We start from the raw sequence: 57,671 nt of genomic DNA on the forward strand, positions 1-57,671 counted from the left end.
GGCTTCGAGATATAGTCATCCGCCCCGCTTTGTTTGAGAAAGCTTTCGCGATCGCCTTCCATGGCGTGGGCCGTCACTAAAATAATCGGCAAATGGGCCGTCTTCGCATCCGCCTTGAGCATTTGGGTAATTTTCAACCCATCAACGGCTTTCCCTTGGTAAACACTATGGGAAAGGGACACGTCCATTAAGATAATGTCTACCTCTCCCCCTTGGGCCGCTCGCATCACTTCTTCCACATCTTCAGTGCCACGAACTTCCAAACCACCACGTTTCGTGAGAATTTTGGAAAAGACCCGTAAGTTGATCGGGTCGTCTTCTACAATCAGAACGGTTGTCATAGGTGTCAATCGGGAGGGAGTGACGGGATCACAAAATAAGTATTGAGACGAACATCCCCCTTCATCTTCCCATTCAGCGGGAAATCCGTCACCCTCCACTGTACGCGATTATAAGGAATCCAGACCCATGGCTAAACAGCTTGACCTGCTCGCAACGGGCAAAATCATCCCCACTGCACTCCACAGTGAGATGGAACGGTCTTATCTGGAATATGCGATGAGCGTCATTGTCGGGCGAGCTTTGCCCGATGTGCGCGACGGATTAAAACCCGTCCATCGCCGTATTCTCTACGCCATGCACGAACTGGGCTTAACCCCCGATCGCCCCTATCGTAAATGCGCCCGTGTTGTCGGGGATGTCTTGGGGAAATACCATCCCCATGGGGATCAATCGGTCTACGATGCCCTGGTGCGGATGGTGCAGGATTTTTCCTCTCGTTATCCCCTCTTGGCGGGCCATGGCAACTTTGGCTCGGTGGATAATGACCCCCCAGCGGCGATGCGCTACACGGAAACGCGGCTGGCGGCGATCGCCCAAGATGGCCTCCTTACCGATATCAGTGAGGCCACGGTTAATTATGCCAATAACTTTGATAATTCCCAACAGGAGCCGGTGGTGTTGCCGGCCCAGTTGCCGATTTTGTTGCTCAATGGTTGTACGGGGATTGCCGTGGGCATGGCCACCAATGTGCCGCCCCATAATTTGGGGGAAATTGTCGATGGCTTAATTGCTCTGATTGATCACCCGGATTTGCCCGATCGCAAATTGTGGCAACTGATTCCCGGGCCGGATTTTCCCACGGGGGGGGAAATCATCGGTACGGCGGGGATTGAGGAAGCCTACGCCACGGGTCGGGGTAGCATTCCGTTGCGGGGTGTTGCCCATCTGGAAGCGTTGGAGAAGGGGAGTAAGCGCCGCCGCCATCAACAGGTTTTAGTGATTACCGAGTTGCCCTATCAGGTCAATAAGGCGGCTTGGATTGAAAAAGTTGCCGAGTTGGTGAATCAGGAAAAACTGAAGGGGATTGCTGATATTCGGGATGAGAGCGCTCGCGATGGGATGCGGGTTGTGATTGAAATTAAGCGGGATGGCAACCCCCAGGAAATTTTGCGGCAACTCTATCGCCAAACCCCCTTACAGGGCAACTTTGGCGCAATTTTCCTGACGTTGGTGAATAACAAGCCCTGTCAACTCAGTTTGCGGGAAATTTTGACGGCGTTTTTGGAATTTCGCGAAACAACTCTCGTTAGGCGTTATCAGGATGAATTGGCCCATGCAACGGGTCGCCGGGAAACGGTGGCGGCGCTGTTGGCGGCTTTGACGAATCTCGATCAGGTGGTGGAGATTCTCCGCCATGCCCCCGATGGCACGACAGCAAGGGGAACATTAATCACGGAATTAGGAATTAATGAAGCTCAAGCTAATGCGATCCTGGCGATGCCGATGCGCCGGTTAACGGGTTTGGAGCGGCAAAAGTTGGAGCAGGAGGGGACGGAGTTAGGGGCGCAGATTGAGCGGTTGGCGCAGTTATTGGGCGATCGCCATGAATTATTAAAAGCCCTCAAAAAGGAACTCCGTAGTCTCAAGCGTAAGTTTAGCGATCCCCGCCGCACGAAAATTCTCACCGGGTCAGCGCCGGAACCGGCCTCCCCTGGAACGCCTAAAACAACGGCTAAACCCAAGACCGAAAAAGCGATCGCCCCCCCCTTGATCACCGACAGCCTCCCCTCGGATGCGGTGTTGATCGTGACGCAAAAAGGGGCGATCGCCTGGGAATCTCCCCCCAAACCGCCAAAATTGCCCCGCAAATTAGAAGATTTGTTGATCTTGCGCGAACCGATCCAAGGGCGGGAACAGGTGATGGTGATGACGGAATCTGGCAAGGTTTATCCCCTGGCCATGGATGCCATCCCCTCTAGCGGCAATCCTACCCCCGTGATTCAATTGCTTTCCCCAACGGTGCAACAGAAGCGCGAACCCCTCAGCCATTTCTTTTTGCCGCCTTTGGCTGGGGATCATACTGATCTCTTGGTGGTGACGGAACAGGGCCGAGTGAAACGGGTAGGGGCGGCGGATCTTGCGGAGATTACCAACCGGGGGGCGGTGTTGGCGAAATTGAAACCGGGCGATCGCCCGCAACAGGTGCAATGGGTGCAACCGGGGCAAGAAGTGGCGATCGCCACTTCCGGCGGGCGCATTCTCCGCTGTCCCATTGATGACGAGCAGATCCCGATCATGGGGCGGACGGCTCAGGGCAGCCAAGGGACGCGGGTGCGCAAGGGGGAAACCATTGTCGGCAGTGTGGCCATTCATCCCGCCCAAGTGAAAGAATTTTTCCTGCTTACGGAGCAGGGCTATGGCAAACGCTTACCCCTGAAGGAATTGCGTTTAGGGCAGCGGGGGGATATTGGTACGCAGGCGCTGCGGTTTAAGGGGAGTGATGGGTACGCTAAAGCGGATCGCCTCCTCGCCATTGCGCCCCTACTTCCCGGTTTAACCAAGATAGCGGTACTCACCAGTACCGATCGCTTACTCTGGATCACGGTGGCGGATCTCCCTCAACAGGGCAAAGAGGGATTAGGCGATCGCATCCCCGGTTTAAACCGCGATGAAACCCTCGCTGAGTTCATCCCCACCATCCTCTACTAATCTGAAATCCGGCTGCAAAATTAATCTAGGGGCGAAACAGTTTTCGCCCCTACTCAGTCCGCTCCCTCTCGCTTTTCGAGATTTGAGCCGATATTCCGCGAACCAAGAATCCCCGTCGCTGTCTTCGCGGGGAGTGTCACCAAGGCTTAGGCTACTTTCCGCTTCGTTGCCACCATCACACCACCTAAGGCGATCAAACCCAGAACCGTAGCGGGTTCGGGAACCGCAACGGGGTCACTTTCAGCGGGTAATTGAGCCGTTAACAGGTAATTGCCGGTGTGGGAAACGCCATCAAGGGGATCAACAACACCGGATTGGGTAGCCTTGAAACCAAAACTGTAGTAGCTTTGACCGCGATAGGATACCTTCACCAATTCGCTGGCCTGCACCGGCCCGCCGATCATCGAAGCAACAACAGCTAATTCAGTGCTGTTAAGGAACGAGAACAATTGAGGCGTAGCATCGTAGTGACCGGCGAGGACGATATCTAAACCGCCGCTGCCATTGCTAGCCACAGATTGCACATTGGGATCACTGAACCGCGCAAAGCCATTGCCCGCTAAGAAGCGATCAAACAAACTAGCAGTAGTGGGGGCTTGGGCTGCGGCAGCATTGGCTGCCATTGTTGCTAAGGTAGCATTCTTGGTTTGGGCAAAGGTTTGGCTATAGGCAACACCGCTCACCGCTGCTTTAATGCCTGCATCGGTGATGCCATAGGCGGCTAAGGCCGCATTAAACCAAGTATTGGCTAGGTCATTATTGCCGTAAGCTGTTGTGGTGTTACCAGCTCCAAACCAATCCGCAGCGGTGAGGCTACTGATAATCACCTCAAAGCCATCGACGTTACCCGTTAGGGTGACGGCTTGATTAAAGTCTGCGGTATTGGGGCTGGCGGTTGTGCCGCCTAACTCCACATTGCCCAGACCATCAAGGGCGGCCTGCCAATTTTGGGCGTTATTGCCGGTGATGGCGGTTTGGTTGCCGTTAACCCCATAGGTGAGGTGTGCGCCGCTGACGCTGGCTCCGGTGAGGCTGCCGGCCCAAGCGGGGAGGCTGCCAAAGGCCCCTAAACCGATGGCGAGGGAGGAGCTTAACAGTAAATGCTGGATGGTGCGGTTCATAACAACGATTTCCCTAAGTTTCTTTCAATCCTGGCAGGCTGGCTTGAGGCCCTACCTCCTATGAAACTTGATTTTGTAGCGGATTAGGTGAAGTTTTCGTAAAGATTTGGCGGTTCAATCCCGAAGAGTTTGTGAATGCAGGAAATACCACAAATTTCGTGCCATGGTATGGGTAACAGGGGGGAGGGGCGAAAAATTTTTCGCCCCTACATTGATGTGGCCTCTATGTGGCTTCGATCGCACAGTAGGTTTTATAGCCGCCGCTGAGGTTATAGGCGGGGAAATCATGGAACCGTAAAACCCGGGTGGCATAGTAGGCCCGTTGGCCCACTTCGCAATAGACATAGAGGGGTTGATCCGAGGGGAGTGTGGCAAGGCGATCGCGCAAGGTATTCAACGGCACATTCACCGCCCCCGGCACATGGCCCTGTTCAAACTCATCGGGATCGCGCACATCAAGGAGGAAGTGCGATCGCCACAAATCATCAGACCATTGGGCTAGGGGAGCATCCCCCCGCAGATGGTTGGCGGCAATCATCCCGGCAAAATTGACCGGATCTTTCGCGGCCCCAAATTGGGGAGCATAGCAAAGTTCCGCCTCCTCTAAATCAAACACCGTTGCCCCCTGTTGCAGGGCCATGGCGATCACATCGACGCGCTTTTCTGTCCCCTCTTCCCCCACCGCCTGGACACCAAGGATTTTGCCGGTATCGGGGCTAAACAACAACTTAATATCAATGGGCTTGGCTCCGGGAAAATAGCCCACATGGTGGCCCGGATGGAGATAAACCTTGTTGTAGGCAATCCCTAACCGTTGCAAGGTTTTCTCACTGGCTCCGGTGGTGGCAATGGTGAGGTCAAAGACGCGACAAACCGCCGTCCCCTGAACGCCGCGAAACGTACTGGGGCGACCGGCGATCGCATCGGCAGCAATGCGCCCCTGACGATTGGCTGGCCCTGCTAAGGGAATTTGGATCGGTGTTTGGGTGACAAAATCCTGCACCTCCACCGCATCCCCCACCGCCCAAATTTGAGGATCATGGGTTTGCATCTGTGCATTGACCTGAATACCACCCCGCTCGCCAATGGCAAGGCCCGCATCCCGCGCTAACTGATTTTCGGGCCGTACCCCAATGGCGAGAATCACCAGATCCGCCCTGTGAATTTGCCCCGCTGCGGTCGTGACTTGCAGACCATCCCCATCACCCGCCGGATCAAACCGTTGCACCCCATCACTGAGGCATAATGCTACCCCGTGCGATCGCAACAGATCATGCACCCCCGTTACCATTTCCCGATCCAAAGGCGGCATCACTTGGGGCATCTGCTCCAATAGCGTCACGGCAATGCCCCGATGGATCAGGTTTTCCGTCATTTCTAAACCAATAAAGCCACCCCCCACCACCACCGCCGTTTTCACCTGATGATCCGTAATCCATTGGCGGATTTTGCGACTATCGGGAATTGTGCGCAGGGCAAAAATGCCGGGTAGATCAATGCCGGGGAGGGGGGGACGGATGGGGGATGCTCCTGGGGATAACACCAAGGCATCATAGGCTTCTTGGCGGATTTCCCCGGTTTTGAGATTCTCTACCTCGATGGTGTGGGCGGTGCGATCGATGGCGCGGACATTGTGCTCTAGGCAAACTTGAATATTAAACCGCTCTTGGAACAGCGTCGCATTAGCGACCAATAACTTACTTTCATCGACAATCACATCCCCCACATAGTAGGGCAGGCCACAGTTGGCAAAGGAAACATAGGGGCCGCGATCGAACATGATGATCTCAGCAGTTTCATTGAGACGGCGCGATCGCGCCGCGCAGGACGCGCCCCCCGCAACGCCGCCCACAATTAAAATACGTTTTCGGCTCATGGCAAAATCAATCCTTTGGCGTTGGGCAAACCCTGAGAATCAGGTTACGGTTAGGGAGAAACTAGCACTGTTTGATCAGAAATGTCTACGCTCATTGTTAACCAAGACACGATTTTCAAGACCAAGCCCATTCAATCGAGCAGCTTGAGTGATGGGGAAAAAGCAGCGGTTCCCCGTGGGGAATATGGCATCGCCAGCGCAGAGAAAGAGGGCAATCACTATAAAGTGACATTGGATCGGGCGATCGCCGGCCAAACAGACTGGTACGTTTTTGAGGGCCATGTCCTGATTTCCAACTCAGGTACAATTGTCCTTAAGCAGGATACCGTCTTTAAAATCAAGCCCGTGGATTCCTCCCAACTTAGCGATGGGGAAAAATTGGCCGTTTCCCAACGAGAACTGGCGGTGAAAAGCTTTACGGAAGTGGGATCTCACCTCCAAGTAGAACTGGATAACCCCATCGGCGGCCGTACAGAATGGTATCTCTTTCAAGGCCACATCGACACCTTACACATTGCCAGCTACGCCCCACCCCAGGAAGAAGTCACCCCCCCTCCTGCTCCAACCCCTCAACCCACCCCAGCCCCGAAGCCAACCCCAACCCCCAAACCCGCCCCCGCTCCGCAATTCACAGGCCGCCTCATTCGTATTGCGGGCAAAGGCCAACTCACCACCGATACACCGATCATTGCCGGGGGTAGTTTTACCTGGGGAGAAGCCACCAAAGAGGGCCAACGGCTCCCGGAAAATGCCACGATTACCAACAACATCATCCGCATGGCCCAGCGGATGCAAGAAGTTCGCACCAAGTTAGGCGATCGCTCCATCACCATCACCAGTTGGTATCGTCCCCCCGCTGTCAACCGGGCCATTGGTGGCGCAACCCGCTCCACCCATATTCAAGGCCATGGGGTGGATTTTGTTGTGGCGGGCCTTTCGCCCCGTGAGGTGCAGCGCCAGCTTGACCCCTGGTGGCCCGGCGGCTTGGGCTATGGGTCTACGTTTACCCATTTAGATAATCGCGGTTTTCGCGCCCGTTGGAACTACGGCAATTAAGGGGGATTTTTCACGGGTGTAAGGGCGGCGGGAGTATTGATCAGGGTTTCTTGATCTTGATACACCTCTAATTCAAACCAAAACGTACTCCCGACCCCCACTTCACTAATCAAATGGACGCGGCTATGGTGCTTTTCAACGATATTGCGCACAATCGAAAGCCCTAGGCCCGTCCCCTCTAAAGTGTGGACACGATTTTCCACCCGAAAGAAGCGATCAAAAATGGCTTCTTGATCCTCCGCATCGATGCCCGTGCCGGTGTCGGCTACTTCGATGCGGACTTTTTGGGTTTGATTCATCACCGGCTTGGCCTGCTCCATCGGGTAGGCAATGATCGCCACTTTCCCCCCAGCCGGTGTGAACTTGAGGGCATTGCCCACCAAATTGGCTAAAACTTGCAAAATCAGGTCATAGTGACCCAAAACCGGGGGCAGGTTGGGGTCAATATTTTGCAGGAGTTCAATGCCTTTATCCTTGGCGTTGAGTTGGTAGGTGCGCAGGGTTTGTTCAATGGGGCGGGAGATTTCTACGGCTTCCAGTTTGTAGGTGTTGCTGGATTCTAACCGGGAAAGATCGAGAACGTCGTTAACGAGGCGGGTGAGGCGATCGGTTTCGTTGTTGGCGGTTTTGAGAAATTCTTCCCGTTCGCCAGCGGTGAGTTCGTTGCCGTATTCGTAGAGGGTTTCAATAAAAGATTTGATGTTAAACAGAGGGGTGCGGAGTTCGTGGGAGACGTTGCTAATAAATTGGCTTTTGGCTTCGTTGAGTTCCACTTCCCGCGTGATATCTTGCACTGTCATGGCGATGCCTTTGATCGTTTCCCGGTGTTGATCGAGGACTTGGGTGAGGAGGACGCGGATCGTGCGCTCGGTGGGGCCGGAGAGGGTGACGCGGAATTCATCGCCATCGCGGTGTTTTTCTGAGGAGATTTCGGTATGACCTTCTAAAAAGGGCAGGGTAGGTAAGGTTTGGCTGACGTGATAGAGGGGCCGGGTGAGCTTGACTGTCACCGCTGGCGGCAAATGGTGGAGGACATTTTCCCCGATCACCTCCCGGCCTTCCCAGTTGAAAATGCGGCGGGCGGTGGGGTTGACGAGGATAATTTCTAAATCGGTATTCAGTAAAACTGCGCCGTCGGCAATGGTGGAAACGAGGGTTTCGAGCTTGGCTTTTTCCGCCGTCATTTCTTCAATATTCTGGGCCTCATAACGCTCGAGCCGTTCGGCCATTTCATTAAAACTACAGATTAATTCCCCCAGTTCTCCCCCCAAGGGCAGATCCACCCGTTGTTTAAAGTTGCCGGCGGCGATATTTTTCACCCCCACGAGCAATTCTTTAATGGGCTTGGTAATCGTCAAGGCATTAAAGACCACCCCCAACAGCACCATCGCCCAGATGGAAATGAAGACGGCGATCGTCACATCGCGGGTGAGGTTCGAGGAGGCCACCACCGTAGGATTGGGATTAATCCCCACCGCCAACACCCCTAAATATTGCTCTTCCCGGTTGAGGGGAATAAACACGTCGGTCACTTGGCCGTTGGGGGTGCTGTGTTGCCGCACCATCGGCACTTCAGCTTGGGGGGAATATTGCTCCGGCAATTGAATGCGCCGTTCAATGGTCAGGGAATTTTGAATTTCTGCTTCACTGTAGGGGATGCCAAAGAAAATTTGGCCCGCTTCGTCGGCGTAAAGGAGATAGCGCACGGAGGAGGTGCTGCTGTAGAAGCGGCTGGAAAATCGCGCCGCTTCACCGAGATTCCCTTCCGCGATTAAGGGGGCCACATTGGCGGCGAGGAGTAGCCCTAAGTCTCGGCCAAAGCGGGTGTCATTGAGGCGGGCATCCTGTTGGATTGTGTTGACTGCCCAGAAGGTGACACCACTCATAATCAGAGAGACGACCAAGGTGGCCCCAGCCATGAGCCGGGTTTGCAAGGTAAATTCTGACCACCACCGATGGATAATGGCGCGGATTTGGCTGAGGAACGCTAACAAGGCTCACCTAGGGGCAATCTATAGATGGTTTTGATTATAGGCCAAGGGGTCGGGGGGGATGGGTGGGAGGGGGCTATTCTTGCTCTAAATCTGCACTGGAGATTGCGGTTGCTTCAACTTCCTCGCTTGCTGGGGTAGGGGCTGAGGCGGGTTTGGGTTTGGGGAGGACTTGGTGGGCAATGTCGCGGCGGTAATACATCCCTTCAAATTGAATTTGGGCGATCGCCCCATAGGCTTTATCCACCGCCGCCTTAAAATCTTCCCCAAGGGCGGTAACGCCCAACACCCGCCCGCCACTGGTGAGCAGTTGTTGCTGGCGGCTTTGGGTTCCGGCGTGGAACACCGTCACCCCCATGGTTTCAGCGGCATCTACGCCGGTAATTTCATCCCCCCGGCGATATTTCCCCGGATAGCCTTCAGCTGCCGCCACCACACAAACCGCACAGCCGGGATGCCATTCAATGGGGGGCAAGGCTTCGAGCTTCTGCTCCACACAGGCGGCGAGAATTTTTTCCAACGGCGTAGCCAGGAGGGGGAGAATTACCTGAGTTTCAGGATCCCCAAACCGGCAGTTAAATTCCAAAACCTTGGGATCTCCCGATGGCGTAATCATCAACCCCGCGTATAAAACGCCGCGATAATCGATCTGTTTGGCCTGGAGGGCGTTGAGGGTGGGGGCAAGGATTTCCCGCTCAATGCGGCCCATTAACTCAGGCGTGACCAAGGGCGCAGGGGCATAAACCCCCATGCCGCCGGTATTTTCCCCCGTATCCCCTTCACCAATGCGCTTATGATCCTGGGCGGTGATCAGCGTGCGGAAGGTTTGGCCATCGGTGACGGCAAAGACGGAAACTTCAGCCCCAGTCAGGTATTCCTCGACGACAAGCGTTGTGAAGCCTTGGGCGGTGAGGTCATCGACGGCTTGGATGGCTTCGCCTTGGGTTTGGGCAACGACGACCCCTTTCCCGGCGGCTAATCCATCAGCTTTGACCACGAGGGGCGCGGCTTGGCTGGCGATGTATTCCTTGGCGGCTGTGGGTTTGGTGAAGCTTTCCCCTTTGGCGGTGGGAACCCCGGCTTTTACCATCAGGGCCTTGGCCCAGATTTTGCTGGCTTCAATGCGGGCCCCGGCTTTGGTGGGGCCAAAGACGGGGATTTTTTGCTCTTGGAGATAGTCAGCAATGCCATTGGCGAGGGGGTCTTCTGGCCCCACCACCACGAAGTTAATTCCTTGTACGCCAGCGAAGCGAGCGATCCCGGCGAAGTCGCTGACGTTCATGGCGATGTTGCGGCATTTCGGAAGGTTAGCGGTGCCACCGTTGCCGGGAATGCAAAGAATTTGTTTAACCTGTTCAGACTCGGATAGTTTGAGGGCGATCGCGTGTTCCCGACCACCACTCCCCACAATCATAATTTTCATAACCGATTCGTGCGCCCTTGTGTTGGATCTGGAGGGGTTGGCGTGGTTTTTAATCTTAATCCATATTTAGCCCTGCCCAGTGTGCCACTTTCTGAGGGATTCTTGCAAGATGCCCTGGGCAATCGCCTTGGGAGGCTGATCGCTCTCCCGGCCGCAATCAACCCTACAATGGAAAAAATCCCTAGCGACGGGCCAAACTCCCGAATCATGGCGTTGGCCGCCTTTTTATTCTCTTTAAAACCTGTTATGTCCCCTCAGCCTCGCGAGCCTTTTGTCCTCACCACACCCCTTTATTATGTCAATGCTGCCCCCCACATTGGCAGTGCCTATACGACGATGATCGCCGATGCGATCGCCCGTTTTTACCGCATCCAAGGCCGAGAGGTTATCTTCATCACCGGCACCGATGAACATGGTCAAAAAATTCAACGGGCCGCCGAGGAACAAGGCATCGATCCCCAAACCCACTGCGATCGCGTCTCTGCTCAGTTTGATTCCCTCTGGCAAGCCCTCAATATTCAATACGATCGCTTCAGCCGCACCACCGATCCCCGCCACCATGCCATCGTCCAAGAATTCTTTGCACGGGTCTGGGAAAAAGGGGATATCTACCTCTCTAAACAACAGGGTTGGTATTGTGTCGCTTGTGAAGAATTCAAAGAAGAACGGGATCTGCTCCCCGGTCAACATTGCCCGATTCACACCAACAAGGCAGTGGAGTGGCGCGATGAAGATAATTACTTTTTTCGCCTCTCTCACTATCAAGAACGCCTCGAAGCCCTCTATCGGGAGCATCCCGATTTTATTCAACCGGCCGCCCGCCGCAATGAAGTCCTCAACTTTGTGGCCCAAGGGTTACAGGATTTTTCCATTTCCCGGATTAATTTAGCTTGGGGTTTCCCTCTCCCCACCGATCCAGAACACACCCTTTATGTGTGGTTTGATGCCCTCTTGGGGTATGTCACGGCCCTCTTACCCCCCGAGGCCGAACCCACCTTAGCAAATGCCTTAAGTCAGGGATGGCCGATTAACTTACACCTGATTGGTAAAGATATTCTTCGTTTCCATGGGGTTTATTGGCCGGCGATGTTAATGGCCGCCAATATTGCCCCTCCTCTGCGGGTATTTGGTCATGGTTTCTTGACAAAAGATGGCCGCAAAATGGGGAAAAGTTTAGGCAATACAATCAACCCGATGGACTTGGTAGAGCGCTATGGAGCCGATAGCGTTCGCTATTACTTCCTTAAAGAAATTGAAGTCGGTTTAGATGGGGATTTTAATGAAACGCGCTTTGTTCATATTCTCAATGCCGACTTAGCCAATGACTTCGGCAATCTCCTCAATCGCACCTTGGGAATGCTCAAAAAGTATTGCCAGAGTCAGGTTCCTGACCTTGACCCCCAGGCTTTAATGGCGGCAAACCCCCTCGCTCAATTGGGGCGTACCTTAGGCGATCGCCTCGTTACCGCCTACGAACAGTATCAATTTGATCAAGTTTGTGAAGAAATTCTAAATTTAATTCGTGCGGGTAATCGCTTTATTGATGAACAAGCACCCTGGAGTCTCTACAAACAGGGGAAACAATCCCAAGTCGAGCAAGTCTTGTATTCTGTTCTAGAATCGGTTAGGCTATCTGCTTATCTTATTGCCCCGATTGTCCCTAACCTCAGTGGTAAGATCTATCATCAACTGGGACTGAATGTTGATTTTAATGATCCGAGTCATTTTCAGAGCCATGCTCCGTTTAGCGAGCATAGTCAGTGGGGGATCCTTCGGAGCGGACAAACGTTACCCCCCCCAAGTCCCGTGTTTGCTAAACTCGAGCTTCCACCCAATCCCAACCCAGAGTAGTGTTGGAGAGGCCATGGGTAAACCTGTTTTGCGGTAAGGCTCTCGGTGTTGTTACCCTGGAGAGGGCGATCGCCCCCTCCCCTGCCAACCCCCATAAGCCAAGCCAACCCAACCCCCTTTTCGCATTTGATTCCTTATTTTTTAAACCTTTTTTAACAAACCGAGGATAAATTCCATGATTGAAGATTATTTTGGTGAAGATCCGGTCTTCTCCCCAGAACAAGTATTAGAAAACCGGGGCCGAGTTGCCATTTTCATCGATGGTTCTAACCTGTTTTATGCCGCCCTGCAACTGGGTTTAGAAATCGACTACAGCAAACTTCTGTACCGCCTCACCGGCGGATCTCGCCTGTTGCGGGCCTTTTTCTATACCGGCGTAGACCGCACCAACGAAAAACAACAGGGCTTTTTACTGTGGATGCGTCGCAATGGCTATCGCGTCATTGCCAAGGATCTAGTGCAATTGCCCGACGGCTCCAAAAAAGCCAACTTAGACGTGGAAATTGCCGTCGATATGATGTGCCTCGTGGAATCCTATGATACGGCTGTCCTTGTGAGTGGCGATGGCGATTTAGCCTATGCCGTCGATGCAGTGAGCTATCGGGGGGCGCGGGTAGAGGTGGTCAGTCTCCGCTCCATGACCAGCGACAGCCTGATCAACGTTGCCGATCGCTATATTGACCTCGATCAAATTAAAGAAGACATCCAAAAACAACCGAAAAACAGCGCCGCTCACTCCAACAATCATCACCCCCACCCTGCTAACCATTATCCCCGCACCTTTCCGGGTATCAAGATTGTTAATGAAGAGAAAACCCTACCGGAGAAACACTAGCCTCGGCATTCATCTCCTGTTGATCTTGGCGTTGGGGGGTTGTCCTTTGCCCGTGGATCTCCCGGAGGAGACGACGACAGCAACCCCCACGAGTTATGAGCAGCGGTTAATCCTCAACAATGCCACCCTTGAAAATGCTGACGAAGCAGGCAATGTGGTGTGGAAAATCCAAGTCAAGCGGGCGGTTTATCAGGATGAAACCAAAAATGCCGTCATTGAAACCGTCACCGGCAACTTTTTGCAGGATGGGGAGGTGGTGCTGAAGCTCAGTGCCGATGGGGGCGAGATTACCAATGAAGGGCAGCAGATTGTGCTGCGGGATAATATTGTCGCCACCGATCCCCGCAATGGGGTGGTGTTGCGCTGCAATCTGCTCTATTGGTTTCCGGAGGAGGGCAGGGTGCAAGTTGAAGAGGCGGTGGATGGCAGTAATGCGGAGTTGCGGGTTGAAGCGAAAACCGCCCAATATTGGACGGCGGATCAGCGGATTGAGGCCAAAGAGGAGGTGGTGATCACGGGGATTAAGACACCGATGCAGGCTCGTAGTGAGGAAGTGGTATGGGAGATTCCCGCCCAAAAGGTGCGAAGTAAAACGAAGATTGCCATTGACCGCTACGATCCGCCACCGGCAACTCCCGTTGCGGAGGGAGTAACGCCAGAAAATTCAGAAAATTCAGAACCTTCAACTTCAGAACCTTCAGAACCTTCAACTTCAGAACCTTCAGCTTCAGAAACACCAGAAACGCCAGCCACCAAACCCGTACCCCCTGTGGTGAGCGATCGCATTATTGCCGATCAAGCCGAATTCAACTTAGAGCAGCAGATTGTTCGTCTCACCGGGAACGTCGAATCCCGCTCCATGGAGCCGCCGATGCAAATTGCCTCCAATGCGATCGTTTGGAATCTCGTCACCCGGATCGTCCGCGCTGAAAAACCCGTAACGGTAATTGATCGCGAAGCACAAATCACGATGACCGCTAATCAAGGCATCGCAGACCTAGAAGCTGAGGTGGTGCGGGTTTCCGGCGGGGCGCGGGGGATTAATGCCCGTCGCCCGGCGGATCTTTATGCCAACCAAATTGTTTGGCAAATTCGCCCCCAACAAGTGGAAGCGATGGGGGATGTGATCTATCAGCAAACCGATCCCCCCCTCCATCTCACCGGCTCCCGCGCTGTGGGAACGCTCCACAATCAGCGGATTGTCGTTTCAGGGGGGGGGAGCAGTGCCAGCCGAGTGACGACGATTATTGTGCCTTAGGCGGGTTGGTTAGCAGAGGGGCGGCGATCAATCACTTCATCGATCAGGCCGTAGGCTTTGGATTCTTCGGCGGACATGAAGAAATCGCGGTCGGTATCCTGCTCAATGCGATCTAAAGGTTGGCCGGTGTGGTTGGCGAGGTGCTGATTGAGTAATGCCTTGAGATAGAGGATTTCTTTGGCTTGGATTTCGATATCTGTGGCTTGCCCCTGCGCTCCCCCTAAGGGTTGGTGAATCATGATCCGGGAGTGGGGCAGGCTGCGGCGTTTGCCCTTGGCTCCAGCGCTGAGGAGGAAGGCTCCCATACTGGCGGCTAGGCCCACGCAGATCGTTGAGACATCGGGGCGAATCTGGTTCATGGTGTCAAAAATGCCCATGCCTGCGGATACGGAACCGCCAGGGGAATTGATGTAGAGGTAAATGTCTTTTTCGGCATCGTCGGCTTCAAGGAAGAGGAGTTGGGCGACGATCAGATTGGCCAGTTCATCGGTGACGGGTTGCCCGAGGAAGACGATCCGTTCCCGCAGGAGACGGGAATAGATGTCAAAGGCGCGATCGCCACGGCCGGAGGATTCAATAACGGTAGGGATCATCTTGTCGTTGTAATACTTTCGTTTGATTGTAGCGAGTCTGTGGGCCCCAGCGGGGGAGGGATAGCCCTAACGCTTGGTTTTGCGGCGTTCCTTAACTTTCACTGTGGTATTGACGTTGGGGTTGGCGTAGCGGCGAATGACGCTATTAAAGGTTTTCGCCACACAGGTTCCCGTGGCGGCACTGACGATGGAAACGTGAAACTCAATGGCATGGTCGGGTTTGGTGATGCGATCGCAGGCTTCGCGAATATTATTTTCAATGCGCTTGAAGAGATTGCGGGCATATTCATCCACATTAGCCAAGCTCACCCCCGGCAAACAGCCCATGGACACCATTTTCTCCAGCAGATCGATTTTATTGATAATCAGCGTCACATTGAGGAGATTTTCACTATAAACCGTGGCAAAAATCACTTCCAGCATCGCTGGCACAACATATTCCATGTGTTGTTCGACCCGTTTCCGGATCTTGTTTTCCGTATCCGTGGATAGCCATTCAATGAGTTCTTCTGTATTTAAGGGTTGATTGTTGCGCTCAATCCGGGGGGCAATATCGACAATAAAAAAGACCCCTGTCACCAACCGCTTGCCCGGATCACCGATCACTTTCACTGAAGCATTGAGGGTATTTTGGGAGGGGGATTGACCCTGATAATCGGAAATGATCACATTGCACTTGCGTTTTGTTTCCAAATCCACATAATGTTCCGACGCATAAAAGGAAAAATACTTCGTGGACTGCTCAGGGCGGACATCCCCCCCCAACCAGCTTTTAATCAATGTCGTTTTGCCACTCCCTCCGCGACCGTAGAGGTAAAAGCGGCAAGCGGGTTTTTTGAGAATCGAGTCACTCCGAAACCCATCCACCAGGTCGCTATAGAAATCCGTTGTTGATCCCACGGAAATGATCACCGTGACAGCCACCAACACAATACTGATCAAAATCGGGCCGGTGACATTGCCAATCCCATTGCTGACCAGTAGAACCGCCGCCATGGCACACAATACCAATACGACAAAAATTAATATTCTGCGTCCTGTCATGTTTTCATTCCCTGATCAAAATCTCAGTCTTGAGATAGAAGCACGCTGTCGGTGGGTCAGACCCCTTGGTCTTCCCACAGGAGAACCCGGCTTGATTGTATTCTAGAATATATGCAGAATGACCTTTTTTCCCTTCTCAACCGTGGGGTTTCCTGAGATTCTCATCGGTTTTCTGGACTGGGGGGCGATCGCCCCGATGGGGGAAGGGAGCACTGCCCACACCATAAGTAGCCCTTAAGTCCCTATTCCCCGGCCCCACCAACAACCTGAGGCTGTCAGGCTCCCAACACCATTGTCCTCAGTTCAGGACTCCGGTAAATAAATCACAAACGCTGTGCCGTGGGGTGCTTGGAATTGGTAGGTTAAGCTGCCCCCGTGCAGATCCTGGATAATTTGGCGGCTAATGGATAACCCCAGGCCGGTGCCTCGGTTAACGGGTTTGGTGGTGAAAAAGGGGTTAAAAATTTCGTTGGCAATCTCTGGGGGGATGCCGGGGCCATTATCGCAGATCGCCACTTTGATCCCTTGGGGAGTTGCTTCGGTGCGAATCACAATGATCAGATCAGCCTGGGGATTTGTCAGGGCCCAATCATCTAAGGCATCGATCGCATTACTCAATAAGTTCATCCACACCTGATTGAGGGGGCCGGCATAGACAGGACAGGGGGGCAAGGAGCCGTAATCTTTGGTGATAGCGATCGCCCCCCGTTTTGGCCCCGCCTTAATCCGGCTTTGCAGCAGCATCAACGTACTATCAAGGCCATCGTGGATATTGATGGCCTGGCGTTGACTTTCATCGGTGCGGGCAAAGTTGCGTAAACCGAGGACAATTTGCCGAATCCGGTCAGCCCCCACCTGCATCGAGGCGAGCAATTTCGGTAAATCCTCCGTTACAAACCCCAAATCCAAGTCCGCCAGTTGCTCCGCCTCTGCCCCCTGGAGGGTAACGCCGGTATTTTGATAAAGGGCGATCGCTGCCAGCAAATTTTGAAAATAGCCCTCCACATGGGTTAAATTGCCGTAAATAAAATTCACCGGGTTATTGATCTCATGGGCAATGCCCGTCACCAACTCCCCCAAGCTCGACATTTTTTCACTTTGCACCAATTGCACCTGTGCCGATTGCAACGTTTCTAAGGCAGTTTCTAGAGCTTGGGTTCGCTCCTTGACCCGCTGCTCTAGCACCTCATTTTGAGCCTCCACCTGGCGATTTAAATGATAAAGCCTAAGATGGAGTTGGATCCGCATTAATACCTCTTCTTGATGAAAAGGTTTGGTGATGTAATCCACCGCTCCCAACTCAAACCCTTTGCTTTTATTGCTCACATCCGCTAAGGCAGTCATAAAAATGATGGGAATTGCCGCCGTCTCAGGATTAGCTTTCAATTGCCGACAGACCTCAAAGCCATCCATTTCCGGCATCATCACATCAAGGAGAATCAAATCCGGCTGGGTATATTGCGCCCGTTCAATGGCAACAGCACCCGACCTCGCCGTCAGCACTTCAAAGCCAACCCCATAGAGGAAATCACTTAACAGCCCAAGATTAGCGGGGTTGTCATCAACAGCAAGAATCGTGTTCTGTTCGGGTTCTAGAAAGGTCATGAACAATGGAGGCAATAACGGGGGCGTTAAACAATCAGAATCAACTGAACGAATGAACTCATAACATCAAACTGAACAACAGCCTTGATCTGGATTACTCGACGCAGTGAGGGTTACAATTGCGGACTTCAGTTTGCTTCCTCAACCGCAGATCGTGGGAGATGGGAGCGTTGGAAGGGATAGGATGGGGATAAACGTTAAAAAACCCTAACTTTAAGCTACAGCGAAAAGGGCAAAATGCCCGCATCTTCTTGATAAATCTCAACCATTTAATCACCGCTATGCTCCTTGAGGAAATTTAAGATTTCTTGATCACGGAACCCTTTTGCCCATTGCCGTAGCATCTGGCTAAAGGGTTGCCATTGGGGATCTTCGCTTTCGAGGCGATCCAGTTGCTGGATCATGGCCCGCATATTGCCCTTCAGGGCTAAATCCTGTAACTGTCGCAACTCTTCCGGCTCTGGGATCGCCAGATCATCAGATGGGTTTAGGGATGATGCAGCATCAGCTTCTGGGGTTTGATAGATCCAGGTCAAATTGAGGTGTTTTTCGAGGAGATTGAACAGGGGCCCGGCTTGAATCGGTTTCGGTAAAAAGGCATTGCCCCCAGCGGCAAAGGCTTGGTATTGATCCTGTTCAAAGACGCTGGCGGAGGAGGCAATGATTGGGATCGTGGCAATGGGTGCTGTGGCCCGGATCCGTCGCATGACCTCAAAGCCATCGACCTTGGGCATGAGTAAATCGAGAATGATTAAATCCGGAGGATGGGCGATCGCCATCGCCAAACCCATCTCCCCATCTTCAGCAGTTTCCACCGTAAAACCCACCGGCTGCAACAGTTCTAAAAGCACATTGCGGTTAGCGGCTTGATCATCAATGACGAGAATTTGAGGATGGGCATCGCGAATGCCGATAATATTGCCCCGGTAATGAGCGCGGGAACTGCTAGCCCAATCCGCCACCACAGGTAGATTGAGATCAAAATAAAAAACACTCCCCACCCCCGGCTCACTTTGGACTTGAATTTTACTGCCCATCATCTCGACAAATTTCTGACTAATGGCCAGGCCTAACCCAGTGCCTTCCTCACTGTGGCGATAATCACTGGCCTGTTCAAAGGGTAGAAAAATTTCGGCAATTTGGGAGGGATTCATGCCAATCCCGGTATCGCGAATTTCAAAGCGCAATTGATCCGCCGTGGCAAACCCAACGCTGAACGTCACCTTGCCCTGTTCGGTAAATTTAATCGCATTACCCAACAAGTTAATCAACACTTGTCGGAGCCGTTTTTCATCTCCCTCTACCCCCGTGGGCAGTTCCGGCGCAAAATGGCAAATTAACTCAATATGTTTAATTTCGGCGCGAATTCGACACATTTCAACAATGCTATGGAGCAAGGCCGGGAGGTGAAAAGCTGCGCTGTGCAGTTCCATTTTATCGGCTTCAATTTTGGAAATATCCAAAACATCATTAATCAGGCTAAGAAGATAGGAACCACATTGAAAAATCGTGTTCACCCGTTCGCGATCTTCAGTGGTGATCGTGGGCGATCGCTGCAACACCTGAGCATAGCCCATAATGCCATTTAAAGGGGTGCGCAGTTCATGGCTCATGTTAGCTAAAAAGCGGCTTTTCGCCTTGTTGGCTCGTTCCGCCTGCTGGCTGGCAATGGCCAAGGCTGCCGTCCGTTCCTCTACCCGCTGCTCCAACTCCTGATTAGCCTGTTTAACAATTTTTTCCGAAGCAATTAGCGCGTGGTTACTCGCTTCTAACTCCGCTTGAGCGGTGAGTAGTTCCCGCTGACCCTTGTGAATTTTTTTTTCAATGCGCCCCAGAAATACATAGAAAAACCCAACCAATAGTAATGCTAAGAGATTGGAAACAAACAAGGCCTGTTGAAGAGATTCTTGCGATGGAAGAACTAAATGAGTAATGTCTTGCAGGGCAACGGTATAGCCAAGATTTTCACCTCGAATATTCTGAAAAGACATCAAAATGGCTTGATAATGGCGGCCCTGATCTTGATAGCGAATCGATTTTTGAGTTTCTGAGCCTGCGGCAATATCCAGCATTTCCAGGACTGGAGCGGGCAATCCTTCACTAGATTGATTAGTTATGACTAAATGGGGTAACTTTTCCCAATGTGGCTTCCGTCCACGCGCTTCTGTTTGGGCTTCCCAGAGTTGACGGTCGAGATATTTTTTATCCACCGCTAAAATCATACGCACATTGAGCAGTCGGCCCACATCCGCTAGAATATCTTCTAGCTCCACACCAAGCTCTAAATACCCTAATAATTCATCACGTTGAACCGGAGTCCAAGGCACGACCATCCGCAATGTGGTTTGGCCGGTCATGCCTTGTTCAATGCCTGTAATTCTTTGCCCCGTTGCTTCTGCTTGCAGGATGGTATCGCGGTTATTGCGATCGCCCCTTAGGGGAGCATGGAGGCGAAGAAACGTGATCCGATCTGGCTGGTAAAAGTAAAAATGGCTAATGTCTTGATCCCGTTTGAGTTCTTGAAAATAGGGCATCCCGTGGTTGAGCAAAGCATTCCGGTCTTGATTCACCATCCCTTGAATAAACTGGGGATCGCGGGCGATCGCCTCCAAGGCCACATCCATAATTTCGGCTTTAAATTCAATATCTTCAGCAAGAAGAGCGCTAACCCGTTGTTCGGTATTCTCTTGGGTATTGACAATGTTTTCCTGCTGTTGCCGAGTCACTACCACTGCGAGTAACCCTTCCAGGACAAGAATCGTCAGAATCAAAGGCGGTAAAATCCTGATCCGGATCCGACTGTTTTCCATTAACAATGCTGGGGAAAAGGAGAAAATTGTCGCAATGGAGGATTTGATCATGAATCATGGATGAATGAAATAATGCCATCACGGGGGAAGGTTGGGATGCGGGTCTCCTCAGGTTGGATTGCTGGTTTTTCCTTGACTCAAGCCTTTGTACAACAGACCTTCCAAAAATTGTCCTACTTGAACAAGCCAGTTCCAAAGGTTTGAGAACCACCCGATAGGGCTAGATCTCAATGGGCTAGAAGACTAAACACCAACACTTTTTTTAGCTTGTTTGAGGTTAACAGGGCATTGGCCCGGTTAGGGAAAATGCCCTTGACGCACATCCTCACCAAAGGATTGGACAGCGGCGATAATTTGTTCCCCCATATTGAGATAAACCTGCGCAAAGGGAGGGGTTTTTGCCGATAGCCCCAGTAAATCAGCAGTAACCAACACTTGGCCATCACAGTCGGGGCCAGCGCCGATGCCGATGGTGGGGATCGGGAGTTTTTCCGTAATTTTACGCGCTAAGGGTGCGGGGATATGCTCCAAGACGATGCCAAATGCACCCGCTTCAGCAATGGCGATCGCCTCTTGCAAAATCCGCTCCGCTTCATCCGCCGTTTGCCCCTGTTGGCGATAGCCCAACTGATGCACCGATTGCGGCGTGAGGCCCACATGACCGAGGACGGGAATGCCCAAGGTGGTGAGGCGGTGGATCGTTTCCACCATGGCGGGGCTACCCCCTTCGAGTTTCACCGCCTGCACGGGGGTTTCTTTGAGAACGCGACCGGCGGCGGCGATCGCCTCCGGAATACTAATCTGATAACTCAAAAAGGGCAGATCACACACCACTAAAGCCTGCTCCACGCCTCGGCACACCGCCGCAGCATGGTGGATCATCACATCCAAATCCACCGGCAGGGTATTGCGATGACCCAAAGCCACCATAGCCAGAGAGTCTCCCACCAGAATCAAATCCACCCCCGCTTGATCCAGCAGGCGGGCGATCGCATAGTCCCAAGCGGTGAGGCTGACAATGGGGCGATGTTGCTGTTTCCAGCGACTCAACTGCGAGGGGGTGATGGGCATAGTCGGTTAAAGTAGGGGAAGATGGAATGCCACAAACCCCTGTGATATGGTGAACAGGGTATTTCAATCTTTTCAAAAGTATAGCCCGATGCCACAGCCCCAAGACCGCCAAGCCTCCATCCTCACCGGCCTGATCGGGGCCCTGGTGTACGGATTGCTCAATGTTCTGCTCCTGCTGCTCTGGGGTAAACTGTCTCTACCCTCGCTACCCGGTCATGATCTAACGTTGCTGACGGGGGGAATCGCCCTCGGAACGGGTTTTCTCTTTGGAGTCGCCTATCGCTACACCGTGCGGGGCGATCTCAATCCCCACCTGTGGCAGGGGGTAGTGTGGGCCTTTAGCGGCGTGCGCACCGGGGCCGTTTGGCAGGCCCATCCCCATTGGGGTTGGCCCGAAATCCTCACCTTGGGACTCGAAAGTGTGGTTTGTTTTGGGGGGGCAGCGATTGTTTTAATTATGTTCATGGTCGGGCGCGATCAAGCCGCGATGATCTCCATGGCTCCCCTCCCTGAGTTCAACACAGGGTTAAATGGAGGGTTAAATGGGCCGTTACACGCAGGTGTGGAAGAGGGAGAGGAGCCGATCAAAAATGGGGTCTCCGGCGCGGGTAGCCAGGATCGCTTCCGCCAACTGAAAGAAGGGTAAATCGGTGCGTTGATCACTTTCAATGATTTTGCTGGCGGGGTAGAAGGCCACATCATCGGTGCGCAGTTCGTTGGTGGTTCCCGTTTGCCAGCGATCGCCTTGACAATACCAGGAGAGCGATCGCCCCCGCAGCGTCATCTGAAACCATTCAATGTGGCCGTCACTCAATTCCACAAATAAATCAAAATAGGGTTCCCCCCCCTGATACCAGATGCGTTCTACCCCGCTGCCCCCCTCCCGGTTTAAGAGGGTTTGGTCAATTTGCCGCAGGGATTGACCCAGTGCAGTGATTTCGGCCTGCTCCATCAAAAAAATACTCGTGCTAACACTGAATTTTATTCTAAACGGATTATCTGGCCAGATCTGGCCCCTAAGGATAGAATCCTCACCCCTTTAGTTCGCCCCCTTGCTTAATGGCTCCAAGATTGAGGATGTTGCGGGGGAGGCATGATCCGCTCTCCATCAATCAATTCCACATGGCCCTTAAACGCAAACCATTGCAAAGCGTTGGGATGGCTGGGGAAGGGAGAACGGCTAAACACCAATTGAATATGGGCATTTTCCGCCGGGTTGTAGGTGGCGATCGCAAATTCTTGCCCCTGATAAACAGGAACCTTTGCATCCGTAGGCAAGACCGAGGATTCTTGGACAGAGAGCTTAAACACCGTATTGGCAAGGACACGCAATTGAGCAGGCATAGCAGCGGCAGCAGAGGAAAACTTCTCTGTTGTACAGGATTTTGGCCCCTTTGATCCCTCAGATTATCGCGCTAATTGGCCATAGGCTTGGCGTATTTGGGCGGCGATCGCCCCCCAACTGTATTGCGATCGCACCAAATTCAAGGCATTATTTCCCCGCCGTTGGCGTTCAGTCGGATCTTGTAAAGCGATCAATAAGGTTTCCGTCAGTGCCTCCACCTCCGGCGGCATCACCCAACCCGCCTCGGCTTGGGCCACCGCCGGCCACAAATCCACCCCATCGGAAATCACCACCGGCAGCCCCGCCGCCATCGCTTCCGCTACCGCAATGCCAAAATTTTCATAATAGGAGGGCAAGACAAACAAATCCGCATCCCGCAGCAGCGCCCACTTATCCGCCCCCGCCACAAACCCGGCGATCGTCGTGCAATCCGCCAACACCGATCCGGAAATCTGCGCCGCTAACTCCCCCTCATAGCCTGGATCTTGGCTATTGGAACCCGCCAGGACAAAATGGATGGGTAGGCCAGCGGCGATCGCCCCCTCTAACGCCTTCAGTAACAACTCAATCCCCTTTTTGCGATCCAAACGGGACATATAGAGCACAAGCAAGGCATCAGCCCCAATCCCCCACCGCTCACGGGCCCGACCCCGCTCCGGCAAATCCGGCAGATCCACCCCCAAAGGAATCACCAGATCCCGCGTTTTCACCCCATAGCGATAGGCCGTTGCTGCCTCCGTCGTACTGGTGAAATGCACCGCCGCCGCCCCTGCCAAATTGGGGCGCTCCAACCACCGGCCATAGAGGGCCTTCATCCGTCGTTTTTTGCGCAAATCCTGCGGATCTAACGTTCCCAAGGGTCGCAAAATATAGGGTAAACCTCGCCAGCGGGCAATGGTGGCCGCCGCCGTACTGACCGGCGAAAACAACGCATGGATATGGGCCAGATCATATTCATGGCTATGGCGAGCCAACCACCCCAACAGCGGCGCAGAAAATTTATAGCGGCGCAAAGGCGAACAGGGAAAATACCGCACCCCATAACCTGCTTCTGAAACCAAACAGTTGAAAGGAACCGCTAAGGGAGCCTGCCCCACATCCCCATTGGCATCGGTGGTGAGAATTTCCACCTTCACCCCCTGGGCAGCCAAAGCCGCCGATAACCCCCGCACCATCTGACTCGGGCCACCATAGACGGGGGAAATAGCGGGAATAATGTGAAGAATTTTCATTCCCCAGATTGATCAGTTTCAGTTTCCTCCCCTTCGGGATCTTCGGGGGGGGTAAAGTTGGGATCAATAATCTCATCGGGGAAGAGGCGATTCCAATCCTCCACAAAGCTACCGCCCCGCACTGAATTAATCCGTAGCCACTCTTTATCTTCGAGCATTTCGTAGGAGAGGGGATCGGATGTGGTCAGGCCCAGTTGGCCACGGGAGCGTAAGACCTCCGGCGGGGTGGCATCAATGAGGGCTTGAATCGCTTCAATGCGACGGGGAACGGAAGGGTGGGTAGCGCTGTCGCGCATCGTTCCCGGCAGCCGGGAGAGCATTTCTAAACCCCGGACGCAACCGGAGGGATCAAACCCAGCAGTAACGGAGTATTGATAGCCAATCATATCGGCTTCTTGTTCATGTTCACGGGCGAGGCTGGCCATCCGTTCTTGGAATTCGCGACTGTTAGCATTGCGGGTTTCTTCTTGCCAATCGGCGACGCGGGAGGTGCGGATGGCAATATGGCGCTCGGTGTGGTGGGCCATTTCATGGCCCACCACGCAGGCGAGGGCGGAAATATCCCCGGCCATTTGATCCAAAAGGCCAAAATGGACGATCACTAAATTTACTTCGGTGGCGTAGGCGTTGATCAACGTGTCATCGGCAACCACGACCCGCCAGGGATGATTGGTCAGGCCATTAGCCCGGGCAATCCGTTCAACAATCCGATAAAGCATATAAAGATTGGGGGACAAATCTTCGCGGGCTTTGTCGTAAATGGAGCTTTCTTCTAGGGTGGGGGGGGTGGTGAAGGTGGAGCGGTTCTGGGCGAGGGCTTCAGAACTCAAGCGAGGGGCAATTCCCCCTGTCAGTGTGACGGTACAGATTGCAGTCAACAGGGCGGTGGCGGTGGCTTTGACGGGGTTTAACATTGCGTGACGGGGTTAAAGGGGGTAAATTACCGAGGGAGAACCTAAGGGCTTATCTTAAAATCTCCAACAGCAGCAAGGGGATTTTCTTCTAGGTTAACAAGGAAATTTGTCAGGTTTGCCCCAACATTCCAATCCCTTAACCGTCCAATTCTGATTCAGAACCCAAGGTTTCCACCACCAAGTTTATTTGTTGTTGCCCCGCTGCGAGAAAGGTTTCACAATCCCGCAACTGCGTTGTGGCCACCTCAAACTGACTAAATACCTGTTCTAGGGGAAGATTGCCGGTTTCTAACTGTTGAATAATCGCCTCCACTTGGGCGATCGCCGTTTCATAGTTCCACTCTGCCATCGTTGATTAGTGGGAAAATTATAGTTTCTCTCTTAATATGGCAAACCCAGGAGGATAAAACCACCCCAATAGTAAGGATGCTCATAGGGACAAAAAGCTTCCCCTTGGCGTTGAGCCTTTTCTTGGGTTAAATCACGGGCGAGCTTGAGTTGTTCTAAGCAACGGGGGGAGGCATTCTGAAGATGGGTGAGGAGTTGGTTGTAATGGTCTAGCAGTTGCCCATAGGTGAGGGTTTTGAGCCAATGTTGGGCGGTGTGGAGGGCGATCGCTGGCGGGGCAGATTGCTTCAACGCCTCATAAAAACGCCCCATCAACAGCATCGTTGACCCATCGGTTCCCGGCCATAGGCTCACCAGTACATCTGTTGTACCCCGCTCTAAGAAAAATGTCGGCAGTGCCAAGCCTTCCAACTCCAGGGCAAAATCCGGCGGAAAATGGCAGCTATGGCCCGATAAACACACCAACGTCGGCATCGGACTCTCCAAGCCCTGCAAATCTTGCAGCGATAGCACCGTCTGATCCCCAAGGCGCAGGCCGCTCTGCCTCCCTAATGTGCCATCCCAAAAGCTATCCCCGGCAAAATGGAAGATTTGAATGGGTTGTTCGAGGGCCGCTAAAACCTGCGGGAGCGTGGCGGTTTCCGATTCAAGATGACGACTGACAAAATATTGCTGCACCACCGCCAATTCTAAATCCACCGCTCCCCAATCCGTCCCCATGCCCGCCACCGTCAACAGGGGCATATCTTGCCCCCCTGGGGAGCGGCGGGCAGACTCCACGCCCTTAATGCCCAATTGGACGGAGGGTAAATAGGTGATCTGATAGGGGGGATGGTCAAACTGGGGATGATTGAGGACGAGATGGAGGGGCAGGAGGTGTAATTCCTGATGGGGGAGCAGAATTAACTGTGTTACCTCCGGTGGTAAGGCCATCAGGATCCGGGGAATATCTAACCCCGTTGCCAACTCTGCCAGTTGGGGCCAGAGATCATTGAACCATTGTTGATTTTCCGCCGGGTTGCCGCTGCGCTGACGATGGGTTTCCCATTGCTTTGACCACCGCTCCCACCACTGTTGAAACTCAATCCGCTGGTCATAGTTGCCGGAAATGATGATGACAGGTTGATCCTTGAGGAGGATAAATGTGCTAATGCTGGCGGGGCTAACCTGCCAGTGAATCATTGCGGTTTGGGGATTGAGCAGCCGGTTCATTTCCACCACATTGGGGGAAGCAATGCCTTGGCCCGTCCAATGGGGGTTGAGTTGACTTGCAATTAACAGATTTTTCCGTTCTTCGGAGAGTTCAAGGGCCTGGATCCGCTGTTTCGGGTCGAGGGCTTGGGAGAGTTGCTCGACTTTAAGCTGATAGAGGCCGCGAAATTGATGGAGGAGATGGCGTTTTTGGGTAAGGTTGGGACTGTTGAGTTGGAGTTGATTGAGGATGAGTAGGGCAATGTTGAGGTTATTTTTGGTGTTTAAAATGCTGCCGGTGCGTTGATAGCTGACGATTAGATCCGTCATCACCTGGAGATAGGTGGTTTCTAGACCCGGTTGGTCTTGGAGCCAGTCTAGGCTGCGCTTGAAGGCGGCGATCGCCCGCTCCAGCAAGGGCCGGGCCTGCTTGGGTTGGCTTTGGGCCACCTCAGCAAAGGCTAAACCGCTGTAATGGGCGAGGGTTCCCAGGGCTAAGGCCCGCTCCCGTTGGGTTTGTTGGAGTTGGTTTAGGCCCGTTTCCCAATTTTGCAGGGCCGCCGTCGCGCCGAGGTTGGGGGCGGCATACATTGTCCAACCGCGATTGGCCCAGGCGGGCCAAAAATCCGGCTCTAGTTCTAGGGCGGTTTGGAAAGCGGTGAGGGCGGCTTCGTATTGTCCCAAGGCGGTGAGGGCCACACCCTGGCCATTGTGGGCGAGGACATAGCCGGGCTTGAGGGCGAGGGCTTCTTTATAATTGGCGATCGCCTTGCCCCCATCCCCCAGTTCTAGATAACTATTGCCGCGATTGTAGTAGGCGGCGTAAAAGTTGGGATGGAGGAGAATGGCCTGGGTAAAGTCTTCAATGGCGCTCCGATGTCGCCCTAGGCTCTGCCAGGCTAAGGCGCGATTGTGATAGGCATCATGGCAATTGGGATCCTGGTTGAGGGCGGTGGTGAAGTCAGCGATCGCCCCTTCGGAATCCCCTAGCGCATGGTGTACCATCCCCCGGCCATGGTAGCCTTCGGCTAAATCCGGCTGGAGGGCAATGGTTTGGTTAAAATCCGCCAGCGCTTGGGGGTATGCGCCCTGATGGAGATGGGCAAAACCACGACTGAGATAGCTGTAATACTGAAGATCAGGATCTTGGTCAATCACCGCTGTAAAGTCGGCGATCGCTGCCTCCAATTCCTCCAGTTCCAGATAGACATGACCGCGATTGAAATACCCCACCATAAAATCCGGCTGGGTCACGGTGACTTGATCAAAACACCCCAAGGCCTCTGGCCATTGTCGAAGGGCATAATGCACCACACCGCAAGCATTTTGAGCTTCGCTAAAGTCGGGCTGATACTCCAAGGCAGTACGCCAGAGGGATAATGCCCCCTCCAATTCCCCCAATTTGTAGAGGTTGACCCCGTAATCAAACAGTTCTTGGGGATTTTCCGATTCTAGGGTTTGGGCCAAGGGGGTGGGGGAGGGTTGGCTTTGGGAGGAGCGATCGCCCATGGCCAAGAGCCGCCGCCCTAAACTGGCGGACAATTCCCCCAATTCCCCACAGCCTAAATTGCCTAGGCGCACCATCTGCTCTGCGAAATTGCGGTTCAAGTTCTGGGGAGACTGGCGCAGCAAATTTTTACCGTAGCGTTGCAACCAAGCCACAAACCAAGGGTCGTGTTGGCGAATCCCTAAATGATCGAGGAGTTGCGATCGCTGCCATCCACAGGCTACCCCTTCAGTTAATTGCAAAAAGAGCGTCTCGTAACCTTCATTGGTGAGGGGGGGGATTTCAGTAGGATGTGGGATGGGTGATTCAGAACTCAGCAATGCGCTGAACAGATCCCTCAACCATTGCAGCAGGAATGGCAACATGAGCAAGGCAATAAATAGGCTTGGGTACGACTAATCCATGAAAGCAGGGGGGCAAGCTGAAGTCCATTATCCAATAGATTGGAATGTTTCCTGGCGCAGCCGGGGGATGATTTCCCCCCAAGGGTGCGCTCAATATTGATGTTTTCCACATTCTCCGAGGCTTTTCCACAGGTTTTGCCCCAGTTTCCCACAGGATTAACCCCCAGTCTCCTCTGGATCTAACCCATTCTTAACCTGTTCAATCTCAAATGTAATCTGATCGGATTCATAGGCCGGGGGTTCGATGTGAATGAGCACCCGCAGTGGACTAAAGCGATCGGCTAAAGCCGCTTCCACCGCTTCGGTAATGGTGTGGGCTGTTTCCACATCCGCCGCCGTCACGATCATATGCATTTCAATAAACACCATCCGCCCCAGTAAGCCCCGTGAGGCAATGTCATGGCAATTGACCACCCCCGGCACGGTCATCACGACTTTATAAATCGCCTCTGGAGCAATGGCCATCTCATCCACCAGCCAGGGCAAATTATCCCGCAACACTTCCCAGCCGCTCCGAAACACCAACAACGCCACCGGAAACGCCAACAGCACATCTAACCAGAGCAATTGCGGCAGATTCCACACCTGGCTTTGCCACAGGCCAATCATCCCCACCAACACGGTAATTGTCACCCAAACATCACTGAGGGTGTGTTTTGCATCGGCAATCAGCAGACTACTACCCAAGCGCACCCCAATGCGGCGTTCATAAACTGCCACAAAAATATTAATCCCCAGGACAAGCAACAGCAGCCACAATTCTGGCCCTGAAACCGTCACGGGCGTATTTTTCTCCCACAATCGCCCCACCGCTGTGCTGAAAATTTCAAAACAGGTAATGCCTAAAAAAACGGCAATCCCCAAGGCTCCCAAGGCTTCAAACTTTTGATGACCGTAGGGATGTTCGCGATCAGGGTGGGGAGAAGACCAACGGTTGGCCACCAGTCCTAAGACGTTGTTGGCGCTGTCGGTGACGCTGTGAAGGGCATCGGCTTGCAGGCTGAGAGAACCTGTCCACAATCCCAGGGCGGCCTTGATGGCCATCACCATGAGGTTGAGGCCAAGGGTGACGACTAAGACAAATTGAACTTGATTGCGGATTGAGCGTGCCATTCCCCATCCTGGATGTTGAGCCGTTGAGGGCAGTTTACCACGGCAATTTCGGAGTGAGCGGGGAAGGGGGCGATCGCCCCGATGGGGGGAGGGGGCATTTTGCGCCTTCGCCCAATTTATGGTCTAATTGCTTTGATTCAGTGGGGATTTTCCCGATGACGCTGGGGCTTTTTTTTCTTTAGTGGCTTAACGATGGCTCAATTGACGATTAATTTACTTGAAGGCTCGGTTTCTTTTAGCTGTCCACCAGAGACGGTCTCAGCTATGCAGGGGGCGATCGCCACTCTCATGCAAGACCTCAAGGCCACCGCTATCCAAGGGACAACACCGGGACAACGGCCGCAGCCTAAACCTTCCCTCGACTATTGCTATACGGGGTCGGTGTTTTTGGAATTATTTTGCAACCCGAACATCTACCCTAGCCCCTTCGCAGCTAAGGTACTGATCACACTGCGGGACGACAAAATCCGCATCAGTGCCGAAGCGGAGCTAACCCGCTTGATTGAAGATCTCAATCAGTATGTGGAACAATTAGAGGCTGAAGCCCGTTAAACGATGTCAGGGGGGTGTTGGGTTAGTCGTTGTCCCAGGATTGGGAGCCGATCAAGTCAGCGATGCGATCGCGGAGCAAATATTCGCATTTCTCCAATTCACACTCCACGCAGACCCATTCCCGTGCCGGGATATATTGGCACAGCACATAGATGGGCTGTTGACGACTCACCACCCCTTGATCAACCAACTGACGAGCTTCGTCCTGCAACATATCAATGGAATAGTGCAAGTCCTGATTGGGGGAAACAGCGATGGAGTTGGGAGCAGTTAATGTATTTACACTCATAATTCACCTTTAAACAAGCCTGATTGTGGGTACTGCATGGTTGATTGGGCGGCGTGGCCAGAAAACTGCGGGAGTTCTCTTACCCAGACAAGCATCATTGTTTCAGTATAATGAGTTACAGATTCCTTGCCTACCGTGATAAGAATTCCAAAACACCCCATTATTCCTGATAATCTGTGTTAGCGTCTGCGCCTAGCACCTCAGGGGGTTGATCGGGTTGCCGAAAATCTCCAAAGTGCAAAAATTTCAGCCGATACATAGGAATAGTGGGTTTTACCCCACCATTTGCCTTCAAAAGAGCGGCACTTTGCGATCCCACACCTCTATAATCTCAAACCAAACGGGAAAAATTCCTGAAATATAGATTAATAGAATTTATATGAATTCTTCCCCGAACTTCTGAAAATGTAAGGAATGTGAGATTTGCTGCTTCAGCAGTATGTTAAGAACGATGTCTTGGGCTGCGGGCATCTGACCATAACTGAACACCCAAGGCAATGTGCCGTCACAATTAGCACTGAACCAATCCGCCAGATAAGGACTACCGTAAAGGGCCAGGGCCCCAAAATACTGATTCTGTAATAAACATTTAAGCTGGGCCTTGATTTCTGGGGCTAAACCCGCTGTGCCTCGGAAGGGATTGCCCCGGATAAATATCTGTAAAAGATTGTGGGGGTGAACTGGGGGGGCTGCTATTTCGAGCAGTTGGGGGGGTTCGATGATGCGGTGTTGATAGCCGAGGCTCTGGGGGAGGGCGATCGCCGGCGTTGCCAGATCCAAAAAGGGCATATTGAGCAGGTTGCCGACGATGATCATATTCAGGGGCGATCCCGATGCTTCGGGCTTGGGGGTGAAGGTTCCCCCTTGGCGGAGGGAAGCGGTGAGGATCTGCCGCAGGATTTTTTGACTGCTGGGGGTATGGAGGTGGGTGAGGCGATCGCCTACGGGTTCCCTTGGAGGCGGAATCACTTTGGCCTTAGCGGCGGCAATGCGGGCAACGGAAGCGGTGATCTGTTCTGGGGGAATGCGGCCAGCGGTGACGGCGGCCTCAATGGCGAGGATCGCTTGTTCGGGATCAGCGGGCATCAGCACAATATCGGCTCCGGCGGCCACGGCTTGCACCGCCACTTCTTCCGGACTGGCCCAATGGGCAATTCCCCCCATCACCAAGGCATCCGTAACAATCAACCCCTCAAACCCTAGATTTTGCCGCAGTTGCCCAGTGAGGATCGGTTGTGAGAGCGTGGCGGGGGCGGCATCATCCCAGGCGGGGATCATTAAATGGCCAGACATCACCCCATCGACCCCGGCAGCAATGGCGGCGGCAAAGGGGGGAATTTCAACGGTGGAGAGGCGATCGCCCCCGTGGGGAATTTCCGGCAATGCTAAATGGGAATCGACGCTGGTATCGCCATGGCCGGGGAAATGTTTAGCACAGGTGAGGACGGGGTGACGGTGGCAACCTTCAATGAAGGCGGCGGCTAAACGGCTGACGGTGGCGGCATCTTCCCCAAAGGCCCGCACATTAATCACCGGATTTTCAGGATTATTATTGACATCCACCACAGGAGCGAGGATCCAATTTAACCCCAAGGCTAGGGATTCTTGGGCGGTAATTTCCCCCATTTGCCGGGCGTATTCTTCGCCTTCAGATTGGTTGGCAATAGCCTGCAAAGCCATCGGCGGCGGTAATTCCGTCGCACCGGGAAACCGTTGCCCCACCCCTTCTTCAATATCAGCGGCGATCAGCAGGGGCGTGGTTGCCCAACTTTGCAGTTGAGCGGTACGCAGGGCCAACTCTGCCACCGTCCCACCCAGTAAAATCACCCCCCCCACATTCCACTCGCTAATCCAACGGTGGAGTTTGGCTTGGGGGGCTTCCCATTGGGGGTAGCGGATTTGGTGATCTAACAGGTGGCCAGAGGCTCGCACGACGATCATTTGGCCGATTTGCGATCGCAGGGAAGGGGAGGTCATAGGGTGGAAAGGGGGGAGTGAGGAGTGAGGAGTGAGGAGTGAGAAGTGAGGAGTGAGGAGGAATTAACTGAACTCTTTTCTCTCTGCTCTATTCTCTCTTCTCCCCAAAGATCGGTTATTCCTCTTCCTCACCGAGGGGCCGGTCTTGGTTTAACTGGGTGAGGAGGGTGAGGACGCGATCGCCCCGTTCAATGGAGCGGTCTTCGAGAAAAATCACTTCCGGCGTGCGGCGTAGGCGTACCCGTTGCCCCAACTCCCGGCGGACAAACCCCGATGAAGAAGCTAAACCCTCCATGGTTTCCGCTCTGGCTTCATCACTGCCATAGATACTGACAAAAATTTTGGCGTGTTGGAGATCCCCCGATACAACCACATCGGTAACGCTGACCATCCCTGCTCCGACGCGATCATCTTTGATCTCGTGACAGAGTAGTTGGCTCACTTCCCGTTTAATCAGGGCAGAAACGCGGGATACGCGGCGACTGGTGGCCATAGTGACTCCTTTAAATAAAACAATTCAGCAAATTTTGATGATCAAACCGAGGACTAAAGTCCTGACGACAAACCTTTGTCGTTACGACAACCTTTAGCCAGTCTCAAACCGTGAAGCCCAGCATTGCCCGGAGTGTAAAGAAAATAAATCCGGTTAGGCCCACAAGAATGCCGATCAGGGCTGTGAGCCGCAGGGGACTGTTAAACATCGGCTGCACCCACTGGAAGAGGGCGAAAAACACCCCCAGGGTAAAGGTAATAAAGTAACGGCAATACCGTAGGACGTTATTAAAAAATTCTTCCATGGTGGCGATCGCGCTAAAATCTCACCTTTAACCATAGCCTGTTCCCGACCGGGTGCGATCGCCCCTAGGCGGAATTCCTCCAGTTGATTGGGGATAAAACTCAAGCTAGGATGCAGTGGCCCTCAGGGCGGGCAGATGGTCGCCCCAAGGGTTTCATGCTCACAAACAAAGGAAAACAAGGGTGGACGATTTAATTTGGTTAGGTGTGGGGGGATTGGTGTCGGGCTTGTTGGCGGGGCTATTGGGCATTGGCGGCGGGACGGTGTTAGTTCCCTTAATGGTGGCCTTGAATATTGGCTATGACCAAGCCGTGGCCACCAGTAGTTTAGCCATTGTGATGACCTCCTGTTCGGGAACGGTACAAAATTGGCGGATGGGGTTATTGGATTGGCGGCGGGTGATGTTTTTGGGCTTGCCAGCGATCGCCACCGCCCCTTTAGGGCCGCTGATTATTCAACAATTGCCCACCTATATTAAAGAAGCCGCCTTTGGACTGTTGCTGATCCTGACCATCTTTTTAGTCACATTACGCAAACGCCTGATCGCCCGTCAAGCGGCCCAGGATTCCCCCACCACCTCAGCGGCGATCAATCCCATCGTGGCCCGCTTGGGAACCGGAGCAGCGGCGGGGCTGTTAGCGGGGGTGTTTGGCGTAGGGGGCGGTGTGATCATGGTTCCTCTGCAAATGCTATTGCTCCAGGAACCGATTAAGCTGGCCATTCAAACCAGCTTAGGCGTGATCGTGATTACCTCCATTGCTGCCGCTGGCAGCCATGCCCTGCAAGGAAATGTGCTTTGGTTATCGGGGCTAATTTTAGGCATCGGCGGCCTCTTGGGGGCGCAAGTCAGCACCCGCTACCTCCCCAAACTCCCTGATGCTGTCGTTAATCTCCTCTTTCGGAGTCTCTTGGCGATCTTAGCCCTCTATTTCTTTGGCCGAGCCATGGGCAGTTTTCCGGGTTAAACCCAAATCATCACATCCGCCTCGTAGGGGCGAAAAATCTTTGTACCTCCGGCAGGCTTACGCCAACGCCCCCACACCGATCAATTCGCCCCCACGCCCATCAATTGGACAACGGAATTTCCTATGATTCGATCAGTCTTAATCTCCATTCCCCCAGTACCATGAGCGATCCCATTCCCTACCACGTCGGCCAAACCGTCACCCTCAGCCAACGCCCCCCCTATTTAAAAACCGCTGACCCCATGCCCATGCTCCGCCCCGCTGACCTGATTGCCACGGATGAGCAGGGGACAATTTTAGAGCGGCGGCCCGGGGGTTGGGCGGTGAAATTTACGCGGGGGGTGTTCTTGATGGAGGAAAGTTATCTGGCGATCGCCCCCGATTCCCCCCCAGACAATGGCTAAACTGGCCCCCTTTGGGGAGGCGATCGCCTCAAGGGTCAAAGAATAGAGCTAACCCGTTTCCCCGGAAAAAAGTGAGATTAATCTTGGTGATTAATCTTTGCCTTTCTTAAGACTGTGGTAGTATCGGGGTAAATTTTGCACAACAACAACAGCGAAAACGCTGATGCCATCAGCCATAGGGAGATCTAAGGAGCCAAACCAGCATGAGCAAAGCAGAGCCAGCCGTGACCACGCCGCGATCTCCCCAGCGACCGATTCGGATTGGGGTCGTGGGCGTTGGCAATATGGGACAACACCACACCCGCGTTTTAAGTCTCCTCAAAGGCGTGCAATTGGTGGGTATTTCTGATGTGAATGTGGAGCGGGGCCTCGATACTGCCAGCAAGTACCGCGTCCGCTTTTTTGAAAGCTATCAAGACCTCCTCCCCCACGTTGATGCCGTTTGCATCGCCGTCCCCACCCGGCTCCACCATCAAGTGGGGATGGATTGCCTCAGTGCCGGGGTTCACGTCTTGGTGGAAAAACCGATCGCCGCTAGCATCACCGAAGCCGAATCCCTCGTCAACACCGCCGCCGAATCCAATTGCATCCTCCAAGTGGGGCATATTGAGCGCTTTAACCCCGCCTTTCAGGAACTCAGTAAAGTCCTCGCCACCGAAGAACTCCTTGCCCTCGAAGCCCACCGCATGAGTCCCTACGCTAACCGGGCGAATGATGTCTCGGTGGTGTTGGATTTGATGATCCACGATATTGATCTGTTGCTGGAGTTGGCCAATTCTTCCGTCGTGAAAGTTACCGCCAGTGGCAGCCGCGCCTCGGATTCTGGTTATTTGGACTATGTGACGGCCACGTTAGGGTTTGCTAACGGTATTGTGGCGACGTTAACGGCGAGCAAAGTCACCCATCGCAAAATTCGTAGTATTGCCGCCCATTGCAAGAATTCCCTCACGGAAGCGGATTTCCTCAATAATGAAATCCTGATTCATCGCCAAACTACCGCAAATTGCATGACGGATTACGGCCAAGTGCTTTACCGTCAGGATGGCCTGATCGAGAAGGTTTACACCAGTAATATTGAACCCCTCCACGCCGAATTAGAGCATTTTGTCAATTGTGTACGGGGAGGAGAGCAGCCCTCGGTGGGGGGTGAGCAGGCCCTCAAGGCGTTGCGTCTGGCCAGTGCCATTGAAAAGATGGCCCTAGATGGCCAAGCCTGGCATCAGGAAGATTGGCCCCTAGGTCAGCCTTTGAATCAAAATGTGATGGCCTTCAATGGGTAGGGGCGTTTGCGTAAGCCTGCCGGAGGCACAAAATTTTTTCGCCCCCCTGTTGCGATGCGGTACAGAGATCCCCCTCAATCCCCCTTAAAAAGGGGGAGTTAGAGTTCTCATCAGTCGCGAAAACGCTATAGATTCGCCATTACGATGCGGGCTGCTGCGAGGGTTTGGTCAATTTCCCCGTCGGTGTGAGCCAAGGACATGAACCCCGCCTCAAACTGGGAAGGGGCTAAATAAACCCCCTGCTCCAACATCCCCCGATGGAAGCGAGCGAACTTGGCGCTATCGGATTTTTTAGCATCGTCGTAATTGCGAACGGGGCCGCCTTGGAAGAAGAAGCCAAACATGCCGCTAATGCTACCGCCACAGGCGGGATGGCCGGTTTCTTGGGCGATCGCCAATAACCCATTCACTAACTTTTGGGTCATGGCTTCCAAATAGTCATAACTGCCGGGCTTTTGGAGCAACTCCAGGGTTTTAATCCCCGCCGTCATCGCCAAAGGATTCCCCGACAGCGTTCCCGCTTGGTACATCGGCCCTGATGGAGCCACCATTGCCATAATATCCTTGCGGCCACCATAGGCCCCCACCGGCAAACCACCGCCGATCACTTTCCCCAACGTCGTTAAATCCGGCGTGACCCCGAATTTCTCCTGCGCTCCACCGTAGGCAATGCGGAACCCCGTCATCACCTCATCAAACATCAACAACGCCCCATTTTCCTGGGTGATCAGGCGTAAACCCTCCAGGAAACCGGCATCGGGGGGAATAAAGCCGGAATTACCCACCACCGGCTCTAGGATCACGCCCGCAATTTGATCGGGATTTTCGGCAAACAGGGCTTTCACCGCTTCGAGATCGTTGTAGGGGGCGGTGAGGGTGGCGGCGGCGGTGGTTTTTGGCACACCGGGGGAGTCGGGTAAACCCAGGGTGGCGACCCCAGACCCGGCCTTCACCAAAAACATATCCGCATGGCCGTGGTAGCAGCCTTCAAACTTGATAATTTTTTCCCGACCCGTAAAAGCCCGCATCAGCCGCAACACCGACATACAGGCCTCTGTGCCGGAATTGACAAACCGCACCATTTCAATACTAGGCACAGCATCGATCACCATTTCCGCCAGCACGTTTTCCAACACACAGGGCGCACCAAAGCTTGTGCCTTTTACCAGGGCTTCATGGAGGGCGGCGATCACCTCTGGATGGGCATGGCCACAGATAGCCGGCCCCCAAGTCCCCACATAATCAATATATTGATTCTCATCTACATCCCAAATATGGGGGCCATGGACGCGATCGAAAACAATGGGCTGACCGCCCACGGATTTAAAGGCACGCACCGGAGAACTCACGCCACCGGGCATTAATTTCTGGGCAGCGGTAAAAATTTCTTCAGATTTAGTGGTTTTTAAATTTGATGTGGCAACCAAAATATTCTCTCCTTAATCGCAAGCTAAATGGGTGCATCCACTTCGAGGGTTCAGCTGTTGTGGGTTCATGGTACTTGGCCCTAAACCCCCCAACATTCCGAACCCAGTCTCTATCCTAATGGAATCAGACCCCAGTACTTTGGCCCATTGTTGCCTAGTTTTTGTCCGGTTCCCAATCAATTGCTTAGAATTGTGGGGAAATTCTCAATCCCAGATCACAATGACAATCAAATTCAATTCACTGTCTTTCGCTCTGGTGGCGGCAATTTCGAGTTTGGGCGCAACGCTGATGTTTAATCCTGCTGCTGTTGCCGCTGATCCCGAAACAACCCCCGTTCCCTTGGACTTGGCCCAAGCTAACGGCACATTGATGGATGTGGTGGATGGCACGGAGTCCTTGAGTACGTTGGGGACGCTGCTGCGGACGGCGGGTTTGCAGGATGTTTTGGGGGGAACAACGCCGATGACGCTGTTTGCGCCCAATAATGCGGCTTTTGATGCGTTGCCGCCGGGGGTGTTGACGGCGTTGATGAAGTCGGAGAATCGCGATCTGTTGCGGAAGGTGTTAACCTATCATGTTTTGCCCAGTGCAATGCGCTTACCGGAGGTGGCAGAAAACCGGATGCTGGAAACGGCTAGCGGCGATGTGTTGAGTATTGGCCGGAATCCGGAGGGCAATGTGATGGTGGATACGGCGAATGTGACGGGTTCTCAAAATAACCCCAGCAATGGTTATGTGCATTTCACCGATGCGGTGTTGATTCCCCCTGGGGTGGCCAGTACGTTGGCCAGTCGGGAGCAAGGGCCGATCCGGGGCTTGTGGTAAACCGTTGGTTCGATCTGCTTTGATATGATCTAGCGATGATCCCCCGTTGGGCGTGATGCTCGATGGGGGATTCTGTTCAACTCTAGATTCTGCAAATCCATGATCAATGTAACTGCTTCCTTTTGGCCGACTCCTGATCATAGCCAAGCGGCCTTTATTGCCCCCAATGCGACGGTGATCGGGGATGTGGTGTTACATCCAGGGGTGAGTGTTTGGTATGGGGCGGTGCTGCGGGGGGATGTGGAGCGGATTGAGATTGGGGCCCATAGCAATATTCAGGATGGGGCGGTACTCCATGGCGATCCGGGAGAGCCGACGGTGTTAGAGGAGTTTGTGACGGTGGGCCATCGGGCGGTGATCCATTCGGCCCATGTGGAGCGGGGGTGCTTGATTGGCATTGGCGCAATTGTCCTCAATGGGGTGCGCGTGGGGGCAGGGAGCATCATCGGGGCGGGCTGTGTGGTGACAAAAGATGTGCCGCCGCGATCGCTCATGGTGGGGATTCCCGCTAAACTAATCCGCTCCATTGACGATACCCAAGCGGCGGGATTAATTGAACACGCCCAACGCTACGAGAAGTTAGCGCGGGTTCACGCCGGAACAGGAACAGATCTAGGATTTCGCTAGCTGATCTAACAATCTGCGTAGGGGCGCAACATTTTGCCCCCTTACTTGAGTAATTCAGTGAGTTCCTGAGCCGATGTCCCCAGAATCCGGGCCAGGGTGTTCATTTCCTTATTACTAAATCCGTCGCGGATATCCCGCAGTTCATCGACGGATTTACCGAGAATCCGGGAGAGAACTTTAAGCTGATTGTCGGTGATGTCTTTGCCGCGATAAATATCCCGCAATTCCTGAGGGGAGAGACGATAGGAGTTGCAAAAAAAGACGAATTCTTTATCACTCACATCCAGTTCCTGCTGGCGATCGCGCAGTAAAAAGGCGATCGCCCTTGTGCCAAATTCCGGGCGCTTGGCATTTTCCAAATACCGCTCCATCAACCGGGTGACGTTGGCGGGGTTGCCGCCGGTCTTTTTGAGCAAATCCCGACACACCATCTGGAGGGCCTTGGTTAACGTCTCGTTATCCTCATGGAGTTGCTCATCTTCATTGAGGGTTTCCACGATCCGCGCCGCAATTTCCGGCGTACAAAACCCCACCTCTCGCTCATCGTAGATGATGGGGATATAGGCGCGGTCGGTGTCAAATTCGAGATGTAGGGGCTGGTTCGTCTGTTTCATCAATTTGATTCAAGCAGGAAAACGCTCCATTAGCCCATCGGGCCAAGGCAGAACGCAGCACTTCTCTCCACCGGAAAGGGAGGGCGTTCCTTTCAATATACTAGCTAGGGGGATGCCTGCTACGGCAGGGAAGGGGAAATTCTCCCCCAACCGGGGATCACCCCTGAGGAGCGATCGCACTCAAAAATTAACCCGGAGGATCAGGGGCGATCGCCCCTCCTCAATCCCCCAAGTTGATTCGGCCCAATGCAAGGAATGAGGGCGAAACAATGATAATCTGTAGGGTGGAAAATTTCACATCCGCTTAAAGGTTTCCCCAAGCTGGTGCAATACTTCCTTGCCCCTCAACGGGGGATAGCACGGTCAGTTAAGGCCCAAGCAATACCCGTTAAGACCCACCTAAAGACTGTATAGCAAATCTGAGCATGGTAGCCACAACAGAAACGACTAACGTAGGCAGAATTACTCAAATCATCGGCCCCGTCGTCGATGTCCAATTTCCCATCGGCAAAATGCCGCGAATTTACAACGCACTGCGGATCACCGGCCAAAATGCCGCCGGTAACACCATAGATCTCACCTGTGAAGTGCAACAACTCCTCGGTGATAACCAAGTGCGAGCCGTTGCCATGAGCAACACCGATGGCTTAGTGCGGGGCATGGAAGCTCAAGACCTTGGCGCTCCCATTTCTGTCCCTGTGGGTAAAGCCACTTTGGGCCGGATCTTTAACGTTCTCGGTCAGCCGGTGGACAACAAAGGGGATGTGAACGCAGAAAGCACCTCCCCCATTCACCGCAGCGCCCCGAAACTCACGGAACTCGACACCAAACCGACGGTTTTTGAAACCGGCATTAAGGTGATTGACCTCCTCACCCCCTACCGTCGCGGCGGCAAAATCGGCCTGTTCGGTGGTGCGGGTGTGGGTAAAACCGTGATCATGATGGAGTTGATCAACAACATCGCCATCAACCACGGTGGGGTTTCCGTCTTCGGTGGTGTGGGCGAACGCACCCGTGAAGGCAATGACCTCTACAACGAAATGATTGAATCTGGGGTAATCAACGCTGAGAACCTCAATGAATCAAAAATTGCCTTGGTCTATGGGCAAATGAATGAACCCCCTGGGGCGCGGATGCGGGTTGGCCTGTCGGCTTTGACGATGGCAGAACATTTCCGCGATGCCAACAAGCAGGATGTGCTGCTGTTCGTGGATAACATTTTCCGTTTCGTCCAAGCTGGGGCAGAAGTTTCCGCTCTCTTAGGTCGGATGCCTTCGGCTGTGGGGTATCAGCCCACTTTGGGGACGGATATGGGCGATCTGCAAGAGCGGATCACTTCCACGAAAGAAGGTTCGATCACCTCCATCCAAGCGGTGTATGTGCCTGCGGATGACTTGACCGATCCCGCTCCTGCCACCACCTTCGCCCACTTAGATGGGACGACGGTGCTTTCCCGTGGCTTGGCTTCTAAGGGGATTTATCCCGCTGTGGATCCCTTGGATTCCACTTCAACGATGCTTCAGCCGAACATTGTCGGTGATGAGCATTACAACACGGCGCGGGCGGTACAGTCCACGCTGCAACGCTATAAAGAGTTGCAAGATATTATCGCCATTCTCGGTTTAGATGAACTGTCGGAAGATGACCGTCGCATCGTGGATCGGGCGCGGAAAATTGAGCGGTTCCTCTCTCAGCCCTTCTTTGTGGCGGAAGTGTTCACCGGCTCCCCTGGAAAATATGTACCCCTCGATGAAACGATCAAGGGTTTCCAAATGATCCTGAATGGGGAATTGGATGATCTGCCGGAACAGGCCTTCTATCTGGTGGGCAACATTGACGAGGCGATCGCCAAAGCTGAAAAGCTCAAGCAAAAAGCCTAGTTCGCAATAATTCAACCCAGTCACCTTGATCATTCAGGGTGGCTGGTGCATGGCAACCTCGAATAAATAGCGATGACTTTAACTGTAAGTGTAATTGCCCCGGATAAAACCGTGTGGGAAGGGGATGCCCAAGAGGTCATTCTCCCCAGCACCACCGGCCAGATCGGGATTCTCAGCGGTCACGCGCCCCTGCTCACTGCCCTGGATATTGGGGTGATGCGGGTACGTGCTGACAAAGATTGGCAAGCGATCGCCCTGATGGGGGGATTTGCTGAAGTGGAAGAAAATCAAGTCAAGATCCTCGTCAACGGGGCCGAGCAAGGCAGTGCCATCGACCTCGAAACGGCTCGCACCAGCTACGAAGCAGCCCAAGCCGCTTTAAACGCTGTTGGTGCTGAAGACCGTCAAGGCAAAATCCAAGCCCAACAAGCCCTACGCCGGACGCGCTCCCGCTTCCAAGCCGCAGGCGGCATGGTGAAAAGCTAGGGATCCATTGCGAGCGGCATTGCCAGAGGGGGCGAAAGATTTTTCGCCCCTACATTATGGGGATCCCCCCGGCTACGCCGACCCCCTTAAAAAGGGGGTTAAGAAATAAATGAGAACCCCCCCTTAAAAAAGGGGGGGCAGGGGGGGATTCTAATTGCTGCCGGTAAAGACCACTTCCGGGAATTTTTCCTGGGCGATATTCATCGGCGTGCGCTTCCCTTCTTCTTGCCAATAGTTGATCACTTCCGTGGCTTGGTTGAGCAAGGCAATGCGCTCCGCTTCGTTAATCCAATGCTTTGACTCAAGCTCAGACTTGAGTTGCTCCCAGGCATCATTACGGGGCCAGAAGTAGTAAGGCGTGAGGGGACTCGTCCCTTTGCCTACGACTTGATCGACGGCGATCGCCACGTTAGCATCAAGCCATAGAATTTTTAATGTAAATCGCGCTGCGTCCAAGAAAACCTCCAATGTAGCGTTTTGTCTGGGATTTTTTATAAATTGACAATTTTCCTACTATAGCAGATCGAGGCTGTTCCAACAATGATGATTATTTTTGATATCGATGGCGTGATTCGTGATGTGGGCCAATCCTATCGTCGCGCCCTGGCCGATACGGTGGAGCATTACACCAACAACAACTATCGCCCCACCAACAACGATATTGACGACCTCAAAAGCGAGGGGATTTGGAATAACGACTGGGAAGCTTCCCAGGAATTGATCTATCGGTACTCTGAAGGGCAGGGGGGCGATCGCCTCAGCCTCGATCTGGACTATCCGGCCCTAGTGGACTTTTTCCAATCCCGTTACCGGGGCCAAAATTGGGATGGCTACATCACCACCGAACCGCTATTAGTCACCCCCGATTATTTCGACAGCCTCACCGCCGCCGGGATTGCCTGGGGATTTTTTAGTGGAGCTACCCGTGGTTCAGCGGAATACGTCCTCAAGCACCGCTTAGGGTTAAACGATCCCATCCTCTTTGCCATGGAAGATGGCCCCGGCAAACCCGACCCCACGGGCCTGTTTCAGGTGATGGAGATCCTCAATCCCGGTAGCAATACCCCCGTTTTTTATGCCGGGGATACTGTGGGGGATATGCAGACCGTTAACCTTGCCCGTCAGGAGAGGGAGGAGCGGCCATTTTTGGCGATCGGTATTCTCCCCCCCCATATTCAGCATGATCCCACCCGCCAAACCCAATACAGCGACAAACTCATCGCCAGCGGCGCAGCCTGCGTTCTGCCTCGCATTACCGATCTCACCCCCGCCTATTGTGAAAGCCTTTTGGGGGTATGAGGGAACGGGCGGCAGAGCCACGAGATCCATTCTCGTTACTTGGCTCTGCCAAGTAACGCTCCCCGGAGGCTCTGCCTCCATCCACGGGCGGCAGAGCCGCCTAAGCACCGTGCCACGGCAGAGCCATGGCACGAGTTATTTTTATTTTTTAAATCAATTCATCATCGACGGTTTTATCCCGTACACCCCGCACGATCCGCGACAGTTCCGACTTTTCATCCACCATGATCCGCGTCGGGGAACCACTGATCAGCCGTTCATAGTTCCGGAAGGAATCCTTAATATTCGGCCCTTCCGAATCAATACTATATTCACGAATCCCCTTATCATGCCAAGATCCTCGCATCTTGAACACATTAATCGCCCGGGACATTTCACCGCGAATCTCCACATACTGGAGCATGATAATTGAATCGGTAATCGTCGAAATATGGGACTCGGTAATAGAGTTGGATCCCATAAACTGATCGGTGGTGTTCGTAAAGAACCCAGTAATTTCTTCCTGCTTTGCGTAACCTGTCACCCCAATCACAAACTGACGAAATGCATTATTGGTTACACCCCGCGCCAAAGCCGAAAGGGAATCAATGGCAATCCGGGCGGGTTTAAACTCCTCAATTTCCGACTTGATCATCTGCAAATGATCCTCTAGACCCGCCGATTCAGGATAATTACACAACAGCTTTAAATAGCCCTTTTGCTCCATTTCCTCAAAGCTCACCCCCCAAGAACTGGCATTACGGGAAAGTTGGGCGCGGGATTCCTCATAGGCAAATAAAATCGCCCGCTCCCCTTGATTACAGCCTTCCTGTAAAAACTTGCTCACTAAGAGAGTTTTACCCGTCCCCGTTGCTCCCGTTGCTAGAATAATTGAATCCTTAAAGAAGCCACCCCCACACATCTCATCCAACTTCTTCACACCGGAAGAAATTCGCACATTTGATGAGCGTTGAGTTAAGCGCATTGCTCCCAGTGGGAAAATATTAATGCCCTTATTGGTAATCGTAAATGGATATTCCCCTTTCATGTGGGTTGTACCCCGCAACTTGAGGATTTCAATGGTGCGGCGACGGCGCTCCCCTTCTAAAACATTGCGAATAATAATCACATTATCGGAAACAAATTCCTCTACGCCAAATCGAGCGACAGGGCCATATTCTTCTACCCGTTCTGTGGTTAGAATTGAAGTCACCCCAATTTGTTTTAATCGGGCCACAAGACGGAAAATTTCCCGCCGCACCACAGAAGCCCCTTCATACTGCTGAAAAACAGCCGTAACTGAATCAATGGACACTCGTTTGGCTTTATATTTACGGATCGCGTACTGAATCCGCTCAATCAAAGCAGAAAGATCAAAATTACCAACGACTTCTTGACCTTCTGGATCAGGGGAAGCATCGAGAATAAAAAGCTTACCCGCATCGATCAATTCTTGAAGATCCCAACCGAAGCTGTAGGCATTGGTGATAATGTCATTGGGCGATTCTTCAAAGGTGACAAAAATGCCCGATTCGCCAAAATCTCTAATGCCATTATAGAGAAATTGGATGGCTAGGAGCGTTTTGCCTGTGCCTGAAGTGCCACTGACGAGCGTTGTTCGTTCAATGGGCATCCCCCCATGGCTAATTTCATCAAAACCTTCAATGAGGGTTTGCATCTTACGCACACCCACTAAAGGCTGTTGAGATGTTGATGATTCGTTGTTCTTCGATTCGTTCATTGATCCCAGCAGTATAATTGAATAATCAGGTGCTTGTACATTGTGTTTACGAGAGTGATGATCACTAGCCTAAGGTGATATCGCCATCGTCTTGAATGGGTTTAGACAGGACGGGCATCTTGCCCGAATGAGGATGTTAATCTGTTTCATCATGCATACCATTTCCCATTTTTATTCTTCATTGATTTCCTCATATAGTAGGTCTAAGCCAATCAAGACTTTCTCTCGATCTGACAAATCTCCGATGATTTTGCGCACGGGTGGTGGCAATACTTTCGAGAGGGTGGGCGTTGCTAAGATTTTATCTTCTTCCGCCAGTTGAGGATTTTTGAGAACATCAATAACCTTCAGGGCATAAACACCTTGAAAATCTTGCTCAAGGATGCTCTTAAGCGTTTTTAGAGCACGTGCTGAGTTGGGGGTATTACCCGCAACATACAGCTTGAGAACATAGGTTTTTTTCGTAGGACTCATAGATCGTAGATGGGAATGGGGTAAAATGAGCAGAAACGACCTTGAATCATTAGAGCATATTAGTCACTTCTGGAAAACACTTCAAAGGGAATGTCTTCTCTCGGAATGGAGCGACGATACATTTCGCAGAGATGGGCAATGATATCAATGAGGGCAAGGCGATAATCTAAAAGGATATCTTCGCTGCGTCCTTCTAGTTTGAGTTGCTTGGTAAACTCATCAATAAGATTCATGTGAATTTCCAGAATTTGCGAAACGGAAAGATCGGCAAAAAAGGCGCGATTGACCATTTGATCGATGAGTTGATTGAGGGGATAGTCTTGATCAAAATAGTTAAGGATGATTTCTCGATATTCAAGGCTGAGTTCATGGAGCAGGACTTGTTTGTCCTGTGGGGAAAGGTTGCGAAAAAAGTCTTGGGGGTTGCGCTTGTAGTAGATCCCCATGTAGCCCAAGCGTTCTTGGAGTTTGTCGGCGAGGCGGCGCTGCTGCACCAAGAGGAAACTGGGGGGGTCGGGGGTGGGCGATCGCACGGCTTCCGGTGTTGGGGGTAACGTGGGGGCCAGTTGCAAAAATTTGGAGATGGCGCGATCAATGGCGGTGGTAATTTGTTCGAGTTGGGGGGTGAGGAGCCATACTTCGCCCGTGTGGTAGTGGTAGGGAATGGCGGCAGCGGTAGCGTCGATGTTTTTCCCGATCGCCACATTTTGTGATTGTCGGGGTTCGATAATCACAATGGGCAATAGGGTTCCTTGGGCATAGAGGGGGTTGAGCAGTCCTAATTCCTGTTCGGTGTTTTGTAACACGAGACAGTCGATATTACCTTTGTTTTGTTCAATGAAGCTTAAGAATGGCTCTTGTTCCGTAAAGGGATAGCAGAGGTAGCGATCGCTCCCTAATCGCTCAGACAGAGACTGAACGAGGGACTCAGTTTTCGCATAAATACAGATCGACAGTTGAGCATCCAAAATAATTCAGGGGGCGATCGCAAAGGTATGGGGCAGGAGCTTGTTCAATTGACTCTAGCCTCCTACTGTAGGCCGTGAAATCCATCTTCGTAACGGATTATTGCAGAATCCTTGAGGTTTTGACATAAATCATTAAAAAAATATAAAAAAATTTACAATTGGGCGGGCGATCGCCCGGCATGGTCAAAATCAATGGGGGTTTCTCTTCCTTGGCTTCACCCTGCCGGTCGGCAGAGCCGCAGCCGCGCCTTGCCCGTACCCTCGTCAACGTCATACTCCATCGGTATTTAGGGGGAAAGACCAAATTCCCCAGGACAAACGTTTTAGGCTACAGTGGCAAACAAATCCTGCCAATCCTGCGAAGCTACCTCTGGCCGGGCCACCACTTCGAGGATTTTCGACCCCGTAACCTCATGAAACAGGGCTTCGACAGCAATCTCTCCCACTTGACGGCGGCGGATCCGTCCTTCAAAGAGGGTATCAGCCCCAGCGATCACAATGCCATCGTTATTTTCGCTATCCACTAACCCCCCCGGCCGGACGATCGTATAGTTAAGACCACTTTCTTGTAGGTATTTTTCCGCCTGCTTTTTCCAGTAGAGCACCAGCCAGAACAGGTTTAAGGGGTGGAAAAATTCTGAAACACAGAGGGAAGACACGAAAATAAACCGCTCGATGTGATGGAGTTGGGCCGCATTGACTAAATTTTTCGTGCCTTCGTAATCGACGCGGTAGGGTTCGGTGAAATCGAAAGAAGGGGTGGCTCCGGTGGCACAGAACACCACATCACAATCACTGAGGGCATTTTGCCAGGGGTTGGGCTGACAAACATCCCCGAGGATCAACTCGACGGAGCTGGGAAGAGCGGCTTCGGCCTTGGCGCGATCGCGCACCAGCCCCTTAACGGCAATTCCCTTTGCCGTTAAAACTTCAACAATCTGGCGACCTGTGCGACCTGTGGCACCAGCAACAAATGCTTTCATCGGGTGATTCTCCCTACAGTTGCAAACTGAAATTAACGATTAGGATTAAACAAGCAAGCAGTTCGGCACATCAGATATCCCATGCAGTCCCATTATCCAGAGCCACCGAGTAAACCCGCTAAAGATTTCTCCCGTGCTGTGGAGGAACAAATAGCCAAACAGGTAGAAGTGGAGGAGGAAAGTGATGAAATGATCGCCTTTGCTTTTACCACCGCCTTTCGCGGCGGTATGGATATGTACAGCGATCCCAATACGGTAGCGGATTATCTCAATGCCCATGAGGGTTGGTTTCGCCGCTGTGCCGAGCCGATGACGGCGGAACCCCTGGGGGAAAATGGCTATGTGCTGACCATTGGGCATTTTGGGGCTTTTGGCTATGAGGTGGAGCCGAAAATGGGGGTAGTGTTGGCTCCGCCTCAGGATGGCATTTACGATATGTACAGCGTTGCAGTACCGGATTATGACCCCCCCGGTTATGCGGTGGATTATCGGGCGATTATGACCCTAGCGGCGGTGGAGCCGCCGGGATTGCCTTGGCCGGTGGATCCTGCCATTGCCTCGTTACTTACCAAGGTGGAATGGCATCTTTCCCTCAAAGTGATGATTGATTTTCCCACCTTTATTCATAAGTTACCCCAGGATTTGATCCAAAAGACGGGCGATCGCCTCCTCACCCAAATTGTCCGGCAAATTTCCCCCCGGCTCACCTACACGGTGCAGAAGGATTTCCACGATCGCCTCGGGCTACCGTTACCCCCGAAGCGATCGCGCCAACTGATCCACACCCATCCAGCAACGCCAGAACCGGCTTAGAAGTTGCTTAAAATCCGGTTAACGATATCCATGCCGGTGATCGCCTGCCAACCGAATAGCCCTAAAAGGATCATGTTCAGGGAAATATGGGTGGCGCGGGCGATGGCGTTGCCCTTTTGCATGAAGGGAACGAGGGCGGCGGCGATGGCAATCATGGCGGTCATTCCCAGCCCAACGAGCAAATGGGGGCCGACAAATAACTTGCCATTATTGATATAAGTCACCGCCATGCCGCCAACGCTGCCAGAAACCATCAACCCTAAGAGAATCGCACCAATGCGATAATGGCGATTGGCGAAGTTTTTGCCCACCAGTTCCTTGCGGGCTTCTTTGTCAGCCTTACGGGTTTTCCGGCTTTGGGAGCCGAGGTAGAAGGCATAAACCGACAGCCCCAAGAGCGCCCACATCATGAGCGGGTGGAAAAATTGGGAATAGACTTTCACAGATTCCGGAAGTTCAAAGCTCATAACTGTGCCTTATCAAAGCTAAAAATATTGCAAACTTAACTTAACATTTTCTTGCCCTATGGATCATCTGGAGCATGAGGCGATCGCCCAATACCTCGACCACATCGGCGGGAAGTTGTATCGTTGAGAAAAATCCCCTGGCCTTTGGGGTGGGGGAATTCGTCAACCCGCGATCGCCATGTTTAATTCTGTCCAATTGGTTTCGATGCGGCTCCACCATTTCATCGGCAGTTGGCTCCATCCCGATGCTGTGGTGATTGATTTGGGGGCAAACCGGGGCTACTTTGCCCAAGAGGTGAATGCCGCCTATGGTTGTACCTGCTACGCCCTGGAAGCAATGCCGGATCTCTACAGGGCTATTCCTCCAACGGAGAAGATTCGCCCTTTTCACTATGCGATCGCCCCCACCAACGCGCCGATCACATTCAACGTCTCGGATCAGGAGGAATCGGGGAGTGTTCACCATTTGCCCACGGCGATGATCACGGCAACGATCACGGTTCCGGGGATTACGTTGGCGCAATTTATGGCGGATCAAGGCATTGAGCAGGTGGATCTGCTCAAGGTGGATATTGAGGGGGCAGAGATTGAGCTATTCCAAACGCTCCCTGATGAGACGCTGGGGAAAATCAAACAAATTGCGGTGGAGTTCCATGATTTTCTCGATTATTTTGAGGATCACGCCGCCATTGCTGAGATTAAAGCCCGGCTGGAGAGCCTCGGTTTTGCCTGTATTATCTATTCCCTCACCTGTCATGCGGATGTGCTGTTTATTAACCGCGCCCTCGCCCCCCTTGACCGTTGGGATTATTTCTATTTAGGGACGGTGGATAAATACCGGCGGGGGATTACCCACGGCATCCGCTGGCGGTTGGAGAAGTTGCTAGGAAGGGAGGGGGCGTGATGGAACCTGTAATGTTTGTTGATCCTACGCAGTCGGGCCGGCGAAAATTGACGGAAGGGGAGCGCGATCGCCTCCGTCAAGGCATACAAGCCCAAGCCCAGCTAGAGGGATACGATCAACTCACGGAATTGTGCCGCATTGGTGAGCCGGAGATGGCTAGCCGTCTGGCGGCTCAACATCCGGAATGGGGGTATGAGATTCAATTTGGTGTTGTGGCGATTGCTGACCCTTGATGTTTCGGGGTCTTTTTTTTCAGGGTTTGGGAGGAAATGAGGCCATGGCTGTATTCAGGGGTGCGCGGGGACAAGCGGGGTTTACGTTGGTGGAAATGTTGATCGTGATTGTGCTGATCGGCATTTTGGGCAGTATTGCGGTGGTGACTTGGCAGGGTTTTTTTGAGCGGCAAAGGTTGGTTCAATCGAGCGATCGCCTCTTTCTCACGCTCCAATCCACCCGCGAAACCGCTAAACATCGCCATCTCCCCTGGCAAGTGAGCATCCGCCAAGGAGCCAACCGCGTCGAATTTGCTGCCCATCCCGCCGATCCCGACCATACAACGCTGATCGCCCTGTGGGATGATCCCCAACAGTGGGAGCAATTGGCCCCAGGGGTGAGCATTGATCGAGTCAATGATCACAATCAGACAGAAACCACCATCACCTCCAAAACCATTGCCGAGGAAACGGTGTGGTTTTTTTTGTTTAATCATCAAGGTTGCCCCGTCCAGCACAGTTACAACTCCTGTACTGATACTCTAGAGCGCGGGCGGTTAGGATTGCGCATCGAAAGGGGTGGTAATGGGCCGCAGGTTTTGCGTCGCTGTGTGATTCTTTCGACCGCCTTGGGGTCAATGCGTCAGGGGCGCGGCCATACCCGCTTGGATCGTGAGGACAACAAATACTATTGTTATTAGGGGTGGCAGAGCCAGGGCGTGAGCGGCAAAAGTGAGAACAGAGATACCATGATTGAGGTAGGGGGATCGGGTTAGAATTAGGGGCGATTGGCTAGGGAAATTAGATCATGCTGCGATTGCTCCGGATTGAAAATTTTGCCCTCGTTGACCAGCTTGAACTGGAATTTGGCCCCGGCTTAAATGTACTCACGGGTGAAACCGGGGCGGGGAAATCGATTATTCTTGATGCCATTGATGGCGTATTGGGGGGCAAAATCACCAGCCGCCTGTTGCGTACCGGGAGCGATCGCGGCCTTGTGGAAGGTACATTTTTACTCTCCCCCCCCCTCAAAGCCTGGTTAGATGCCCAAGAAATCGACCTCATCGATGCCGATAGCCTCATTTGTAGCCGGGAATTTTCCGCCACCCAGGGGAGTTTACGCTCCCGTTCCCGAATTAATGGCGTACTGGTGAACCGGCAACAGGTGGGCCAACTGCGGGAGCATTTGGTGGAAATCACCGCCCAAGGCCAAACCGCCCAATTGATGATCGCCAGCCATCAGCGGGATCTCCTTGATGCCTATGGCGGCGAAGGGGTGCAGCAAGCAAAATTAGTGGTAGCCCAAACCTTCACCGCCTACCGCCAAGCCCAGCAAGCCCTCCAAGCCCGCCGCCAATCGGAAAAAGACCGCCTCCAACGCATCGATTGGTTGCAATACCAGCATCAGGAATTGGCGGGGGCTGATCTGCATGATCCCCAAGAATTAAGTCAATTGGAACAGGAGCGCGATCGCCTTTCCCATGTGGTGGAACTCCAACAAATGGGCTATCAAACCTACCAAGCCCTTTATCAAAATGACCAGGGGGGAGAGGCGATCGCCGACCTCCTCGGCCCCGTGGAAGCGCAAATTAAAGAAATGGCCAGCTATGACAGCCAACTTGAGGGCCTGTTAGAGATGGTGCAAAGCGCCCTAACCCAAATTGTCGAAGCCGGGCAAGTCCTCAGCCGTTATAGCGATAGCCTCGAATCTGACCCGGAACGGTTAGCGGAAGTGGAAACCCGCTTGACGACCCTGCGCCAACTCTGCCGGAAATATGGCCCCGATTTAGCCGATGTCATTGCCCATGGGGAGGCGATCGCCACCGAACTAGCCAACCTCACCAGCGGCGGCCAATCCATCGAAGCCCTCGAAGCCCAGGCAAGAGAATGTTATCAAACCCTCACAAAAGCCTGTGAACAACTACGCCACCAACGCCAACAGGCTGCCCAAAAACTGGCTAAACAAGTGGTAAAAGAACTCAAACCCCTCGCCATGGAAAAAGTCCAGTTTGACTGTCGGCTTTTGCCCCTTGAACCCACAGCCCACGGCGCGGATCAGGTGGTGTTCTACATCAGCCCCAACCCCGGCGAACCCTTGCAACCCCTCTCTGAAACCGCATCAGGGGGAGAAATGAGCCGGTTTCTGTTGGCCCTCAAAGCCTGTTTTTCCCAAATTGAAGCCCAGAATGCCGGTAAAACGTTAATTTTTGATGAAATTGATGCGGGGGTATCGGGGAAAGTGGCCCAGGCGATCGCCCTCAAACTCCACCACCTCAGCCGTCCCCACCAAATCCTCTGCGTCACCCATCAACCCCTGATCGCCGCCCTCGCTGACCACCATTTTCGCGTCGATAAACAGGTGGAAAAAGCCAAGCACAACACCCCCCGTACCGTCGTGCGGGTCGTCCCCCTCACCCACCCCGACAGCCGCACCACAGAACTCGCGCAACTCACAGGGGGAGATTCGGCCCAAGAGGCGATCGCCTTTGCCCAATCCCTCCTCCACCAAGCCGCCCACCAACGCCGTTAACCCGAAGTACAACAGGATGCGATGACCGAGATCACCAAAAGACCCCTAAATGAGTGGACAGAGGGAAAATTACCAGTATTATTGAGGCTAACTGGTCATCACAAGAGGATTTAGTCGTTAAAATACTCTCAACTTCAAAATATTCTCAGACCCAGACACCCTAGAGCACTATGACTGCTGCATCTCAACCCACAAAACTTGAGTATTCCGGGCAGACTGTCGATGTTGTCCCGGCAGGGGAGGAAGCTCCGACAGAATTGAATCACGGGGGGGAGACCAACGGCTCAACCAGTGCCCTCGTTTCTGCCAAGGGAACCTTTTCAAATTTTCTCGCCCCCCTGAATAAGGATAGTTTTCAGCGGGTTGTGGTTGAGGTGGAAGACAAGCTCAAGGTGGTGAATCAGACCCTGAGCTTGCTCGATAGCATTATCGACAGTCAAGGCTTTGACTCCGTTCTTGATGAAATGTTGCGATCGATTACCCTCAAAACCGGGGAATTGCTCGGGGCTGATCGCACCACCATCTATTTACTCGATGATGATCAAAATGAACTGTGGTCGATCGTCGCTAAAGGCAGCGACGGCAAGCCCATTGAAATTCGCATTCCCGTAGGGCGGGGGATTGCGGGGGAAGTGGCCCAGTTTAAACAGGTGATTAACATCCCCTTTGATTTTTACGACGACCCCCGCTCCGAAGCTGCGAAGGAATTCGATAAGCGCAATAACTACCGCACCTATTCGATGCTTGCCCTGCCCCTTTTGAGTCAGGACGGGGAATTGGTGGCGGTGGTGCAACTGATTAACAAATTGGAACCGGGGCGATCGCCCGATATCCCCCTCGCCGAGCGCATCTCCCACACCGGCTTTACCGATGAAGATATTGATGTCTTTGAGAACTTTGCCCCCTCGATTCGCCTCATCCTCGAATCTTCCCGCTCCTTCTACAAAGCCACCCAGCGGCAGCGGGCTGCCAACGCCCTGATTGAGGCCACCAACTCCCTCAGCAAAGGCAACCTCGATCTCGATACCACGCTGCGCACCGTCATGGATGCCGCCAAAAAACTGATGAACGCCGATCGCAGCACCCTCTGGCTGATCGACGACGAGAAAAACGAGATCTGGACAAAAATCCCCCTACCCAATGGCAAGACGTTGGATCTGAATGTGCCTATTGGGGTGGGTTTTGCGGGTCATGTAGGTAAAACCGGGGAAACCCTCAATATTGGCTTCGACCTCTATGAGCATCCCATGGCGGAAACCTCCAAAAACACCGACGAAAAAACCAAATACCGCACCTGTAGTCTGCTCTGTATGCCGGTCTACAACTCCGATAACCAGTTAATTGGGGTCACGCAATTGGTGAACAAGATCAAACAGGGGGATCACCCCCCCTATGATCCGACCCAGTGGCCCAACGCGCCGGAATGCTGGAAAGCCAGCTTCAACCGCAGTGACCAAGAGTTCATGAAGGCGTTCAACATCCAAGCCGGGGTGGCGCTCCAAAATGCCAAACTCTTTGCGAAGGTGAAGCAGCAGGAGCAGATGCAGCGGGATATCCTGCGCAGTCTCACCAATGGTGTGATTTCCACCGATAAAAACGGTGTGGTGTTGGCGGTCAACGAGAAAGCCGAGGAGTTGCTGGGGTTTGGCAAAGATAACCCTATGGAAGGCAAGCTCATGAGCGAGTTGTTGGAAATTAAGGGTAAAGATACCGCTGAAAAAACCGAAGCCGGTCGTAAGGGGGACTTTTCAGAATCCTTTGAGCGGGCATTGCATCCGGTGGAAAATAAAGACCGCCAGCAATATTACCCTGACCAAACGATCATTTCTGCTGCCGGGGAAGAGCATAGCGTTAACCTCTCAATTAACTCCATTTCCGATGTGGCAGACCCCTCCAATGTGTCGGGGGCGTTGGTGGTGATGGATGATATTAGTGATGAGAAGCGGCTCAAGAGTACGATGTACCGCTATATGAACCAGGAGTTAGCGGAGCAGTTACTCGATGGGGGGGAAATTTTATTGGGAGGCGATCGCAAGGAAGTTTCCGTCCTCTTCTCTGATATTCGTAGCTACACCAGCCTCACGGAAAAACTCCAGGCCGAAGAAGTGGTGCAGATGCTCAACGAGTATTTTGAAGAGATGGTGGAATCGGTGTTTAACCACAAGGGCATCCTCGATAAATACATTGGTGATGCGATGATGGCGGTGTTTGGTACGCCGAATAAATTGGAAGATCACGCTCTGATGGCCACGCAAAGCGCTTTAGATATGCGTCGCCGCCTGAAGATCTATAACGATTCCCGCGCCGCCCAAGGTAAAGACATTATTAGAATTGGGATTGGGATCAATTCTGATTTTGTGATCAGCGGCAACATTGGCTCTAGTAAGCGGATGGAATTTACTGCCATTGGGGACGGGGTAAACCTCAGTTCGCGGTTGGAGGCAGCAAGTAAACAATACGGTTGCGATATTGTGATTAGTGAGAATACTTATCACCAATGTAAAGATCATATTGTCGTGCGGGAACTGGATTGTATTCGGGTGAAGGGGAAAACCCAGCCGGTGAGTGTTTACGAAGTAGTGGAGGAATTGGGGAATCCTTTACCGCCCAACCATGAGGAAGTGATTGAACTTTATCATCGCGGGCGACACCTCTATACGCACCAAAACTTTTCCTTAGCCCTCTCCTATTTTGCGACGATTTTGGAGTTAGAACCAAAGGATAAGGCGGCCTATTTACATATCAACCGCTGTCAGCATTTCCTCAAAACCCCACCCTCCAAAGATTGGGATGGGGTGTGGACAATGACGACAAAGTAGGGGCGTTGGCGTAAGCCTGCCGGAGGCACAAAAATCTTTCGCCCTTCCCCTCCTAGGCCCTTCGTGACTAGGCTCCGCCTAGTCATGTCCCATGGAGGCTCTGCCTCCTCCCCTCTGATAGCGGCAGAGCCGCCCTATTCCCGTACCATGGCAGAGCCATGGCACGAGGCTCACGAGATTTAACCCAATTTTTCGGTTGGGGTAGGGCTAGGGGGGTTGAGGCTGCGGAAATAGAGACCACCGACGAGGCTTAAAAAGAGGCCGTAGGCGAAAATTTGCACGCCGTAGAGGGTTTCACGATAGCCGAAGAGGGTTTTTAAAATAATGCCGGGGAATTGATGATCCGGGAGGATGGCGCGACCATCCCAGACTAATGGCCCTAGTAAACAGGCCTTGCCCCCTGACCAACAGAGCCAAGCCATGGCGGGATGGAGTTCGACCCAGGCGATCGCCGCCCCATCGAGATGACGCAGGGCAGAAATCACCAGGCCCGAGACAATCAGCAGCAAAAAGACCCCCATGATTTGGAAAAACTGTTTAAGGTCGATGCGCACACCCCAGCGGAAGAGGAGGAAGCCCACAATAATGGCTCCGATGAAACCGGCGATCGCCCCCAAAATCGGAATCCAACCCTGTTGAAATTTCGCTACCAAAAAAATCACCGTTTCAAACCCTTCCCGCAAGACCGCCGTCGCCACCAGGCTAAACACACCCCAACTCGCGGCCCCCGTCAGGGCAGCCGCCACCGTCCCCTCTACCTCCGCTTTGAGGGTGCGGGCTTGCTGCGTCATCCAGATCAGCATCCAACTGAGCATGGCGATCGCCACCACCCCTAACCCCATTTCCAGGAGTTGACGCACTAACACCGCTTCGGCAGTTTGCCCCTGGCCCACCCGTTGCAGGAGTCCGATCAACAAACCCCCCACGACGACACTCCCGGCGAGGCCCGCCCCAATCCCCAGATAAACGGCTTTCACGAGCCGGGGCTGTTGAGCTTGGCGAATACAGGCAAGGACAATCCCCACGACGAGGGCGGCTTCCACGCCTTCCCGGAGCGTGACTAAAAAAGTGGGAATGGCGGCGCTCCAATCCATAATGCTCTCTGTTGCTTGCTTGCAGGTTGAGCATGAGGGTACAGCTTCTGATCAGGATTGGCAAGGGATGGGCGGATCGCTAACTCCGCAATACATAGCCCACGCCTCGCACCGTATGGATCAAACGCTGGGGATTATGCACCTCTAACTTAATCCGCAACGCCCGCACATAGACTTCAATAATGTTGGATTCCCCCATGAAATCGAAGCCCCACACCTGTTCGAGGATTTGATCTCGCGTCAGGACTTGGCGGGGATGGCGCAGGAGTAGTTCTAACAGATCAAATTCCCTGGCGGTGAGTTCGATCGCCTGTTGGTTGCGATAGACTTCGCGGGTGAGGCGATGGAGGGAGAGGTCGGCAAAGGTGAGCAGGTCGGATTCCGTAGCATGGCTGCGGCGCAATTGGGCTTTTACCCTTGCTAACAGTTCCTCAATACTAAAAGGCTTGGTGACATAATCATCGGCTCCGGCATTTAAACCCGTGACGCGATCGCTCACTTCATCCTTGGCGGTGAGCAAAATTAGTGGCACTTGTACCCCGGTATTGCGTAACCGTAAACAGAGATCAACCCCCGAAATTCCCGGCAACATCCAATCCACAATTAATAACTGAAACGGTTGATTGCGGGCGAGAGTAAGTCCATCCATGCCATTATTGGCAACAGTGACACAATAGCCTTCTAGCTCCAATTCTCCCGCGATAAAAGCAGAAAGCTTCCCGTTATCTTCAATCAGTAAAATGTGATCAGCCATGGGTTTGCCAGAGAGGAAGACTGAGGGTAAATGTGCTGCCTTTGCCGGGTTGGGAACGGAGCGTAATGTGGCCTTGCATCCCTTCAATTAGACTTTTAGCGATCGCCAACCCCAGCCCCGTCCCTTGCTGCGATCGCGCCTCATCCCCCCGATAGAACCGCTCGAAAATCCGCTGTTGATGGGGGAAAGGAATACCAATGCCGCGATCACACACATGAATCATCCCCACCCCTTCCCCCCGTTCTAACACCAATTCAAGGGGTTGATCCAGGGCAGAATATTTCAAACCATTATCCACCAGATTAATTAATACCTGTTGTAACCGATCCTGATCGGCACAGACCACCAGATCCGCCGGGGGAGCTTTGAGGGTAATGGGGCGATCACTCACCGCCTCACTCATGGCCACCACCTCAGCTACTAATGTATTTAAACTCACGGGATTAAGGCGAAAATGAAGGTGGCCACTATCAGCCCGCGCCAGATCTAATAAATCCTCCAACATCCGAATTGTCCGCTCTGCTTCCGCCGTTGCCGTTTCAATAGCCTGCTGTTGATAGGCACTTAAATTCGTTCCCCGCCGCAACAAACTTTGTAAATATCCCACCACCACCGTTAAGGGTGTACGCAACTCATGGGAAACATTGCCCACAAATTGCCGTTGTTGCTCCCAAGCCCCCGATAGGCGCAATAACATCGCATTAAAAGCTTGGGCTAGTCCTAAAATTTCTGCTGGTGCTTCCTGGAGTTGCAATTGTGCGCCGCTGAGGTCATCAGCGGAAACTGCGCTAGCCACTTGACTCATCGCCGCGAGGGGCTGCATCGCCCGGCGAATCCGTTGGGAAATTGTTGCCATTAACAACACAATGGCCACCATACTCACCCAAAATAAACCCCACAAACTGGCATTTAATTTTTGTTGATCGAGGGTA

At 52.9% G+C, this 57,671-nt stretch carries 53 protein-coding genes (2 of these 53 cut by a window edge); 21 read left to right on the forward strand and 32 right to left on the reverse strand.

What is annotated here, in order from left to right; translation table 11 throughout:
* A protein-coding gene (locus VB712_RS01505; RefSeq protein ID WP_323251408.1) for a response regulator crosses the window boundary here: on the reverse strand, positions 1-341 show its 5' portion. The gene continues 61 nt to the left of window position 1, outside the view; the window shows 341 of its 402 coding nt (coding positions 1-341); its start codon is at positions 339-341; its stop codon lies beyond the left edge, outside the window.
* A 127-nt stretch (positions 342-468) separates the two neighbouring features.
* Between VB712_RS01505 and VB712_RS01510 the strand changes: the two genes are divergently transcribed.
* Positions 469-2,991, forward strand: a complete 2,523-nt coding sequence (locus tag VB712_RS01510) for a DNA topoisomerase (ATP-hydrolyzing) (protein WP_323251410.1) — start codon at positions 469-471, stop codon at positions 2,989-2,991.
* Between the two features lie 146 nt (positions 2,992-3,137).
* On the opposite strand, the gene VB712_RS01515 is transcribed toward VB712_RS01510, so the two are convergent.
* Together VB712_RS01515 and VB712_RS01520 are read right to left on the reverse strand one after the other, a co-directional pair.
* A complete protein-coding gene (locus VB712_RS01515) occupies positions 3,138-4,112 on the reverse strand; it encodes an NF038130 family PEP-CTERM protein (RefSeq protein ID WP_323251412.1) in 975 nt (324 codons plus the stop codon).
* 223 nt (positions 4,113-4,335) lie between these two features.
* Positions 4,336-5,988 carry an FAD-dependent oxidoreductase gene (locus tag VB712_RS01520; protein ID WP_323251414.1) on the reverse strand — a complete coding sequence of 551 codons (1,653 nt, stop codon included), beginning with the start codon at positions 5,986-5,988 and terminating at the stop codon, positions 4,336-4,338.
* An 81-nt stretch (positions 5,989-6,069) separates the two neighbouring features.
* On the opposite strand from VB712_RS01520, the gene VB712_RS01525 reads away from it, so the two are divergent.
* Complete coding sequence (locus VB712_RS01525) at positions 6,070-7,044, forward strand: D-Ala-D-Ala carboxypeptidase family metallohydrolase (protein WP_323251416.1); 975 nt, start codon at positions 6,070-6,072, stop codon at positions 7,042-7,044.
* Here VB712_RS01525 and nblS read toward each other — a convergent pair.
* Positions 7,041-9,038, reverse strand: a complete 1,998-nt coding sequence (nblS, locus tag VB712_RS01530; protein ID WP_323251418.1) for a two-component system sensor histidine kinase NblS — start codon at positions 9,036-9,038, stop codon at positions 7,041-7,043. The genes VB712_RS01525 and nblS overlap by 4 nt on opposite strands.
* A gap of 73 nt (positions 9,039-9,111) precedes the next feature.
* Positions 9,112-10,458, reverse strand: a complete 1,347-nt coding sequence (gene purD / locus VB712_RS01535; RefSeq protein ID WP_323251419.1) for a phosphoribosylamine--glycine ligase — start codon at positions 10,456-10,458, stop codon at positions 9,112-9,114.
* A 246-nt stretch (positions 10,459-10,704) separates the two neighbouring features.
* On the opposite strand from purD, the gene metG reads away from it, so the two are divergent.
* The 3 genes from metG to lptC all read left to right on the forward strand — a co-directional run bounded on the left by metG (position 10,705) and on the right by lptC (position 14,402).
* Positions 10,705-12,309 (forward strand): methionine--tRNA ligase, encoded by a 1,605-nt coding sequence (gene metG, locus VB712_RS01540; RefSeq protein ID WP_323251421.1) that lies wholly within the window; start codon positions 10,705-10,707, stop codon positions 12,307-12,309.
* Between the two features lie 175 nt (positions 12,310-12,484).
* The gene (locus tag VB712_RS01545) at positions 12,485-13,144 is read left to right on the forward strand and encodes an NYN domain-containing protein (protein ID WP_323251423.1); all 660 of its coding nucleotides are present in this window, start codon (positions 12,485-12,487) and stop codon (positions 13,142-13,144) included.
* Entirely contained in the window at positions 13,113-14,402 is a 1,290-nt protein-coding gene (lptC, locus tag VB712_RS01550) for an LPS export ABC transporter periplasmic protein LptC (RefSeq protein WP_323251425.1), read from the forward strand. Before VB712_RS01545 ends, lptC begins: the two co-directional genes overlap by 32 nt.
* Here lptC and clpP read toward each other — a convergent pair.
* From clpP to panB, 5 genes are all read right to left on the reverse strand, one after another.
* A complete protein-coding gene (gene clpP / locus VB712_RS01555; protein ID WP_323251427.1) occupies positions 14,399-14,995 on the reverse strand; it encodes an ATP-dependent Clp endopeptidase proteolytic subunit ClpP in 597 nt (198 codons plus the stop codon). The genes lptC and clpP overlap by 4 nt on opposite strands.
* Before the next feature lie 66 nt (positions 14,996-15,061).
* Positions 15,062-16,039, reverse strand: coding sequence for a hypothetical protein (locus VB712_RS01560; RefSeq protein ID WP_323251429.1), 978 nt, complete (start codon positions 16,037-16,039; stop codon positions 15,062-15,064).
* A gap of 303 nt (positions 16,040-16,342) precedes the next feature.
* Entirely contained in the window at positions 16,343-17,644 is a 1,302-nt protein-coding gene (locus VB712_RS01565; protein ID WP_323251431.1) for a response regulator, read from the reverse strand.
* 269 nt (positions 17,645-17,913) lie between these two features.
* Entirely contained in the window at positions 17,914-20,505 is a 2,592-nt protein-coding gene (locus tag VB712_RS01570; protein WP_323251433.1) for an ATP-binding protein, read from the reverse strand.
* Between the two features lie 246 nt (positions 20,506-20,751).
* A complete protein-coding gene (gene panB, locus VB712_RS01575; protein ID WP_323251435.1) occupies positions 20,752-21,525 on the reverse strand; it encodes a 3-methyl-2-oxobutanoate hydroxymethyltransferase in 774 nt (257 codons plus the stop codon).
* Between the two features lie 88 nt (positions 21,526-21,613).
* On the opposite strand from panB, the gene VB712_RS01580 reads away from it, so the two are divergent.
* Positions 21,614-22,171, forward strand: a complete 558-nt coding sequence (locus VB712_RS01580) for a hypothetical protein (RefSeq protein WP_323251437.1) — start codon at positions 21,614-21,616, stop codon at positions 22,169-22,171.
* On the opposite strand, the gene VB712_RS01585 is transcribed toward VB712_RS01580, so the two are convergent.
* The 7 genes from VB712_RS01585 to VB712_RS01615 form a co-directional block, all read right to left on the reverse strand.
* Entirely contained in the window at positions 22,076-22,477 is a 402-nt protein-coding gene (locus VB712_RS01585) for a hypothetical protein (protein WP_323251439.1), read from the reverse strand. The two genes, VB712_RS01580 and VB712_RS01585, sit on opposite strands and share 96 nt — an antisense overlap.
* Before the next feature lie 104 nt (positions 22,478-22,581).
* Complete coding sequence (locus VB712_RS01590) at positions 22,582-22,869, reverse strand: hypothetical protein (RefSeq protein WP_323251441.1); 288 nt, start codon at positions 22,867-22,869, stop codon at positions 22,582-22,584.
* A 63-nt stretch (positions 22,870-22,932) separates the two neighbouring features.
* A complete protein-coding gene (hpsP, locus tag VB712_RS01595; protein WP_323251443.1) occupies positions 22,933-24,102 on the reverse strand; it encodes a hormogonium polysaccharide biosynthesis glycosyltransferase HpsP in 1,170 nt (389 codons plus the stop codon).
* A complete protein-coding gene (locus tag VB712_RS01600; protein WP_323251445.1) occupies positions 24,099-25,016 on the reverse strand; it encodes a M48 family metallopeptidase in 918 nt (305 codons plus the stop codon). The genes hpsP and VB712_RS01600 overlap by 4 nt, the downstream gene beginning before the upstream one ends.
* 136 nt (positions 25,017-25,152) lie before the next feature.
* On the reverse strand, positions 25,153-25,365 hold the full coding sequence (gene xseB / locus VB712_RS01605; protein ID WP_323251447.1) for an exodeoxyribonuclease VII small subunit: 213 nt from the start codon (positions 25,363-25,365) through the stop codon (positions 25,153-25,155).
* A gap of 32 nt (positions 25,366-25,397) precedes the next feature.
* Positions 25,398-28,304, reverse strand: coding sequence for a CHAT domain-containing tetratricopeptide repeat protein (locus tag VB712_RS01610; RefSeq protein WP_323251449.1), 2,907 nt, complete (start codon positions 28,302-28,304; stop codon positions 25,398-25,400).
* Between the two features lie 318 nt (positions 28,305-28,622).
* Complete coding sequence (locus tag VB712_RS01615; protein WP_323251451.1) at positions 28,623-29,579, reverse strand: cation diffusion facilitator family transporter; 957 nt, start codon at positions 29,577-29,579, stop codon at positions 28,623-28,625.
* A gap of 192 nt (positions 29,580-29,771) precedes the next feature.
* On the opposite strand from VB712_RS01615, the gene VB712_RS01620 reads away from it, so the two are divergent.
* The gene (locus VB712_RS01620; protein WP_323251453.1) at positions 29,772-30,131 is read left to right on the forward strand and encodes a hypothetical protein; all 360 of its coding nucleotides are present in this window, start codon (positions 29,772-29,774) and stop codon (positions 30,129-30,131) included.
* A gap of 22 nt (positions 30,132-30,153) precedes the next feature.
* On the opposite strand, the gene VB712_RS01625 is transcribed toward VB712_RS01620, so the two are convergent.
* The 4 genes from VB712_RS01625 to VB712_RS01640 all read right to left on the reverse strand — a co-directional run bounded on the left by VB712_RS01625 (position 30,154) and on the right by VB712_RS01640 (position 33,194).
* On the reverse strand, positions 30,154-30,420 hold the full coding sequence (locus tag VB712_RS01625; protein ID WP_323251455.1) for a DUF4327 family protein: 267 nt from the start codon (positions 30,418-30,420) through the stop codon (positions 30,154-30,156).
* Between the two features lie 375 nt (positions 30,421-30,795).
* Entirely contained in the window at positions 30,796-32,397 is a 1,602-nt protein-coding gene (locus VB712_RS01630; protein WP_323251457.1) for a glycoside hydrolase family 3 N-terminal domain-containing protein, read from the reverse strand.
* 115 nt (positions 32,398-32,512) lie between these two features.
* The gene (gene rbfA, locus VB712_RS01635; RefSeq protein ID WP_323251459.1) at positions 32,513-32,890 is read right to left on the reverse strand and encodes a 30S ribosome-binding factor RbfA; all 378 of its coding nucleotides are present in this window, start codon (positions 32,888-32,890) and stop codon (positions 32,513-32,515) included.
* Between the two features lie 103 nt (positions 32,891-32,993).
* Positions 32,994-33,194, reverse strand: coding sequence for a DUF751 family protein (locus VB712_RS01640; protein WP_323251462.1), 201 nt, complete (start codon positions 33,192-33,194; stop codon positions 32,994-32,996).
* Positions 33,195-33,375: 181 nt separating this feature from the next.
* Here VB712_RS01640 and VB712_RS01645 point away from each other — a divergent pair, with 181 nt between their 5' ends.
* The 3 genes from VB712_RS01645 (at position 33,376) to VB712_RS01655 (ending at position 35,842) form a co-directional block, all read left to right on the forward strand.
* Entirely contained in the window at positions 33,376-34,158 is a 783-nt protein-coding gene (locus VB712_RS01645) for a sulfite exporter TauE/SafE family protein (protein ID WP_323251463.1), read from the forward strand.
* Between the two features lie 161 nt (positions 34,159-34,319).
* Complete coding sequence (locus VB712_RS01650; protein WP_323251465.1) at positions 34,320-34,562, forward strand: DUF3148 domain-containing protein; 243 nt, start codon at positions 34,320-34,322, stop codon at positions 34,560-34,562.
* Positions 34,563-34,765: 203 nt separating this feature from the next.
* Positions 34,766-35,842 (forward strand): Gfo/Idh/MocA family oxidoreductase, encoded by a 1,077-nt coding sequence (locus VB712_RS01655; RefSeq protein WP_323251467.1) that lies wholly within the window; start codon positions 34,766-34,768, stop codon positions 35,840-35,842.
* A gap of 125 nt (positions 35,843-35,967) precedes the next feature.
* Here VB712_RS01655 and hemL read toward each other — a convergent pair whose 3' ends face one another.
* Entirely contained in the window at positions 35,968-37,269 is a 1,302-nt protein-coding gene (gene hemL, locus VB712_RS01660) for a glutamate-1-semialdehyde 2,1-aminomutase (protein WP_323251469.1), read from the reverse strand.
* Positions 37,270-37,489: 220 nt separating this feature from the next.
* Here hemL and VB712_RS01665 point away from each other — a divergent pair, with 220 nt between their 5' ends.
* Together VB712_RS01665 and VB712_RS01670 are read left to right on the forward strand one after the other, a co-directional pair.
* Positions 37,490-38,095, forward strand: coding sequence for a fasciclin domain-containing protein (locus tag VB712_RS01665; RefSeq protein WP_323251471.1), 606 nt, complete (start codon positions 37,490-37,492; stop codon positions 38,093-38,095).
* 99 nt (positions 38,096-38,194) lie between these two features.
* Positions 38,195-38,722, forward strand: coding sequence for a gamma carbonic anhydrase family protein (locus VB712_RS01670; RefSeq protein WP_323251473.1), 528 nt, complete (start codon positions 38,195-38,197; stop codon positions 38,720-38,722).
* Between the two features lie 41 nt (positions 38,723-38,763).
* On the opposite strand, the gene VB712_RS01675 is transcribed toward VB712_RS01670, so the two are convergent.
* Positions 38,764-39,336, reverse strand: a complete 573-nt coding sequence (locus VB712_RS01675) for a hypothetical protein (RefSeq protein WP_323251475.1) — start codon at positions 39,334-39,336, stop codon at positions 38,764-38,766.
* 425 nt (positions 39,337-39,761) lie between these two features.
* On the opposite strand from VB712_RS01675, the gene atpD reads away from it, so the two are divergent.
* The gene (gene atpD, locus VB712_RS01680) at positions 39,762-41,216 is read left to right on the forward strand and encodes a F0F1 ATP synthase subunit beta (RefSeq protein ID WP_323251477.1); all 1,455 of its coding nucleotides are present in this window, start codon (positions 39,762-39,764) and stop codon (positions 41,214-41,216) included.
* A 72-nt stretch (positions 41,217-41,288) separates the two neighbouring features.
* Complete coding sequence (atpC, locus tag VB712_RS01685; protein WP_323251479.1) at positions 41,289-41,702, forward strand: ATP synthase F1 subunit epsilon; 414 nt, start codon at positions 41,289-41,291, stop codon at positions 41,700-41,702.
* Positions 41,703-41,852: 150 nt separating this feature from the next.
* On the opposite strand, the gene VB712_RS01690 is transcribed toward atpC, so the two are convergent.
* A complete protein-coding gene (locus tag VB712_RS01690; protein WP_323251481.1) occupies positions 41,853-42,158 on the reverse strand; it encodes a 30S ribosomal protein PSRP-3 in 306 nt (101 codons plus the stop codon).
* An 84-nt stretch (positions 42,159-42,242) separates the two neighbouring features.
* Here VB712_RS01690 and VB712_RS01695 point away from each other — a divergent pair, with 84 nt between their 5' ends.
* The gene (locus tag VB712_RS01695; protein WP_416236220.1) at positions 42,243-43,001 is read left to right on the forward strand and encodes a TIGR01548 family HAD-type hydrolase; all 759 of its coding nucleotides are present in this window, start codon (positions 42,243-42,245) and stop codon (positions 42,999-43,001) included.
* A 148-nt stretch (positions 43,002-43,149) separates the two neighbouring features.
* Here the strand turns inward: VB712_RS01695 and kaiC are convergent, their stop codons facing one another.
* The 4 genes from kaiC to VB712_RS01715 form a co-directional block, all read right to left on the reverse strand.
* Positions 43,150-44,721 carry a circadian clock protein KaiC gene (gene kaiC, locus VB712_RS01700; RefSeq protein WP_323251485.1) on the reverse strand — a complete coding sequence of 524 codons (1,572 nt, stop codon included), beginning with the start codon at positions 44,719-44,721 and terminating at the stop codon, positions 43,150-43,152.
* 171 nt (positions 44,722-44,892) lie between these two features.
* Positions 44,893-45,195, reverse strand: coding sequence for a circadian clock protein KaiB (gene kaiB, locus VB712_RS01705; RefSeq protein ID WP_323251486.1), 303 nt, complete (start codon positions 45,193-45,195; stop codon positions 44,893-44,895).
* 59 nt (positions 45,196-45,254) lie between these two features.
* Positions 45,255-46,163 (reverse strand): circadian clock protein KaiA, encoded by a 909-nt coding sequence (locus VB712_RS01710; RefSeq protein WP_323251488.1) that lies wholly within the window; start codon positions 46,161-46,163, stop codon positions 45,255-45,257.
* A gap of 323 nt (positions 46,164-46,486) precedes the next feature.
* Positions 46,487-47,146 carry an NAD(P)H-binding protein gene (locus tag VB712_RS01715; protein WP_323251490.1) on the reverse strand — a complete coding sequence of 220 codons (660 nt, stop codon included), beginning with the start codon at positions 47,144-47,146 and terminating at the stop codon, positions 46,487-46,489.
* Between the two features lie 81 nt (positions 47,147-47,227).
* Between VB712_RS01715 and VB712_RS01720 the strand changes: the two genes are divergently transcribed.
* A complete protein-coding gene (locus tag VB712_RS01720; RefSeq protein ID WP_323251493.1) occupies positions 47,228-47,959 on the forward strand; it encodes a DUF1997 domain-containing protein in 732 nt (243 codons plus the stop codon).
* On the opposite strand, the gene VB712_RS01725 is transcribed toward VB712_RS01720, so the two are convergent.
* Positions 47,956-48,426 (reverse strand): DUF4079 domain-containing protein, encoded by a 471-nt coding sequence (locus tag VB712_RS01725; protein ID WP_323251495.1) that lies wholly within the window; start codon positions 48,424-48,426, stop codon positions 47,956-47,958. The genes VB712_RS01720 and VB712_RS01725 overlap by 4 nt on opposite strands.
* A gap of 178 nt (positions 48,427-48,604) precedes the next feature.
* Between VB712_RS01725 and VB712_RS01730 the strand changes: the two genes are divergently transcribed.
* From VB712_RS01730 to VB712_RS01750, 5 genes are all read left to right on the forward strand, one after another.
* Complete coding sequence (locus VB712_RS01730; RefSeq protein WP_323251496.1) at positions 48,605-49,330, forward strand: FkbM family methyltransferase; 726 nt, start codon at positions 48,605-48,607, stop codon at positions 49,328-49,330.
* Positions 49,330-49,563 carry a hypothetical protein gene (locus VB712_RS01735; protein ID WP_323251498.1) on the forward strand — a complete coding sequence of 78 codons (234 nt, stop codon included), beginning with the start codon at positions 49,330-49,332 and terminating at the stop codon, positions 49,561-49,563. The genes VB712_RS01730 and VB712_RS01735 overlap by 1 nt, the downstream gene beginning before the upstream one ends.
* A gap of 44 nt (positions 49,564-49,607) precedes the next feature.
* Positions 49,608-50,243, forward strand: coding sequence for a type II secretion system protein (locus tag VB712_RS01740; protein WP_323251499.1), 636 nt, complete (start codon positions 49,608-49,610; stop codon positions 50,241-50,243).
* A gap of 107 nt (positions 50,244-50,350) precedes the next feature.
* The gene (recN, locus tag VB712_RS01745) at positions 50,351-52,072 is read left to right on the forward strand and encodes a DNA repair protein RecN (protein WP_323251501.1); all 1,722 of its coding nucleotides are present in this window, start codon (positions 50,351-50,353) and stop codon (positions 52,070-52,072) included.
* A 170-nt stretch (positions 52,073-52,242) separates the two neighbouring features.
* Positions 52,243-54,891 carry a GAF domain-containing protein gene (locus VB712_RS01750; protein WP_323251502.1) on the forward strand — a complete coding sequence of 883 codons (2,649 nt, stop codon included), beginning with the start codon at positions 52,243-52,245 and terminating at the stop codon, positions 54,889-54,891.
* 179 nt (positions 54,892-55,070) lie between these two features.
* On the opposite strand, the gene VB712_RS01755 is transcribed toward VB712_RS01750, so the two are convergent.
* The 3 genes from VB712_RS01755 to VB712_RS01765 form a co-directional block, all read right to left on the reverse strand.
* Positions 55,071-55,985: an FTR1 family iron permease gene (locus VB712_RS01755; protein ID WP_323251504.1), complete on the reverse strand. Its 915-nt coding sequence runs from the start codon at positions 55,983-55,985 to the stop codon at positions 55,071-55,073.
* 79 nt (positions 55,986-56,064) lie between these two features.
* A complete protein-coding gene (locus VB712_RS01760; protein ID WP_323251506.1) occupies positions 56,065-56,739 on the reverse strand; it encodes a response regulator transcription factor in 675 nt (224 codons plus the stop codon).
* A protein-coding gene (locus VB712_RS01765; protein ID WP_323251508.1) for a sensor histidine kinase crosses the window boundary here: on the reverse strand, positions 56,732-57,671 show its 3' portion. 485 nt of this gene lie beyond the right edge of the window; 940 of the gene's 1,425 nt are visible here — the last part of the coding sequence; its start codon lies off the right edge, out of view; the stop codon is at positions 56,732-56,734. The genes VB712_RS01760 and VB712_RS01765 overlap by 8 nt, the downstream gene beginning before the upstream one ends.

This window comes from Spirulina sp. CCNP1310 (genome assembly GCF_034932185.1).
Classification (GTDB): domain Bacteria; phylum Cyanobacteriota; class Cyanobacteriia; order Cyanobacteriales; family Spirulinaceae; genus Spirulina.

Bases quoted from the DNA above. Each gene is read 5' to 3' on its own strand.
- VB712_RS01510 (WP_323251410.1), top strand. From the start codon at position 469: ATGGCTAAACAGCTTGACCTGCTCGCAACGGGCAAAATCATCCCCACT.
- VB712_RS01515 (WP_323251412.1), bottom strand. From the start codon at position 4,112: ATGAACCGCACCATCCAGCATTTACTGTTAAGCTCCTCCCTCGCCATC.
- VB712_RS01520 (WP_323251414.1), bottom strand. From the start codon at position 5,988: ATGAGCCGAAAACGTATTTTAATTGTGGGCGGCGTTGCGGGGGGCGCG.
- VB712_RS01525 (WP_323251416.1), top strand. From the start codon at position 6,070: ATGTCTACGCTCATTGTTAACCAAGACACGATTTTCAAGACCAAGCCC.
- purD (WP_323251419.1), bottom strand. From the start codon at position 10,458: ATGAAAATTATGATTGTGGGGAGTGGTGGTCGGGAACACGCGATCGCC.
- metG (WP_323251421.1), top strand. From the start codon at position 10,705: ATGTCCCCTCAGCCTCGCGAGCCTTTTGTCCTCACCACACCCCTTTAT.
- VB712_RS01545 (WP_323251423.1), top strand. From the start codon at position 12,485: ATGATTGAAGATTATTTTGGTGAAGATCCGGTCTTCTCCCCAGAACAA.
- lptC (WP_323251425.1), top strand. From the start codon at position 13,113: ATGAAGAGAAAACCCTACCGGAGAAACACTAGCCTCGGCATTCATCTC.
- clpP (WP_323251427.1), bottom strand. From the start codon at position 14,995: ATGATCCCTACCGTTATTGAATCCTCCGGCCGTGGCGATCGCGCCTTT.
- VB712_RS01560 (WP_323251429.1), bottom strand. From the start codon at position 16,039: ATGACAGGACGCAGAATATTAATTTTTGTCGTATTGGTATTGTGTGCC.
- VB712_RS01565 (WP_323251431.1), bottom strand. From the start codon at position 17,644: ATGACCTTTCTAGAACCCGAACAGAACACGATTCTTGCTGTTGATGAC.
- VB712_RS01570 (WP_323251433.1), bottom strand. From the start codon at position 20,505: ATGATCAAATCCTCCATTGCGACAATTTTCTCCTTTTCCCCAGCATTG.
- panB (WP_323251435.1), bottom strand. From the start codon at position 21,525: ATGCCCATCACCCCCTCGCAGTTGAGTCGCTGGAAACAGCAACATCGC.
- VB712_RS01580 (WP_323251437.1), top strand. From the start codon at position 21,614: ATGCCACAGCCCCAAGACCGCCAAGCCTCCATCCTCACCGGCCTGATC.
- VB712_RS01585 (WP_323251439.1), bottom strand. From the start codon at position 22,477: ATGGAGCAGGCCGAAATCACTGCACTGGGTCAATCCCTGCGGCAAATT.
- VB712_RS01590 (WP_323251441.1), bottom strand. From the start codon at position 22,869: ATGCCTGCTCAATTGCGTGTCCTTGCCAATACGGTGTTTAAGCTCTCT.
- hpsP (WP_323251443.1), bottom strand. From the start codon at position 24,102: ATGAAAATTCTTCACATTATTCCCGCTATTTCCCCCGTCTATGGTGGC.
- VB712_RS01600 (WP_323251445.1), bottom strand. From the start codon at position 25,016: ATGTTAAACCCCGTCAAAGCCACCGCCACCGCCCTGTTGACTGCAATC.
- xseB (WP_323251447.1), bottom strand. From the start codon at position 25,365: ATGGCAGAGTGGAACTATGAAACGGCGATCGCCCAAGTGGAGGCGATT.
- VB712_RS01615 (WP_323251451.1), bottom strand. From the start codon at position 29,579: ATGGCACGCTCAATCCGCAATCAAGTTCAATTTGTCTTAGTCGTCACC.
- VB712_RS01620 (WP_323251453.1), top strand. From the start codon at position 29,772: ATGGCTCAATTGACGATTAATTTACTTGAAGGCTCGGTTTCTTTTAGC.
- VB712_RS01625 (WP_323251455.1), bottom strand. From the start codon at position 30,420: ATGAGTGTAAATACATTAACTGCTCCCAACTCCATCGCTGTTTCCCCC.
- VB712_RS01630 (WP_323251457.1), bottom strand. From the start codon at position 32,397: ATGACCTCCCCTTCCCTGCGATCGCAAATCGGCCAAATGATCGTCGTG.
- rbfA (WP_323251459.1), bottom strand. From the start codon at position 32,890: ATGGCCACCAGTCGCCGCGTATCCCGCGTTTCTGCCCTGATTAAACGG.
- VB712_RS01640 (WP_323251462.1), bottom strand. From the start codon at position 33,194: ATGGAAGAATTTTTTAATAACGTCCTACGGTATTGCCGTTACTTTATT.
- VB712_RS01650 (WP_323251465.1), top strand. From the start codon at position 34,320: ATGAGCGATCCCATTCCCTACCACGTCGGCCAAACCGTCACCCTCAGC.
- VB712_RS01655 (WP_323251467.1), top strand. From the start codon at position 34,766: ATGAGCAAAGCAGAGCCAGCCGTGACCACGCCGCGATCTCCCCAGCGA.
- VB712_RS01665 (WP_323251471.1), top strand. From the start codon at position 37,490: ATGACAATCAAATTCAATTCACTGTCTTTCGCTCTGGTGGCGGCAATT.
- VB712_RS01670 (WP_323251473.1), top strand. From the start codon at position 38,195: ATGATCAATGTAACTGCTTCCTTTTGGCCGACTCCTGATCATAGCCAA.
- VB712_RS01675 (WP_323251475.1), bottom strand. From the start codon at position 39,336: ATGAAACAGACGAACCAGCCCCTACATCTCGAATTTGACACCGACCGC.
- atpD (WP_323251477.1), top strand. From the start codon at position 39,762: ATGGTAGCCACAACAGAAACGACTAACGTAGGCAGAATTACTCAAATC.
- atpC (WP_323251479.1), top strand. From the start codon at position 41,289: ATGACTTTAACTGTAAGTGTAATTGCCCCGGATAAAACCGTGTGGGAA.
- VB712_RS01695 (WP_416236220.1), top strand. From the start codon at position 42,243: ATGATGATTATTTTTGATATCGATGGCGTGATTCGTGATGTGGGCCAA.
- kaiC (WP_323251485.1), bottom strand. From the start codon at position 44,721: ATGAACGAATCGAAGAACAACGAATCATCAACATCTCAACAGCCTTTA.
- kaiB (WP_323251486.1), bottom strand. From the start codon at position 45,195: ATGAGTCCTACGAAAAAAACCTATGTTCTCAAGCTGTATGTTGCGGGT.
- VB712_RS01715 (WP_323251490.1), bottom strand. From the start codon at position 47,146: ATGAAAGCATTTGTTGCTGGTGCCACAGGTCGCACAGGTCGCCAGATT.
- VB712_RS01720 (WP_323251493.1), top strand. From the start codon at position 47,228: ATGCAGTCCCATTATCCAGAGCCACCGAGTAAACCCGCTAAAGATTTC.
- VB712_RS01725 (WP_323251495.1), bottom strand. From the start codon at position 48,426: ATGAGCTTTGAACTTCCGGAATCTGTGAAAGTCTATTCCCAATTTTTC.
- VB712_RS01730 (WP_323251496.1), top strand. From the start codon at position 48,605: ATGTTTAATTCTGTCCAATTGGTTTCGATGCGGCTCCACCATTTCATC.
- VB712_RS01735 (WP_323251498.1), top strand. From the start codon at position 49,330: ATGGAACCTGTAATGTTTGTTGATCCTACGCAGTCGGGCCGGCGAAAA.
- VB712_RS01740 (WP_323251499.1), top strand. From the start codon at position 49,608: ATGGCTGTATTCAGGGGTGCGCGGGGACAAGCGGGGTTTACGTTGGTG.
- recN (WP_323251501.1), top strand. From the start codon at position 50,351: ATGCTGCGATTGCTCCGGATTGAAAATTTTGCCCTCGTTGACCAGCTT.
- VB712_RS01750 (WP_323251502.1), top strand. From the start codon at position 52,243: ATGACTGCTGCATCTCAACCCACAAAACTTGAGTATTCCGGGCAGACT.
- VB712_RS01755 (WP_323251504.1), bottom strand. From the start codon at position 55,985: ATGGATTGGAGCGCCGCCATTCCCACTTTTTTAGTCACGCTCCGGGAA.
- VB712_RS01760 (WP_323251506.1), bottom strand. From the start codon at position 56,739: ATGGCTGATCACATTTTACTGATTGAAGATAACGGGAAGCTTTCTGCT.